The following is a 57,671-nucleotide window of genomic DNA, read 5'->3' on the forward strand; positions in this document are numbered from 1 at the left end:
TTGAATCGCCACGGATAATCTAGACACTTCCGAGCCGTTGATAATACTGGTTTTCATATTCTGTCGGTGACATCTGATTGCTCGAACCATGCCGACGCTTACTGTTATAAAACATTTCGATGTAATCAAAAATATCGCTGCGGGCTTCTTCCCGCGTTCCGTAGATCTTTTTCTTTATCCGTTCGCGTTTCAGCAACTGGAAAAAGCTTTCTGCAACCGCATTATCGTGACAGTTACCGCGACGGCTCATGCTCCCCTCCAGGCCGTGTGATTTCAGGAACGACTGCCACTCATGGCTTGTGTACTGACTGCCCTGGTCCGAATGAACCAGCACCTGTTTTTGGGGATTACGCCGCCATACAGCCATCAGCAGTGCGTTCAGGACAATGTCCTTTGTCATCCGGGATTGCATTGACCAGCCGATAATTTTGCGTGAGAACAGATCAACAACCACAGCAAGATACAGCCAGCCTTCGTGGGTCCTGATGTAGGTTATGTCCGTTACCCAACGCTTATCCGGAGCATCCGGATTGAACTGTCGCTGGAGCCTGTTGGGCGATACGATACTGGCCTCGCCTTTGCGTGCCCGCGGGCTCCGGTACCCGACCTGAGCCTTTATCCCGGCACGATTCATCAGTCGCCAGACTCTGTTCACTCCGCACTGTTGACCGCTATCCCGCAAGTCCAGATGGATCTTGCGATAACCATAAACGCAACCGGACTCCAGCCAGAACTGTTTGATCTGTCCCGTCAGTCTTAGATCTACCTGGTGGCGCTGAGAATACGGTTGCTTAAACCAGGCGTAAAAGCCACTGGGATGAACATCCAGCACCCTGCAGAGCAGACGAACAGGCCAGCAACGGGAGTTGTCACGAATAAAGGCGTACCTCAGTCGGACAGCTTTGCGAAGTACGCCGCGGCTTTTTTTAATATGTCTCGTTCGTCAGTAACCCGCTTCAACTCCTTCTGGAGTCGGCGGATCTCGGCCTGAGCATCTGACTGTTCTTTATTAGTGGATGAGTCCGGACCGTACTTCTTTATCCAGGCGTAAAGGCTGTGGGTGGTGATATCGAGACGTGTTGCAACGCTGGAAACAGAATGACCGCGATCAATAACCTGTTTGACTGCTTCAATTTTAAACTCTTCGGGATAACGTTTACCGCTCATGGGCACCTCTCTTTAAGTCATCTTAAATGACTCCGAGGTGTCTGTTAAACCCGTGGCGATTCACCCATAGTTTTGAATCTAGTGGGTCACCAAGGGCAGATGCAAGGTTATCACGACTAAAATCCATAATTTGAAGCTGGCGGTTACGAAAGTGGAGAGTAGGGTTATCTTCGGCTGATACAAAATCCGTCCAAAACTGCACTCCGCTAAGTTCATCTTTAGATAATGCAACCCCCTCAAACGAATAGGATGCATTATAGAATTGGTAATTAACTGCTTTTGCTGTTCGCTCAATATGAGCAATTAGTCGTGCACCCAATTGTTCGCTGCGTAGGACCGCTCCATTTATTTTCTCAAGCTGTTGGCGTAGCACTGTACGTTCATCCTCTAGCTTCTTGATATTCTTGGTCACCATCTCTCGACTAACTTTGTATAGAATATCCAGTTTACTCTTACCAAGTCTAATCGCCTCAAAGTCCGTAAGATGAGTGTTTTTATAGAGAACCATCGCGAATAAATCTGTTTTATTAAGATTAAGCTCTTCACCATCACCAGAAAAAATTCTGTCACGGAATATAACAAACTCGTTACGAACGTTCTTCAGCAACCGCATATCTGGGACATATTGAGCCGCTAAGTCTATAAGTTCAGATGCTACTTCATATTCCATTTGACCAAGTTGCTGCACTGCTAGATTTCTAGCACTCCGGTGTGTAATGAAAGGTACCACCGGAATAATCAAGTCAAAGAATTTAGTTCGGTTGGCGCGTACTACCTCAACCAATGCAGGATCGTCAATTGCAAGGATGTCCTCTTCAAGTCTACGGCCTTCATCTTTCAAGGTAATATAATCGAATATACTGTCTTTAATGGCATAGATAAAACGGATAGGTTTTGTAATCTGTGGCGACGCATTAAGCAAAGTATTCAAAGCGCGAAGCGTCTCAAAAATATGTGAGTCATTGAAACGATCGATATCTTCAAAAATAACAATATTACGGTCTGACACCTCAAAGAAATAGACTATCTCATCAAGATACTGATCGAAATATGTTACAGAGTTGTCGTCTAAGGTAACCGTAGCCGAGCCAGCTGAAAACTGCTTGATATGAAGCTTCCCATAAAAGCGCCAGCGAACAAAAAATGCACTCCCTGTCGCCGCTACAAAAATGAGTGCATGCTTCCAAGTACCTATATCTTTTAGGGGAGGAACCGCCGAAATAATTTTAGCTGTCCACCCAGTCAACAGGAAAATGATACAAACAACAAATCCCATCAATGCAGCTAACCAAATTTCCCTTTGCCATCGAAAGCGTTCAATCCGCCTAAAGCGTGAGCCGGGGGTTTTACTCGGCTCCTCACGATAGAGCAGCTGTTTTACAATTTCCTGCTGTATACGGTTCGTCGGAGTAGTTGCCTGCTTTGGCACTGAATCATCAAGCTTTGATACCTCGATCGGCGATAGCGTTGACAGAGAGATCTCAACTACCCTACCATCTTGCCGCCTAGCAACCTCCTGCAAGATGCTGCTCTTACCAACACCGTAATTTCCGGATAACGCAATATTGCGGATTTGTTCATCAGAAAGGGCTTCTTCAATCGCCGTAACGTAGCCAACATGTTCTGCCTCAATATACTCCGGAGTAAGCGATACGAGCCCCCAAGATTCACCAATGGTGGTATTTTGATTAACGCTCATGTGGATACATTTTCTCCATTAAAAATTAGTCCCGTACCACTCTCATGTTTTAATAGTCAAACATGTCGCTTCGTCTAGAATTCACATCAGATAAATAGCTTAATCGTATCCCATAAACTAACTATGCTGGTTCATTTTTTGTTGACTGACAACCTATTACTTTGCACTTAAAACATAAAATAGAAATGTATGTCTCAGACACATACTAGTCATAAATATTATTGCATACATTAAAAACTAACCGCGAACTACATAAGGGTGCAAAATACAACTCGGCATGGTGACATTTTCTGCCATCCCACCACTGCGCGCCAAACAGCCAGGAGGTTTTGATAATTTATTTTGATAAATTTTTGATAACCGTTAGCACCCTAACAAAAAACAACGGGAGCGTTATGCTCCCGTTAATAATTTTAACAAATTACCGCATTACATATTTTCGATGATTGCGTCGCCAAACTCTGAACATTTCAGCAGCTTAGCGCCATCCATCAGACGTTCGAAGTCATAGGTTACGGTCTTGGCGTTAATCGCGCCTTCCATACCTTTAACGATCAGGTCAGCCGCTTCAACCCAACCCATGTGGCGTAACATCATTTCAGCAGACAGAATGATGGAACCTGGGTTCACTTTATCCTGACCTGCATACTTCGGTGCAGTACCGTGGGTTGCTTCGAACAGAGCGCATTCGTCACCAATGTTTGCACCCGGCGCGATACCAATACCACCAACCTGTGCGGCCAGCGCATCGGAGATGTAGTCACCGTTCAGGTTCATACAGGCAATCACGTCATACTCAGCCGGGCGCAGCAGGATCTGTTGCAGGAACGCATCGGCGATAACGTCCTTAACCACGATCTCTTTACCGGTTTTCGGGTTCTTGATTTTCACCCATGGACCGCCGTCGATCAGTTCACCACCGAATTCTTCACGTGCTAACTGGTAACCCCAGTCTTTGAACGCGCCTTCGGTGAACTTCATGATGTTGCCTTTGTGTACCAGGGTAACTGAATCACGATCGTTGGCGATGGCGTATTCAATCGCTGCACGCACCAGGCGTTTAGTCCCTTCTTCAGAACACGGTTTGATACCAATGCCGCAATGTTCCGGGAAGCGGATTTTCTTCACGCCCATCTCTTCGCGCAGGAATTTAATCACTTTCTCAGCATCGGCAGAGTCAGCTTTCCACTCGATACCCGCGTAGATGTCTTCGGAGTTTTCGCGGAAGATGACCATGTCGGTCAGTTCAGGGTGTTTAACCGGGCTTGGTGTGCCCTGATAATAACGCACCGGACGCAGGCAGACATACAGGTCAAGTTCCTGACGCAGAGCTACGTTCAGAGAGCGAATACCGCCGCCAACAGGGGTGGTCAGAGGGCCTTTAATGGCAACACGATATTCACGAATCAGATCTAAGGTTTCAGCAGGCAGCCAGACGTCCTGGCCATAAACCTGAGTGGATTTCTCGCCGGTGTAGATTTCCATCCAGGAGATTTTACGCTCGCCTTTATAGGCTTTCTCGACAGCAGCATCGACAACTTTGATCATCGGTGGGGTTACATCAACGCCGATACCGTCGCCTTCAATGAACGGGATAATCGGATTTTCAGGAACGTTGAGTTTGCCGTTTTGCAGGGTGATCTTCTTACCTTCCGCCGGAACAACTACTTTGCTTTCCATTCACCTCTCCTTCGAGCGCTTCTGGTTCTGCTCGTCTGTCATCACGCTGCATGTGCGTTTGCGTCCTGCTACACGGATGCGTTAGAGCAACTTTTTGTTAATGATTTGTAATGAGCGTGTCAATACTACCCTATTGTTCGCCGCCATGAAAGACACTCGTTCTTAGGCTATAATGCGGCAATTGATATAATCTGAAAATACCATGCAAAAAACTTCTTTTAGAAATCACCGGGTTGAGCGATTCAGCTCACGACAAGTCACTAAGCAGCGTAAAGAAAACCAGCCAAAACGCGTGGTTTTGTTCAATAAACCCTACGATGTTTTGCCACAATTTACTGACGAGGCTGGCAGAAGCACGTTAAAAGATTTTATTCCCGTGCCGGGAATTTATGCGGCGGGCCGACTCGACCGGGACAGCGAAGGGCTTTTGGTGCTGACCAATGACGGCGCGCTGCAGGCGCGGTTAACGCAACCCGGTAAGCGTACCGGGAAAATTTATTACGTCCAGGTTGAAGGCGAGCCGACAGCAGAAGCGCTGGACGCCCTGCGTAACGGAGTAACGCTCAATGATGGCCCCACGCTACCCGCAGGCATTGAAGTAGTAGAGGAGCCCGTATGGCTGTGGCCGAGAAATCCGCCGATTCGGGAACGGAAAAACATTCCCACCAGCTGGTTGAAAGTTACCTTATATGAAGGTCGCAACCGTCAGGTACGTCGTATGACAGCGCATGTTGGATTTCCTACGCTGCGCCTCATCCGCTATGCCATGGGGGATTACACGCTGGAAAATCTTGCTAACGGCGAGTGGCGGGAACTGAAATCGTAACCGTACAGTTTAACGTGAGTGTTAACAGGGAAGAATGAAAAAAATGGATAAGCAGCTTTTTGCAGCATTCATCCTGCTCGGCGCGTCACCGTTTTGTTCAGCAAAACTGGACTGTGAGACGATTGCCGGAACAGCAGCAGGAGAGGCAAACTACCTTTATGAGTCTGCCAAAGTAAAAACCGACTCACGCCTGCATTTCTATTCTGCACCAGCAACAGAGTGTCAACTCCCCGCGTTCATGGTCAATGGCGACACCGTCGAGGTGCTCAGGAGTTCACAGCGCTACAAAAGCACGGGCATGCTTTCCAAAGATGAGCCTTATCGTTACGTACGTTATCGGGACGCTAAAGGAACCTTCGCCACCGGCTGGGTCTCGGTTAATGGATTAACGCCGTTATCCAGTCCGCTTGCAGTAAGCGCGTCTTGCCAGACATGGGCAAATAAAGCGATGTCGCAGCGCGGGTTCTTACCCTCCTCCTCCACAAACCACTATCAGGTAACAGGAGACACCCGCGCATGGTTCTATGCGATGCCAACCGAACAGTGTCGCAGCCCGTCCGTATTTTTAGTGCCCGGCGACCTCGTCTCTGTACAAGAACAATCCAACGATGATTTTATGGAAGCGGTCTATTACACCACCGATCGCCAAATCATACGCGGCTGGTTAAAAAAGTCGCAGTTACAAGCTATAAACAGCGGTGACCACTATCGCGACGACATCAACCCGCTGTCGACAGACAAAGCAACGAGAGTCGCCACCCTTGGGCTACGTCACGACCACCAATGTATTTTTTATGAAAGCTGGAATGCTAAAAAGGCCATTGAGATTATCGTGCGCGAGGATCATCAAACCGCATTGTGCCGTGGAGGGGCCGACCCACAAACGTCGCCTCCTGTGGCTTATATTAGTATCGACAAGGCCAGCGGCGAAATTAGCTGGCCAGATGTTGCCGAAGGATTTGCTGAGGAATAAGGGGAAAATATGTTCAAACCGCACGTCACGGTCGCTTGCATTGTGCATGCAGAAGATAAATTCTTAGTCGTTGAAGAAACGATCAATGGCAAAGCCTTGTGGAATCAGCCTGCAGGACACCTGGAAGCCGATGAAACGTTGGTGCAAGCCGCAGCACGCGAACTGTGGGAAGAAACGGGCATTAAAGCGCAGCCGCAGCATTTCATTCGTATGCATCAATGGATTGCACCGGACAAAACGCCCTTTTTGCGTTTTCTTTTCTCTATTGAGCTTGCCAATATGTGCGCTACAGAACCTCATGACAGCGATATAGATTGCTGTCGTTGGGTCAGCGCAGAAGAGATTTTCTCTGCGCCAAACCTGCGTTCGCCGTTGGTTGCGGAGAGTATTCGCTGTTATCAGAGCGGACAGCGCTACCCACTGGCCATGATCGGCGAATTTAACTGGCCGTTTACAGAGGGTGTCAAGTAAAGGGCTGCGTGCTAGAATATGCCGCCTTGAAGTTCAATGTCGTGAGTATTCCTATGTCTGAAAGCCCAAAAAAAGTGATCGTCGGCATGTCCGGCGGTGTCGACTCCTCCGTTTCTGCCTGGCTGTTACAACAACAGGGCTATCAGGTAGAAGGCCTGTTCATGAAGAACTGGGAAGAGGACGATGGCGAGGAATACTGCACAGCGGCCGCCGACCTTGCGGATGCGCAGGCTGTCTGTGACAAACTCGGCATTGAACTGCATACCGTCAACTTTGCCGCAGAATACTGGGACAACGTCTTTGAACTGTTCCTTGAAGAGTACAAAGCGGGCCGTACGCCAAACCCGGATATTCTGTGCAATAAAGAAATTAAGTTTAAAGCCTTCCTTGAGTTTGCCGCCGAAGATTTAGGTGCCGATTACATCGCCACCGGTCACTACGTGCGTCGCGCGGATGTCGACGGCAAAAGCCGCCTGCTGCGTGGGCTCGATGGCAATAAAGACCAGAGTTATTTCCTCTATACGCTCGGCCATGAGCAAATCGCGCAAAGCCTGTTCCCGGTCGGTGAACTGGAAAAACCGCAGGTGCGTAAAATTGCCGAAGATCTTGGTCTGATTACGGCCAAGAAAAAAGACTCCACCGGCATCTGCTTCATTGGCGAACGTAAGTTCCGCGAGTTTCTTGGTCGTTACCTGCCGGCTCAGCCAGGCAAAATCATCACCGTTGACGGCGAAGAGATTGGCCAGCACCAGGGGCTGATGTACCACACTTTAGGTCAGCGTAAAGGTCTGGGTATTGGCGGAACGAAAGAAGGGACAGAAGATCCATGGTATGTGGTGGATAAAGACGTTGAGAACAACATTCTGGTTGTCGCTCAGGGGCATGAACATCCACGTCTGATGTCCGTTGGCCTGGTGGCGCAACAGCTGCATTGGGTCGATCGCGAACCGTTCACCGGCACCATGCGCTGTACGGTGAAAACCCGCTATCGTCAGACCGACATTCCGTGCACCGTTAAGGCACTGGATGCTGAGCGTATTGAAGTCATTTTCGACGAGCCAGTCGCGGCGGTCACGCCGGGTCAGTCGGCTGTCTTTTACAATGGCGAAGTGTGCCTCGGCGGCGGCATTATCGAACAACGATTGCCTCTGCCGGTATAATTACTTACACATTTGATACAAGGAAGCAGTGAACGTGGCAAAGAATTATTATGACATCACCCTCGCCCTGGCAGGCATTTGTCAGTCGGCACGCCTGGTGCAGGAACTGGCGCACCAGGGGCATTGTGATGCCGATGCATTACACGTTTCACTGAACAGTGTCATCGACATGAATCCCAGCTCTACGCTGGGCGTGTTTGGCGGCAGCGAAGCCAACCTGCGTCTTGGCCTTGAAACGCTGCTTGGCGTGCTGAACGCCAGCAGTCGTCAGGGGCTGAACGCGGAACTCACCCGCTATACGCTAAGCCTGATGGTGCTGGAGCGTAAGCTGTCAGCGGCCAAGGGCGCTATGGACACGCTGGGAGACCGTATTAGCGGCTTGCAGCGCCAGCTGGACCATTTTGATTTGCAGTCAGAAACGTTGATGAGTGCGATGGCTGGCATTTATGTTGACGTCATCAGCCCACTCGGCCCGCGTATTCAGGTCACGGGTTCCCCGGCCATCCTTCAGAGTCCACAGGTACAGGCTAAAGTACGCGCTTCGCTGCTGGCTGGCATCCGTGCTGCCGTGCTCTGGCATCAGGTTGGTGGAGGCCGTCTGCAACTCATGTTTTCTCGTAATCGCCTGACGACTCAGGCAAAACAAATTCTTGCTCATTTAACCCCGGAGTTGTGATCTATGGAATTATCCTCACTGACCGCCGTTTCCCCTGTCGATGGACGCTACGGCGATAAAGTCAGCGCGCTGCGCGGGATTTTCAGCGAATACGGTTTGCTGAAATTCCGTGTACAGGTTGAAGTACGCTGGCTGCAAAAACTGGCCGCGCACGCAGCGATCAAGGAAGTTCCTGCTTTTGCTGCCGACGTAATCGGTTTCCTTGATGCGATCGTCGCTAACTTCAATGAAGAAGATGCTGCGCGCATCAAAACCATTGAGCGTACGACCAACCATGATGTGAAGGCAGTTGAGTATTTCCTGAAAGAGAAAGTGGCGGATATCCCGGAACTGCATGCCGTTTCAGAATTTATCCACTTTGCGTGTACCTCTGAAGACATCAACAACCTGTCTCACGCGCTGATGCTGAAAACCGCACGCGACGAAGTGGTTCTGCCGTACTGGCGTAAGCTTATCGACGCGGTGAAAGATCTGTCTGTACAGTATCGCGATATTCCTCTGCTCTCCCGTACCCACGGTCAGCCAGCCACCCCGTCTACGCTAGGCAAAGAAATGGCTAACGTGGCTTACCGTATGGAGCGTCAGTATCGTCAGCTCAACCAGGTTGAAATTCTTGGTAAGATCAATGGTGCAGTCGGTAACTATAACGCCCACATCGCCGCTTACCCGGAAGTTGACTGGCATCAGTTCAGCGAAGAGTTTGTCACCTCGCTGGGCATCCAGTGGAACCCGTACACCACGCAGATTGAGCCGCACGACTACATTGCCGAGCTGTTTGACTGCATCGCCCGTTTCAACACCATCCTGATCGACTTTGACCGCGATGTCTGGGGTTACGTGGCGCTGAACCATTTCAAACAGAAAACCATCGCGGGTGAAATTGGCTCTTCCACCATGCCGCACAAAGTTAACCCCATCGATTTCGAAAACTCCGAGGGTAACCTGGGTCTGTCTAACGCGGTACTGCAGCACCTGGCGAGCAAACTGCCGGTCTCCCGCTGGCAGCGTGACCTGACTGACTCTACCGTTCTGCGTAACCTGGGCGTAGGTATTGGCTATGCGCTGATCGCCTATCAGTCCACGCTGAAAGGCGTGAGCAAACTGGAAGTGAACCGCGATCATCTGCTGGATGAACTGGACCATAACTGGGAAGTTCTGGCAGAGCCGATTCAGACCGTGATGCGTCGCTACGGTATTGAGAAGCCGTACGAAAAGCTGAAAGAGCTGACCCGCGGTAAGCGCGTTGACGCCGAAGGTATGAAGCAGTTTATCGACGGTCTGGCGCTGCCGGAAGAAGAGAAAACTCGCCTGAAAGCAATGACGCCTGCCAATTATATTGGTCGCGCCATCACCATGGTTGATGAACTGAAGTAATCTGTTTGATGCCGGAGCGTGCTTGCGCCTGTTCCGGCCTTCCGTTCATATCGTAGTAAGCCGGAAAGCATCAGCGTTTCCGGCTTTTTTATTGCCTGCGAGATTATCCCTTCCCCCGGTTTATTAAATGTTTATCCCCACAGCCACATAATCAGCGTTAAACTATTCATACCATTATTTTAGGGAGAAACGATGATGCGCGTACTGGTTGTCGAGGATAATGCTTTATTACGCCACCACCTCAAGGTTCAGTTACAGGATTTAGGGCATCAGGTGGATGATGCAGAAGATGCGAAGGAAGCGGACTATTATCTGAATGAACATCTGCCGGATATCGCGATCGTTGATTTAGGACTCCCCGATGAAGATGGTTTGTCGCTGATCCGCCGCTGGCGCAGTAATGAGGTTTCGCTGCCGATTCTGGTATTAACCGCGCGTGAAGGCTGGCAGGATAAAGTGGAAGTCCTCAGCGCCGGTGCTGACGATTACGTCACCAAACCGTTTCACATCGAAGAAGTGGCTGCGCGCATGCAGGCACTGATGCGCCGCAACAGCGGTCTGGCATCGCAAATTATCTCCCTTCCGCCTTTTCAGGTGGACCTCTCTCGACGCGAGTTATCCGTCAATGATGAAGTTATCAAGCTCACTGCGTTTGAATACACCATTATGGAAACGCTCATCCGTAATAATGGCAAAGTGGTCAGTAAAGATTCGCTCATGCTGCAGCTTTACCCGGATGCCGAGCTGCGCGAAAGTCACACCATTGATGTTCTAATGGGACGTCTGCGTAAGAAAATTCAGGCGCAATATCCGGACGACGTCATCACCACCGTGCGTGGTCAGGGATATCTTTTTGAACTGCGCTAATGAATAAACTATTGCGTCATTTTTTCCCGCTATCGCTACGGTTGCGCTTTTTACTGGCAACCGCAGGCGTTGTATTAGTGCTCTCGCTGGCCTACGGCATGGTTGCTCTGGTGGGCTACAGCGTCAGCTTTGATAAGACAACGTTTCGCCTGCTGCGGGGTGAAAGTAATCTGTTTTATACCCTGGCAAAGTGGGAAAACGGCAAGATAAACGTCGAGCTGCCTGAAAATCTCGATATGCAAAGCCCAACAATGTCGCTGATCTATAACGAAAGCGGTGAGTTGTTGTGGGCTCAGCGCAATGTTCCCTGGCTGACGAAAAGTATCCAACCGGACTGGCTAAAAACGAACGGTTTTCATGAAATTGAAGCCAATGTAGACGCCACCAGCACTTTACTGGGCGAAGATCACTCCGCTCAGCAGCAGTTAAAAGAAGTCAGAGAAGATGATGACGACGCCGAAATGACCCACTCGGTGGCGGTGAACGTCTACCCCGCCACTGCCAGAATGCCGCAACTGACCATTGTAGTTGTCGATACCATTCCTATAGAGCTGAAGCGCTCTTATATGGTCTGGAGTTGGTTTATTTATGTGCTGGTCGCCAATCTGTTGCTGGTCATTCCGCTGTTATGGGTGGCCGCCTGGTGGAGCCTGCGGCCGATTGAATCGCTGGCCCGCGAAGTCCGTGAGCTTGAGGAACATCATCGTGAGATGCTAAACCCCGCTACCACACGCGAATTGACCAGCCTGGTTCGTAATCTCAATCGACTTTTAAAAAGTGAACGTGAGCGCTACGATAAATACCGCACCACGTTAACCGATCTCACTCATAGCCTGAAAACGCCACTGGCGGTACTGCAAAGTACGTTGCGCTCAATGCGTAATGAAAAGATGAACGTCAGCGACGCAGAGCCTATCATGCTGGAACAAATCAGCCGTATTTCCCAACAGATAGGCTATTACCTGCATCGCGCCAGTATGCGTGGCAGCAGTGCCCTACTCAGCCGCGAGCTGCACCCGGTCGCGCCGTTGCTGGATAAGCTCACCTCGGCGCTGAATAAGGTATATCAGCGCAAAGGGGTCAACATTAATCTCGATATCTCACCTGAGATCAGCTTTGTGGGCGAACAGAATGATTTTGTCGAGGTATTGGGCAACGTCTTGGATAACGCCTGTAAATATTGTCTGGAGTTTGTCGAGATTTCGGCGCAACTGTCTGAGGAGCAGCTGCATATTCTGGTCGAAGACGATGGTCCTGGTATTCCGCAAAGCAAACGGGAAGTGGTGTTTGACCGCGGACAGCGCGTAGATACACTACGTCCCGGACAAGGCGTCGGTCTGGCGGTGGCGCGAGAAATCACCGAACAGTATGACGGGCAGATTATTGCTGGTGATAGCCTGCTGGGTGGTGCGCGCATGGAAGTTATTTTTGGTCGCCAGCAGCCGGGCCAGAAAGACGAGTAACCGTCGCATGTAATAAATATGTACTGACTTCACGCTTGAGGTTAAGTATCCGTTATAATCGGTTGCAGATACCAGCCTGCGGGATGCTCACTATGGAATACCAACTCACACTTAATTGGCCCGATTTTCTTGAACGCCACTGGCAGAAACGCCCGGTGGTCTTAAAACGCGGGTTTAACAACTTTATTGATCCTCTTTCTCCTGACGAACTGGCTGGACTGGCAATGGAAAGCGAAGTCGACAGCCGACTCGTCAGCCATCAGGATGGTAAATGGCAGGTTAGCCACGGTCCCTTCGAAAGCTACGACCATCTTGGCGAGAACAACTGGTCTTTGCTGGTGCAGGCGGTCAACCACTGGCACGAACCTACCGCCGCGCTGATGCGCCCGTTCCGTGAATTACCGGACTGGCGTATCGACGATCTGATGATTTCTTTCTCTGTACCCGGCGGCGGCGTTGGCCCGCACCTGGATCAGTACGATGTATTTATCATTCAGGGAACCGGTCGTCGTCGCTGGCGCGTAGGCGAAAAGCTGCAGTTGAAGCAGCACTGCCCTCACCCGGATCTCCTTCAGGTCGACCCGTTCGAAGCCATCATTGATGAAGAGCTGGAACCCGGCGATATTCTGTACATTCCACCGGGATTCCCGCACGAAGGCTATGCGTTAGAAAACGCGATGAACTATTCGGTTGGCTTCCGTGCGCCAAACACTCGCGAGCTGATCAGCGGCTTCGCCGATTACGTTTTACAACGCGAACTGGGCAGCACCTATTACAGCGATCCTGATCTGCCACCGCGCGATCATCCGGCAGATGTTCTGCCGCAGGAAATGGACAAGCTGCGCGAAATGATGCTGGGCCTGATTAATCAGCCAGAACATTTCCAGCAGTGGTTTGGCGAGTTTATTTCTCAGTCTCGTCATGAGCTGGATATTGCCCCGCCGGAGCCACCGTATCAGCCAGACGAAATTTATGATGCCCTGAAACAAGGTGATGTGTTAGTGCGTCTGGGCGGATTGCGCGTATTGCGCATTGGCGACGACGTCTACGCTAACGGTGAGAAAATTGATTCACCGCATCGTCCTGCGCTGGAAGCGCTGGCCAGTCATATTGTGCTGACGGCTGAGAACTTTGAGGATGCGCTGGAAGATCCTTCTTTCCTTGCAATGCTTGCCGCGCTGGTCAACAGCGGGTACTGGTTCTTCGAAGGGTAATGCGGACTGTGCCTGATGCGACGCAATGCGTCTTATCAGGCTACTGGAGTGAAATATTGTAGGCCGGATAAGCAAAGCGCCATCCGGCAACTACACATATTTTATTTTTGTTTCGCGGCCAATTCAGCAATACGCACAATCACCTGCACCGCTTTTTCCATTCCTTCCAGGGTTACAAACTCATGCTTACCATGATAGTTGTAGCCGCCGGTGAACAGATTCGGACACGGTAATCCCATAAATGACAGCTGTGCGCCGTCAGTGCCGCCACGGATCGGTTTCAGCACCGGCTCAATATCGCAATCGCGCATCGCCTGCTGGGCGATATCCAGCACGTGCGGATGCTCAATCACTTTTTCGCGCATATTGTAGTAACTGTCTTCAATCACCAGTTCGATATAGCAGTCCGGGTGTAACCCTTTGCCGACCTTCTTGGCGATATCCATGATCTTGCGTTTACGCGCTTCAAACTGCTTACGGTCAAAATCACGAATAATGTAGTGCATATCCGCCCGATCGACCGTCCCTTTCATGCTCGCCAGATGATAAAAGCCTTCGTAGCCTTCCGTCTTCTCCGGGCTTTCATCTGCCGGGACCTCAGCGTGAATACGCGCCGCCAGCGACAGCGCATTCACCATCACCCCTTTTGCGGTGCCGGGATGCACATTGTTGCCAACAATTTTGATATTAACCGACGCGGCGTTGAAGTTCTCAAACTCCAACTCACCTACGCCACCACCGTCAACGGTATAGGCCCACTGCGCATCGAATGCCGCAACATCAAAATGCTTCGCCCCTTTACCCACTTCTTCGTCCGGCGTAAAGGCCACGCGGATATCACCGTGCGGAATATTTTTTTGGATAAGCACAGCCAGTGCGGTCATGATTTCCGCCACGCCTGCTTTATCATCCGCGCCCAGCAACGTTTTACCGTCTGTGGTGATCAGCGTCTGACCCAGAAGTTGATGCAGCACCGGGAACATCACCGGCGATAAAACTTCATCACCAATGCCTAACGCAATATCGCCACCGCGATAGTTTTCAACGATTTGCGGATTGACATTTTTACCGCTGAAATCCGGTGAGGTATCCACATGGGAAATAAAGCCGATCGCAGGAATATTGCCAGCAACGTTCGCGGGTAACGTTGCCATCAGCGTGCCTTTTTCGCTCAGTGAAATATTAACCAGCCCCATCTCTTCGAGCTGTTGTTTGAGCAGTTGCAATAATTTCCACTGTCCTTCGGTGCTGGGTACCTGCCGCACGCCCGATTTTGATTGGGTGTCCAGCGACACGTAGTGTAAAAAACGCTCAAGTAGTTTATCCATGCAGTCACCCTCACTTTTTGTGACAACATTATCAATAAGCAACAAAAGACAAATATTGCGTCAGGTCACTTTTATCCCCGCAAGTGAGAATATTTCGCCCTGACATCCCCTCTGACTATAGGGCTAAGTCAGTAATTCGCAACAAGGATTGGCGATTACAATGGTTTGCCGTAGAATAACGGCCCTCATTAAGAGTCATCAAGGTGGTTAACCACAAACCCCGCATCGGTCAGCCATCCGTTGCGTTTACATGGGACAGAGTAAAAAATTGAATAAACAACCGCGTTCGCTTTCTCCACTGGTGCAATTAGCGGGAATTCGCAAAAGTTTCGATGGCAAAGAGGTGATTTCCAGCCTGGATTTGACCATCAATAATGGCGAGTTTCTTACGCTGCTTGGCCCCTCTGGCTGCGGTAAAACAACCGTTCTTCGCCTGATTGCCGGTCTGGAAACGGTTGATTCCGGTCATATTTTGTTGGACAACGAGGACATCACTCACGTTCCAGCGGAAAATCGCTACGTGAATACCGTCTTCCAAAGCTATGCGCTATTCCCCCACATGACTGTGTTTGAAAATGTGGCCTTTGGTTTGCGCATGCAAAAAACGCCCGCAGCCGACATTTCTCCCCGCGTTACCGAAGCCCTGCGCATGGTGCAACTGGAAGAGTTCGCCCAGAGAAAACCGCATCAACTTTCCGGCGGACAGCAGCAGCGCGTAGCGATTGCCCGAGCAGTGGTCAACAAACCCCGCTTACTCTTGTTAGATGAATCCCTCTCTGCGCTGGACTACAAACTGCGTAAGCAGATGCAGAATGAACTGAAAGCACTGCAGCGTAAGCTTGGTATCACTTTTGTCTTTGTCACACACGATCAGGAAGAAGCGCTAACCATGTCCGACCGCATCGTGGTGATGCGCGATGGTAAGATTGAGCAGGACGGTACGCCGCGCGAAATCTACGAAGAGCCAAAGAATCTGTTTGTCGCCGGGTTTATCGGCGAGATCAATATGTTTAACGCCACGGTGATTGAACGTCTGGATGAACAGCGTGTTCGTGCTAACGTTGAAGGCCGCGAGTGCAATATTTATGTCAACTTCGCGGTAGTTCCCGGACAAAAGCTGCACGTCCTGTTACGCCCTGAAGATTTGCGCGTTGATGAAATCAATGATGATAATCATATCGAAGGCCTGATCGGCTACGTGCGCGAACGCAACTACAAAGGCATGACGCTGGAGTCGGTTGTAGAACTGGAAAATGGCAAGATGGTGATGGTCAGCGAATTCTTCAACGAAGACGATCCTGACTTTGACCACTCGCTCGACCAGAAAATGGCAATTAACTGGGTAGAAAGCTGGGAGGTCGTACTGGCTGATGAAGAGCACAAGTAAATTCCAGAGTGTGGTGATCTTCACCATTGTCGGTTGGCTTGTGTTATTTGTCTTTCTGCCCAACCTGATGATCATCGGCACCAGCTTTTTGACCCGTGACGACGCCAATTTCGTCAAAATGGTCTTTACGCTGGAGAACTATACGCGCCTGCTCGATCCGCTCTATTTTGAGGTACTGGTTCACTCCCTCAATATGGCGCTGATTGCCACGCTCGCCTGTCTGGTACTCGGCTACCCGTTTGCCTGGTTTTTGGTGAAACTGCCGGAAAAAGTACGCCCGCTGCTGCTGTTCCTGCTGATTGTTCCGTTCTGGACCAATTCTCTGATTCGCATCTACGGACTCAAAATTTTCCTCAGTACCAAAGGCTATCTCAACGAGTTTCTGTTATGGCTCGGCGTTATCGATACACCCATTCGCATTATGTTTACTCCCAGTGCGGTGATTATCGGGCTGGTATACATCCTGCTGCCGTTTATGGTGATGCCGCTCTATTCCAGCATTGAAAAGCTCGATAAACCGCTGCTGGAAGCCGCACGCGATTTAGGCGCCAGTAAGCTTCAGACCTTCACCCGCATCATTATTCCGTTAACGATGCCGGGGATTATCGCCGGATGTTTGCTGGTCATGCTGCCCGCAATGGGGCTGTTTTACGTTTCCGACTTAATGGGCGGCGCGAAAAACCTGCTGATTGGTAACGTAATTAAAGTTCAGTTCCTGAACATCCGCGACTGGCCGTTTGGTGCAGCCACCAGCATTACACTGACCATCGTGATGGGTCTGATGCTGCTGATCTACTGGCGCGCCTCCCGCTTACTGAACAAGAAGGTGGAACTCGAATGATCGGTCGACTGCTTCGCGGCGGTTTTATGACCGCTATCTACGCGTATCTGTATATTCCAATCATCATTCTGATTGTGAACTCCTTTAACAGTTCGCGCTTTGGCATCAACTGGCAGGGTTTTACTACTAAATGGTACGGCCTGCTGATGAATAACGACAGCCTGTTGCAGGCGGCGCAGCACTCGCTGACGATGGCGGTGCTATCCGCCACCTTTGCCACCTTGATCGGCTCACTCACTGCGGTTGCGCTGTACCGTTACCGTTTTCGCGGTAAACCGTTCGTCAGTGGCATGCTGTTCGTGGTGATGATGTCGCCGGATATTGTGATGGCAATATCTCTGCTGGTGCTGTTTATGCTGATCGGCATTCAACTGGGCTTCTGGTCGCTGCTGTTCTCGCATATCACTTTTTGTCTGCCTTTTGTGGTGGTGACGGTTTACTCTCGCCTGAAAGGTTTTGATGTCCGCATGCTTGAGGCGGCTAAAGATTTGGGTGCCAGCGAAGTAACTATTCTGCGCAAGATAATACTGCCACTGGCTATGCCTGCGGTGGCTGCGGGTTGGTTGCTGAGTTTTACGCTGTCGATGGATGATGTTGTTGTTTCATCTTTCGTCACCGGACCGGGTTATGAAATTTTGCCATTAAAAATCTACTCAATGGTTAAAGTCGGCGTATCACCAGAGGTGAACGCGCTGGCGACCATTTTGTTGGTTCTGTCGCTGGTTATGGTGATTGCCAGCCAGCTTATTGCACGTGATAAAACCAAGGGCCGCTAAGGCCCTTAATTCAGGGGACGTTAAATGATGAAAAAATGGTCACGCCACCTGCTCGCGGCGGGTGCTCTGGCACTGGGCATGAGCGCCGCTCACGCGAATGACAACAACACGCTCTATTTCTATAACTGGACTGAATACGTCCCACCGGGTCTGCTGGAACAGTTCACCAAAGAAACCGGCATTAAGGTTATCTATTCGACCTACGAGTCGAATGAAACCATGTACGCCAAGCTCAAAACCTATAAAGACGGCGCATACGATTTGGTGGTTCCGTCCACCTATTACGTCGATAAAATGCGTAAAGAAGGCATGATCCAGAAGATCGACAAGTCGACGTTGACCAACTTCCACAACCTCGATCCGGAGATGCTCAACAAGCCGTTTGACCCGAACAATGACTACTCCATCCCGTATATCTGGGGTGCGACGGCCATTGGCATCAACAGCGATGCTATCGATCCGAAAACCGTCACCAGTTGGGCCGATCTGTGGAAGCCGGAGTACAAAGGCAGTCTGCTGTTAACGGATGATGCGCGAGAAGTGTTCCAGATGGCGCTGCGCAAGCTGGGATATTCCGGCAATACCACCGATCCTAAAGAGATTGAAGCCGCCTATAACGAGTTGAAGAAGCTGATGCCTAACGTTGCGGCATTTAACTCTGACAACCCGGCCAACCCGTATATGGAAGGCGAAGTTAATCTGGGGATGGTGTGGAACGGCTCCGCGTATGTTGCGCGTCAGGCGGGCACACCGTTGGAAGTGGTATGGCCGAAAGAAGGTGGCATTTTCTGGATGGACAGCCTGTCTATTCCGGCTAACGCGAAAAACAAAGAAGGTGCGCTGAAGCTGATTAACTTCCTGCTGCGCCCGGACGTCGCGAAAGAAGTCGCAGAAACTATCGGTTACCCGACGCCGAACCTGGCAGCACGCAAGCTGTTAAGTCCTGAGGTCGCGAACGACAAAACGCTCTACCCTGACGCGGAAACCATCAACAAAGGGGAATGGCAAAACGATGTCGGTTCCGCCAGCGCTATCTACGAAGAGTATTATCAGAAGCTAAAAGCAGGACGCTAATACTCGTGCAACCCGGCAGGCGTCGCTGCGCCGGGTTGCTACCTGCCAATCCCTACTTTTTACGCCTTTCGACTGATTCCCGCTCCCCAGTTTCTGGCTATGCTTACAGTATTCCAGGCCGGCTTCTGAGGCTTCCAATGACAACGCTCTGGCTGCTACTTGAGTTGGCTAATCTGATCGTATTTACGCTGGTGATTCTCCCACGTAAGCAGCCGGTAAACGCTCGTCCTTTGCTGCCTGTCACCGCAACCCGCCTGCTACGGCTCACCTTTTTAATACCGATCCTGGTTTTTGGTTATAGCCTGTTTTTCAGTCATCAGATTGGTCCGGTGGAGTGGGGATGTCTGATTTTGGCGATCGTAGGTAACGCGCTGGTCATCAAAGGAAAATGGGATTTGGGGGAGAGCCACACATGGACAGGCTACTATTTACCTCGTGCAAAAAGGGTTACGCGCGGCATTTTTGCCTGGATTGCGCACCCCATGTATACCGGAATTATTCTGGTGATTATCTCGTGCAGCCTGGTTTACATTACCCGACTACCCATATGGCTGAGCGCACTGGGGCTGATCTGTTGTTTTTACATCGTTGGATTTTTGATTATGGCGGCCCTGCGTGAGGACCGCCAGCTTGTACAGGCTTAAACAGTATTATCCGGATAGCCGTTACAGCCCTTTTAATAACTTCTCAACGAACTCAGGCACCACCTGGCTTGCCGGACCGTAATACTTCTCTTCAAACTCGCTGCCTACCTGGCTCGGTTCGAGATTGAGTTCTACCGTATGTGCCCCATGCAGCCGCGCCTCATGCACAAAACCCGCTGCCGGATAAACATGTCCCGATGTGCCAATCGCAATGAACACATCTGCCATTGCCAGTGCCATATAAATTTCATCCATTCCCAGCGGCATTTCACCAAACCACACGACGTGTGGTCGCAGCGGTGCCGGAAACTGGCAGCAATGACATTTATCTTCCGGGGTCACATCGCCCGTCCATTCCAGAATCTGCCCGCTTTGCGAACAGCGAACTTTGAGCAACTCGCCGTGCATATGGATAACGTTCTGGCTGCCCGCACGCTCATGCAGATTATCAATGTTCTGCGTCACCAGTAAAAAACGATCGCCCAGCTCGGCTTCGAGTTTTGCCAGTGCGATATGCGCCGCGTTGGGTTGGATTTCAGGCTGCTGCAACTGATGGCGACGGGCGTTATAAAACGACTGAACCAGTTCCGGGTTTCGACTAAATCCTTCCGGAGTCGCAACGTCCTCTACCCGATGTTCTTCCCAGAGACCATCCGCCGCGCGGAATGTTCGAATTCCTGACTCAGCGGAGATTCCCGCTCCAGTCAGTACCAGCACTCTTGGTTTTTCCATCAATTCAGGCACCACTCTGTCTCTGAAAAAGATTCGTTGACGCAGGCGATCGCGCAAATGGCGTTTATTTTTACGAAAGCGGCTTAACCGATGACCCCGACGCGACAGCATAACAACCTCTTTGTATTAATCGGTAAGATGTAGGAAAGCAGCCCCGCGCATCCCGCCGGCATCACCGTGCCGTGCCTGCTCAATACGCGGTACCCGGGCAACCGGCAGCAGATGACGTGGCAGTCGATCCGCCAGTTGCGTCGTAATAGCGGTAAAATTCGACAAGCCTCCGCCAATCACCACCAAATCAGGATCGACGATAGTCAGGATATTCCCAAGACACACTGCCAGCAAATCCAGATAGCGTTCAACGTGGGCACGCGCGTGTTCGTCACCCTGCTCCCACAGCGCGATGATTTCGCGGGCATCCAGCGGTTGATGGTAGTAATGCTGATACAACCACGCAAATCCACCGCCGGAAAGATAGCTTTCGATGCATCCCAGTTGACCGCATCCGCAGCGGCGCAGCGGGAAATCAAAGCCCATCAGCGTCAGCGCATCGACCGGCAAACGAATATGACCAAACTCACCGGTGATATAGCTGCGTCCGGTGATGGATTTCCCGTTAAGCACCAGGCCGCCGCCGACGCCCGTACCGAGGATCAACCCCATTACCAGCGGATATTGGGTGAACTCGTCATCCCAGGCTTCGGAGAGAGCAAAACAGTTCGCATCGTTATCCAGACGCACATCGCGGTCAAGGCGAGCGCTGAGATCGGCGCGGAGCGGTTTGCCACTGGCGGCAGGAACATTGGCCGCGTACAGCGTGCCGTCTTCGGTTTCCGGCATGCCCGGAATGCCGATGCCTACCGAACCTTTGATGCCGAACCGCTGATCCGCTTCCGTCACCAGATTGCAGACCGCATCAAGGAAAGCGTCGTAGCTGTCGCGAGGCGTAGGAACGCGAGTTTCCCATTGCAGACGACGTTGCTTATCAAACACGCCCAGCGCAATTTTGGTCCCGCCGATGTCAAATCCGTAATACATCACCGCTCCTTGATACACGTCATCCTTCAAGATGCCTCTGCGTTGGCTACGCCTTGATGCAGCATGAATGCTGTCGTGTATTTTTGTTGTTATTGGCCGCTAAGTACTCTCGCAGGATCAATATTGCTGGCGCGACGCGCCGGATACCAACTTGCCAAAAGACTCAGCACGAGTGCTGTCACCAGCACGTAAATCACATCCAGCCAGTGTAATTCCGATGGCAGGAAGTCAATGAAATAGATATCGCCGGACAGGAACTGATGGCCGATAAGCGCCTCAATCCCGTTTATGATCGGCGTCAGTTGCAACGACACAACCACCCCGATGACGACGCCTATCAGGCTACCGAACAGACCCGCCAGCAGGCCGTACCAGACAAAAATGGCACGGATCAACCCATCTTTCGCCCCGAGGGTTCTTAATACCGCAATATCGCCGCTTTTGTCTTTTACCGCCATCACTAACGTGGAAACGATATTAAAACAGGCCACGCCAATTACCAGCACCATAGCCAGATACATAATGGCGCGGATCATCTGAATATCGCGGTACATATAGCCGTAGGTGCCGATCCAGCTCTTGATGTAAACATAGTTATTGGTGACTTCACCCGCGTCTCGCACCAGCTTATTGGCGTTAAACACGTCGTTAACCTTCAGCGCGATCCCGGAAACGCTGGTTCCCATATCAAGATATTGCTGCGCATCTTCCATTGGGATCATGGCAAAGCTGTGATCGAGCTGACCGCTCAGTTGCAGGATCCCCGTCACGTGCAAACGCACGCGTTTAGGCTGCTGTAGCTTATGATCCGCACTGGCGTTAGGGATCATAATCGACACCCAGTCACCCTGCTTCACCTTCAGCGCATCGGCAATACCCTTACCAATGATGATTTGTTGTTCACCGGCTTTAAAATTATCCCAGGCGTGGTTTTGCACAAAGGATGGCAGCGCGCTTAAACGCTGTTCCTGTTTCGGGTCAACGCCCTTCACCTGCACCGCGCGTAAGTTCGCCCCGCTCTCCACCAGTCCGGTAAAGTTGATATAAGGCGCCGCGGCGACAATACCCGGCACTTTTTGTACCTTGTCGAGCGCTTCCTGCCAGTTATTCCACGGCTGATTTACGGCTTCAATCTCTCCGTGTGGGACTACGGCCAGAATACGGTTGTTCAGCTCACGCTCAAATCCGTTCATGGCACTTAAACCGACGATCAACACCGCCACACCCAACGCGATGCCAACGGTAGATATCACCGAAATTAACGAAACCATACCGCCGCGCCGCCGACCACGGCTAAAGCGCAGACCAATCAATAACGATAAAGGCGAAGCCATTACTCAGCTCCCATCAGGCTCAGTTCAGCCGTCAGGCGACCATCGCGCATTTCAAGCTGGCGACTCATCCGCTTCGCCAGTTGCAGATCGTGCGTCACCACCAGAAATGCCGTGCCCTGAGAGCGGTTCAGCTCACCCAGAAGCTCGAAAATGCTGTCCGCGTTACGCGCATCCAGGTTACCCGTTGGCTCATCTGCCAGGACCAGGCGCGGGTTATTCACCAGCGCACGCGCGATGGCCACCCGCTGGCGTTCGCCGCCAGACAGTTCAGACGGGCGATGACTGGCACGATGATCCAGCCCTACCGCTTTCAGCATATCCCGTGCGCGCTCGGTGATTTCAGCCGGTTTTTTCTTGCCGATCAGCAGCGGCATCGCTACGTTTTCCAGCGCCGTAAAATCCGGCAGCAAATGGTGGAACTGGTAAATAAAGCCCAGCTTCTGATTACGCAGTTCCGCTTTCGCCGCCGACGAGAGCTTACTCATTGGCTGACCGCTAAAAATGACGTCGCCGGAAGTCGGGGTATCCAACCCACCTAACAGATGCAGCAACGTACTCTTGCCGGAGCCTGAGCTGCCGACAATCGCCATCATCTCACCTTCGCCGACGCAAAAACTGACATCGTGCAGTACATCGGTCTGCACAGTGCCTTCCTGATAGCGTTTGCACAGGTTGTCGCATTGCAACAGGATCTTATTCATAACGTAAAGCCTCAGCGGGTTGAGTGGCGGCAGCGCGCCAGGAAGGATAAAGCGTAGACAGCAGCGCGATGGCCATCGCCACCAGCGCAATGACGATAACCTGTAGCGGCTCAATGGCGACCGGCAGCGCAGCGCCATCCAGCAGCACACCAATAATTGGCATCAGATTGTTCAGTTGGCTGGCGAGCAATGCACCCAGTACAGCGCCCAGCAGCGCGCCAATCACCCCGGCACTGGCCCCCTGAACCATAAACACCATCATTATCTGCCGCGGCGTTAGCCCCTGCGTTTGTAAAATCGCCACTTCCCCTTGCTTCTCCATTACCATCAGACCCAGCGAGGTAATAATATTAAAAGCCGCCACCGCCACGATCAGGCTAAGCAGCAGCCCCATCATGTTCTTTTCCATGCGCACGGCCTGGAACAGTTCCCCTTTGCGCTCGCGCCAGTCCTGCCATTTGGTGCCTTGCGGCAGCGTTTGCTGGCTCAGCGTGTCAACTTTTAACGGTTCGTTCAGCCACAGACGCCAGCCAGTGATATTACCCACCGGATAGCGCATCAGACGCGAGGCATCCTGAATGTTGGTCAGCATCTGGTAGCCATCGACTTCGCTGTTGGCGGCGAAAGTGCCAATCACCGTAAACAAACGCTGGCTCGGCAAACGCCCCATCGGCGTAAACTGGCTGGCCGAGGGCACCATCACACGGATTTGATCGCCACGGTTCACGCCCAACTGCCCGGCAAGCTGCTCGCCGAGGATGACATTATACTTACCCGGTTGCAGATCTGTTTGCTTCACATTGACCAGATACGGCGTTAACGGATCTTTTTGCGCCGGATCGATACCGAGCATCACGCCGACCGCCACGCTACGCGCACTTTGCAGCACCACATCTCCCGTAGTTATGGGTGCAACGCGGTTGACGCCGTTCAACGCCACCGCTTTTTCCGGCAGTTGTTGCGGGTTGAGGGAACCCTGTTCAGACGAGAGTACGGCCTGAGGCATCAGGCCAAGAATATTGTTTTGCAGCTCGCGCTCGAAACCGTTCATCACCGACAACACCGTGACCAGCGCCATTACCCCGAGAGTAATGCCTATGGTGGAGAGCCAGGAAACGAAGCGACCGAAGCGATCTGCTGCACGCCCACGCATATAACGCAGGCCGATGAATAGAGCGACAGGTTGGTACATGAAATCCGTCTGGTTGCTGTTAGCAAAGTCACGAGTATATAAGCGAAAGCGGAATGGGTAAATGACTGAACCGTAAGTGTTCGTCAGCACTATTCCTAAAAGTATAAATAAATCAATTCGCTAAAGTTGTCCCTCTTTCCTTCAGCCCGGGTCCCTGATCTTTATCTTAAAAAAACAAAATGCAGACAGTTACGCATTACAGCGCACAGCGGGTTGCGCAGGATGGCAGGCTATAGCCAACAATATGGATACGCCGTCTCGATGAAGAAAAAAGAACTATGGATTAATCAAATCAAAGGGTTATGTATTTGTCTGGTGGTAATTTACCACTCGGTAATCACGTTTTACCCGCACCTCACTACTTTTCAGCATCCGCTTTCAGAGCTGCTGAGCAAATGCTGGATTTACCTCAATTTGTACCTGGCGCCGTTTCGCATGCCGGTCTTTTTCTTTATTTCGGGGTATCTGATCCGTCGCTACATTGATAGCGTCCCGTGGACAACCTGCGTGGATAAGCGGATCTGGAGCATTGCCTGGGTGCTGGTGCTTTGGGGAGTGGTGCAATGGCTGGCGTTAGTCGCGCTCAATAACTGGCTGGCCCCACAGCGCGATCTGAGCCATGCCGCCAACGCTGCGTATGCCGATTCGATCACAGGTTTTACCCACGGAATGCTGACCGCCAGCACCAGCTTGTGGTATCTGTACGCGCTGATTGTCTATTTTGTTCTGTGTAAGATTTTCAGCCGCTGGGCGGTGCCGCTGTTGGCGTTATTTGTGGTGCTGAGCGTGGCGATCAATTTTGTCCCGACGCCGTGGTGGGGAATGAACAGCGTGATTCGCAATCTGCCCTGGTACAGCCTCGGTGCATGGTTTGGCGCAACGCTGATGGTGTGGATCAAGGAGGTGCCCCTGCGCCGCCATGCAGTCATTGTTCTGGTTAGCGCAATCGCCGTCGTCGTCGCGTGGCTGGCAAATGTCTCACTATTACTTTCTCTGCTTTCCATTGTGCTGATCATGAAGCTGTTTTATCAATTTGAGTTGCGCTTTGGTATGCGTGAGTCCGGCCCGTTAAGCGTGATTGGTGCCAATACCATCGCCATCTACACCACCCACCGTATTCTGGTTGAGCTGTTCAGCTTAACGCTAATCCCCAAAATCAATCATGCCGCCTGGCCTGCCTATGCGGAGCTGGCCCTGCTGCTGGTGTATCCGTTCGCCTGCCTGCTGCTGTGCACCTTGTTTGGCCTGTTGGTACGTAAAATTTCACAAAAAACAGTGGCCGACCTGCTCTTTTCTCCACCTTCTTTATCAGCCGTCTCGCGCTAACCCCAACGCGCTTTTTGCCCCCATCAGGGGGCGAATCAATTTGCTTATGAGAAACGATCACGGATAATAAAGAACATTGCTTATCAGATGTATATCTAAACGAGATCCTGACAACCGAATGCCTGAACAACATCGTTACACGCTCCCGGCGAAAGCTGGCGATCAGCGCCAGTTAGGTGAGCTTACCGGTGCCGCCTGCGCAACGCTGGTCGCCGAAATCGCCGAACATCACGCGGGTCCAGTGGTCCTGATCGCGCCGGACATGCAAAATGCGCTGCGTTTGCATGATGAAATTCGTCAGTTTACTGACCAGATGGTGATGAACCTGGCCGACTGGGAAACGCTACCCTACGACAGCTTTTCTCCCCATCAGGAGATTATCTCCTCGCGGCTCTCCACGCTGTATCAGCTGCCTGCCATGCAGCGCGGCGTGCTGATCGTTCCGGTAAATACACTGATGCAGCGCGTTTGTCCGCACAGCTATCTGCACGGTCATGCGCTGGTCATGAAAAAGGGCCAGCGACTTTCACGTGACGCTCTGCGTGAACAGCTGGACAGTGCGGGCTATCGCCATGTTGATCAGGTCATGGAACACGGCGAATACGCCACACGCGGCGCGTTGTTGGATTTGTTCCCGATGGGCAGCGAGTTGCCTTATCGTCTGGATTTCTTTGATGACGAAATCGACAGCCTGCGTCTGTTTGATACCGACACCCAGCGCACGCTGGAAGAAGTCGATGCCATTAATTTGCTTCCCGCACACGAATTCCCGACTGACAAAACGGCCATCGAGCTATTCCGCAGCCAGTGGCGTGATACCTTTGAGGTGAAACGCGACGCCGAACATATTTACCAGCAGGTCAGCAAAGGCACGTTACCTGCGGGTATTGAATACTGGCAACCGCTGTTTTTCAGCGAGCCGCTGCCGCCGCTGTTCAGCTACTTCCCCGCCAATACGTTATTGGTGAATACCGGTGATATCGAGACCAGCGCAGAACGCTTCCAGGCCGATACCCTGTCGCGCTTTGAAAATCGCGGTGTTGATCCCATGCGCCCGCTTCTGCCGCCGGAATCGCTGTGGCTGCGGGTTGATGAGCTGTTTTCTGAACTTAAACGCTGGCCGCGCGTTCAACTGAAAACCGAGAGTCTGGCGAACAAAGCAGCGAATACTAACCTCGGGTTCCAGAAGCTGCCGGATATCGCCGTTCAGGCACAGCAAAAAGCGCCGTTAGATGCGTTACGTAAATTCCTTGAAGGCTTCACCGGTCCGGTGATTTTCTCGGTGGAAAGTGAAGGCCGCCGTGAAGCACTTGGCGAACTGCTCGCCCGTATCAAAGTGGCGCCGAAGCGGATATTGCGACTCGATGAAGCCGTAGATAACGGTCGTTATCTGATGATTGGCGCAGCTGAGCACGGCTTCATCGATAGCAAACGCAATCTGGCGCTGATTTGTGAAAGCGATCTGCTTGGGGAACGCGTGGCGCGCCGCCGCCAGGATTCTCGTCGCACCATCAACCCGGATACGTTAATTCGTAACCTCGCAGAGCTGCATCCCGGTCAGCCGGTGGTGCATCTGGAGCATGGCGTGGGTCGTTATGCCGGTATGACCACGCTGGAAGCGGGCGGCATAACCGGTGAATATCTGATGCTCACCTATGCCAACGACGCCAAACTGTACGTGCCGGTGTCGTCACTGCATCTCATCAGCCGCTATGCAGGTGGCGCAGAAGAGAATGCGCCGCTGCATAAACTTGGCGGCGATGCCTGGTCACGTGCCCGACAGAAAGCCGCTGAGAAGGTGCGCGATGTTGCGGCAGAGCTGCTGGATATTTATGCCCAGCGCGCGGCGAAAGAAGGCTTTGCCTTTAAGCATGACCGTGAACAGTATCAGCTGTTTTGCGACAGCTTCCCGTTTGAAACCACGCCTGACCAGGCGCAGGCGATTAACGCGGTACTCAGCGATATGTGTCAACCGCTGGCCATGGACCGCCTGGTCTGCGGCGACGTCGGCTTTGGTAAAACCGAAGTCGCGATGCGCGCGGCCTTTCTCGCCGTAGAGAACCACAAGCAGGTTGCCGTGCTGGTGCCGACCACCCTGCTCGCACAGCAGCACTTCGACAACTTCCGCGACCGCTTTGCCAACTGGCCGGTACGCATTGAGATGTTGTCCCGTTTCCGTAGCGCCAAAGAGCAAGCGCAGATTCTGGAGCAAGTTGCCGAGGGAAAAATTGATATTCTCATCGGCACGCACAAACTGCTGCAAGCGGATGTGAAGTTAAAAGATCTGGGTCTGCTGATTGTCGATGAAGAGCACCGTTTCGGCGTTCGCCACAAAGAACGCATCAAGGCGATGCGCGCAGATGTCGATATTCTGACCCTGACAGCAACGCCTATTCCACGTACGCTCAATATGGCAATGAGCGGCATGCGCGATCTGTCGATTATCGCCACGCCGCCCGCTCGTCGTCTGGCGGTCAAAACCTTCGTGCGCGAATACGACAACCTGGTGGTACGCGAGGCGATCCTGCGTGAAGTTCTGCGCGGGGGACAAGTTTATTATCTGTTTAACGACGTCGAAAACATTCAGAAAACCGCTGACAGATTAGCAGAACTGGTGCCGGAAGCGCGTATTGGTATCGGTCACGGACAAATGCGCGAGCGCGAACTGGAACGCGTGATGAACGATTTCCACCATCAGCGTTTTAACGTGCTGGTGTGTACCACCATTATCGAAACCGGGATCGACATCCCCACCGCTAACACCATCATCATCGAACGAGCGGATCACTTCGGTTTAGCGCAATTACACCAGTTGCGCGGTCGTGTGGGACGTTCTCACCACCAGGCTTACGCCTGGCTGCTGACGCCGCATCCGAAAGCGATGACCACCGACGCGCAAAAACGTCTGGAAGCCATCGCCTCGCTGGAAGATTTGGGTGCAGGTTTTGCGCTGGCGACCCACGACCTCGAAATTCGCGGCGCCGGGGAATTACTGGGTGAAGATCAGAGTGGTTCCATGGAAAGCATCGGCTTCTCACTGTATATGGAACTGCTGGAAAACGCGGTCGATGCGCTCAAAGAAGGGCGTGAACCGTCACTGGAAGATCTCACCAGCCAGCAAACCGAAGTTGAACTGCGCATGCCGTCTCTGCTGCCGGATGACTATATCCCGGATGTAAACACCCGACTGTCGTTCTACAAGCGCATTGCCAGTGCGAAAGGCGAAAACGAACTGGAAGAAATTAAGGTTGAGCTGATAGACCGTTTTGGCTTGCTGCCCGACCCGGCTCGTACGCTGCTGGATATCGCCCGTTTACGCCAGCAGGCGCAGAAACTGGGGATCAGAAAGCTCGAAGGCAATGAAAAAGGCGGTACCATTGAATTTGCCGAGAAAAACCACGTCAACCCGGTCTGGCTGATTGGTTTACTGCAAAAGCAGCCGCAGCACTTCCGTCTGGACGGTCCAACCCGGCTGAAATTTATGCAGGAGTTGAGCGAGCGTAAAACGCGGATCGACTGGGTCCGCCAGTTTATGCGTCAGCTTGAAGAAAACGCCGTAGCATAGTGAACAGGCCGGGTGAGCACACCACTCACCCGGCCTGATGAATTTACAAACTCTTTGCACTTCCCTGCACTTCCCGACACAGCAAACAGCCATAATTCTCGTTTACTTTTACATAATAAAAACCACGTAAAAACAATGGATTTATGGTGATGTTAAACAATAAACGACTCTCTCGCTGGCTCGCGTTTTTTACGCTTGCAGCGACATTCGCGTTAGCACTTCCGGCTCAGGCAAACACCTGGCCGCTGCCGCCACCGGGAAGCCGTCTGGTGGGTCAGAATGCCGTTCACGTTGTTGAAGACAATGGCGGTTCTCTGGAAGCGATTGCAAAAAAGTACAATGTCGGCTTTCTCGCGCTGCTGCAGGCCAACCCTGGCGTTGACCCTTACGTACCACGTCCGGGCAGCGTTTTGACGATCCCGTTACAAACTCTGCTACCTGATGCCCCGCGCGAAGGTATTGTTATCAACCTCGCCGAACTGCGTCTTTATTATTACCAGCCGGGGACCAATTCGGTGACCGTGTATCCTATTGGTATTGGCCAGTTAGGTGGTGACACGCTGACGCCTACGATGGTAACCACCATCTCTGATAAACGCGCCAACCCCACCTGGACGCCGACGGCAAATATCCGCGCGCGATACAAAGCAAACGGGATTGACCTGCCTGCCGTTGTGCCTGCCGGTCCGGATAACCCGATGGGCCATCATGCGATTCGCTTAGCGGCATACGGCGGCGTGTACCTGTTGCACGGTACAAATGCTGATTTTGGCATCGGAATGCGCGTCAGCTCCGGCTGTATTCGTCTGCGCGACGGTGATATCGAAACCCTGTTCCGTCAGGTAACGCCCGGAACTAAGGTCAATATTATCAATACGCCGATCAAAGCATCCGTTGAGCCTAACGGCGTGCGCCTGGTGGAAGTACACCAACCGCTGTCCGAAAAAATCAATGACGACCCGCAACTGCTGCCGATCGTGCTGAACGCGTCCATGCAGACATTTAAAAATGCGGCGCAAACAGATACCGCCGTCATGGATCATGCGATGGAGATTCGCTCTGGCATGCCGGTCGATGTGACTCGTCATCATGATGTTGCTCAACAACCGCTGTAAACGTAGTGTATAAAAAAACCCCCGCTGGATTTTATTCCGCGGGGGTTTTTTATTTAACTCGCAGTGGCATTGCGATGGGTTAAATCTTATTTGTAGATAACAGCAGTTCCGTGAAGAGTGTTAGGACCGGTAACGGAAGTAATACGGAAAGACTTCGCACCCATCTCATCGGCTTTCTGCGCCAGTTGATCTTCCAGAGAACCTAAGTTAGTCCCCGCATTCGCAGAAATAGTACCGACTTTCTCTTGGCCCGCAGGAGTGGACTGAACTTCAACAGCGGCAAAGCTTGCAAATGACAGTGAGCTAAGAACAGCAGCGACAAACAGTGTTTTTACGTTTTTCATGATAGTGACCTTTAGCAGATGAATAGGTGTCGAAAAGATTAAATTAACGATCGATAGGTAAATCATAGATGTGATCCAGGTCACACGTCAACATTTTTTTTATAATGATCGTTATATAAAATATAAAGGTCTTATTTTTCATGCTAATAGCTATAAATTATTTTTATCGTGAATCCGCTGGAGTGTGCAGTCGAATATTTTTATAATGGTTATTCAATAAACCCAACAAAGGTACATCGGCGCCATGACAACTGAAACGACAGGTTGTGCAAAAAAAAGCCGTGGCCGACCAAAAGTGTTCGACAGGGAAGCCGCGCTTGATAAGGCCATGACACTCTTCTGGCAGCACGGATATGAAGCGACCTCGCTCGCCGATCTTGTGGAAGCCACCGGCGCAAAAGCGCCCACGCTGTATGCGGAGTTCACCAATAAAGAAGGGTTGTTCCGTGCCGTACTGGACCGCTACATCACCCGCTTTGCGGCGAAACACGAAGCCCAGCTGTTTTGTGAAGAAAAAAGCCTTGAGTCCGCACTTGAAGACTATTTCACCGCTATAGCGACCTGCTTTACCAGCAAGGACACCCCGGCGGGATGTTTCATGATTAATACTTCTGCGACGCTGGCAGCCTCTTCCCGCGATATTGCGCACACGGTGAAATCCCGCCATGCAATGCAGGAACAGACGCTTACCCAGTTCCTTCACCAGCGCCAGCAACGAGGCGAAATTCCGGCCCATTGCGACGTGCAAAAACTGGCCGAATACCTGAACTGTATTTTACAAGGTATGTCGATCAGCGCCCGTGAAGGCGCAACGTTTGAAAAACTGATGCAGATCGCACACACAACTCTGCGGCTGTGGCCCGAACTCGTCAAAGCTTAACCCTTTCCCGCAATTCCCCCGCTGTACTCACACCACCGGGAGCTGATAACGCTCCCGGTTAGATTCCCGTTCTATTGTCCCTACATTTCTCATTGTTTTCATCGTGTTACCCGATCATTTTTTGTAAAAAGTATTGATAACGACAATTATTATCAGCAATATTCGCATTTGTTTTAATGCCTGTTTCACAATGTAACCATCGGTTTCTCTACCGCTATAACAAAAACAGACCGACTTTTTTTAAAAGGAATACAAATGCATAAGCGTCTCTGGGTGCTCAATCCTCTTCTGTTATCTTTAACTTTACCCGCTGTTGCGGCTGAGGAAGAGAACCTCATCGTCAGCGCCAACCGTAGCCAGCGCACCGTGGCAGAAATGGCGCAAACGACCTGGGTTATTGAAGGAAGCGAGATTGAACAACAGGTTCAGGGAGGAAAAGAGTTCAAGGATGTTCTTGCTCAGCTAATCCCAGGAATCGATGTTAGTAGCCAGGGACGCACAAACTACGGCATGAACATGCGCGGTCGCGCCATTGTCGTGCTAATTGACGGTGTCCGTCTGAACTCCTCGCGAACCGACAGCCGTCAGCTTGACTCCATTGACCCATTTAACATTGCGCACATTGAAGTCATTTCAGGCGCAACCTCTCTTTATGGCGGTGGCAGTACCGGCGGATTAATCAACATTGTCACCAAAAAAGGTCAGCCGGAGCGTGAAGTAGAACTCGAACTGGGGAGCAAAAGCGGCTTCAACAATAGCAACGATCATGATGAGCGCGTTGCCGCGGCGGTGAGTGGCGGAACCGATCGCGCTTCCGGGCGTATGTCCGTCGCGTATCAACGATTTGGCGGCTGGTATGACGGTAATCACGATGCCCTGCTGCTCGATAACACCCAAACCGGGCTACAGCACTCCGATCGCCTGGACGTCATGGGCACAGGGACGATTGAACTTGACGACAACCGTCAGTTGCAACTGGTTACGCAGTACTATAAAAGTCAGGGGGATGACGATTACGGGCTGGATCTCGGCGAGAACATGTCCGCCGTGACCGGAAACGGCAAAGCATACACCAGCAGCGGACTGAATTCCGATCGTATTCCCGGCACCGAACGTCATCTTATTAGCCTGCAATATTCAGATGCGGATTTTTTTGGCCAGAACCTGGTCAGCCAAATCTATTACCGTGACGAATCGCTGAAATTCTACCCCTTCCCTACGCTCAGCAAAGGCAAAGTCACCAGTTTCTCCGCATCACAGCAGGACACAGACCAGTTTGGTGCCAAAATTACCCTCAACAGCCAGTTGATGGATAACTGGGAGCTGACGTGGGGTGTCGATGCCGATCACGAAACCTTCGACTCCAATCAGAAATTCTTCGATCTGGCCTGGTCCCTGCCCTCCGGCGGCATGGACAACCGTACCGCTTATACCACCGGACGTTATCCCGGTTACAGCATCACCAACTTCGCGCCTTTCCTGCAAAACAGCTATGACATTAACGACATTTTTACCCTCAGCGGCGGCGTGCGCTATCAGTGGACCGAAAACAGGGTTGATGATTTCGTTGGCTATGCTCAACAGCAGGGAATCGCGACCGGGCTTGCGAACTCTGCCGATACTATTCCGGGCGGCAAAACCGATTACGATAATTTCCTGTTCAACGCCGGTATCCTTGCCCACCTGACCGACCGTCAGCAAACGTGGTTTAACTTTTCTCAGGGCGTGGAGCTTCCGGACCCAGGGAAATATTACGGTAACGGTACCTATTCGCTGGTTGGCGATCATTACCAGCTCCAGCGCAGCGTCAACGTGGCGGATTCACGTCTGGAAGGGATTAAAGTTAACTCGTACGAACTGGGGTGGCGCTACACCGGCGATAGTCTGCGCACGCAACTGGCCGCTTACTACTCGACTTCAGATAAATCGATCGTTATCAACCGCAGCGATATGACCATTAACGTTCAGCCCGACGATCGCCGCATTTATGGCGTTGAAGGTGCGGTGGATTATTTCATTGCGGACACGGACTGGAGCCTGGGTGGCAACTTCAACGTCATTAAATCGGAAGTGAAACAGAACGGTAAATGGCAAAAATGGGATGTCACGCTGGCCTCACCGTCCAAAGCAACCGCGTGGGTCGGCTGGGCACCAGAACCGTGGACCTTGCGCGTACAGAGCCAGCAAACATTTGATCTGACCGACGCCAGCGGTAACAAGCTGGATGGCTATAACACGATGGACTTTATCGGCAGCTATCAGCTCCCGTTGGGTAAGCTGACCTTCAGCGTGGAAAACCTGCTGAATGAAGAGTACACCACACTGTGGGGACAACGTGCGCCACTGCTGTATAGCCCAACCTACGGCAGCCCGTCACTGTATGAATACAAGGGCCGGGGTCGTACTTTTGGTCTGAACTACGCCTTAACCTTCTGATAAAAAAAGCCCCCCAGCCTGAGCGAATGGGGGGCTAATGTTCAGGATAATGCTATTTTACGCTTTGTTATTCAGTACCAACTGTCCGTTGTTATCCAACGGAATTTGCGCGCCGGGGTCCTTATCCATACGGATTTTCCCCTGCTGATCGCCAATTTTGTACGTCACGTCGTAGCCCAGCATCTTTTCAGATTTGTCATACACCGTTTTACAACGCTGCTGCGTGGTGGTGTAAGTATCGTTTTCCTGCATCGAACCCTGAATCTGGTTACCTGCATAGCCGCCGCCTAAAGCACCGGCCACGGTAGCAATATCTTTACCACGTCCACCGCCAAACTGATGCCCAATAACACCACCCGCAACCGCGCCCAGTACGGAACCCGCGATACGGTTTTCATCTTGTACCGGCTTGCGGTGGGTGACCGTTACGTTCCGGCACTCCTGACGCGGTGTTTTTACCGACTCTTTAATCGGTGTTGCAGAGACAACTTGCGCATACTGTGGGCCACGCTCGAAAACGTTCAGACTGGCCACCGCTGCAACACCCAGCGCAGCAGCTACGCCAATCCCTATACCCGCCAACATTGATTTATTCACGGGACTACCTCCTTTTTTGCTATTAGCAACAACTTTGCAACAGAAGGTAAGGAATGCCAATCAGATTACGGATGAAAATAGCAGGAGGAGGCACGAACGCAGGATGATTCGGAGAACTCTGAAGGAAGGCGCCGGATGCATAAAATCATCCGGCGCCACAAGTTGATATTAATGCAGTTTCAGGCGCGGGCGAATCACCCGGTTGATACTGCCGACCAGCATCATCAGGCCGGTTTTGAAGTAGCCGTGCAAAGCAATCTGGTGCATGCGGTACAGTGAGATGTACACAAAGCGCGCAATACGTCCTTCCACCATCATCGAACCACGGGTCAGGTTGCCCATCAGGCTACCCACGGTAGAGAAGTTAGAGAGCGAGACCAGAGAGCCGTGATCTTTGTACTGATACGCTTTCAGCGGCTTACCGTTCATCTGTGCCAGAATATTGTTCATCGCGCAGGTCGCCATCTGGTGTGCTGCCTGAGCGCGCGGAGGCACAAAACCGCCTTCCGGGCGAGCGCAGGAAGCGCAGTCGCCAATCGCGTACACGTCAGGATCGCGCGTGCTCTGCAGAGTTGGCTCAACCACCAGTTGGTTAATACGGTTCGTTTCCAGACCGCCAATGTCTTTCATAAAGTCTGGCGCTTTGATACCCGCCGCCCACACCATCAGATCGGCTTTAATGTATTCGCCATCTTTGGTGTGCAGTCCGCCTTCATCAGCGCTGGTTACCATCGTCTGGGTCAGTACGCGTACGCCCAGTTTGGTTAACTCATTATGCGCAGCACCGGAAATACGCGGCGGCAACGCAGGCAGAATACGCTCACCGGCTTCGACCAGCGTAACGTTCAGCGCGTCATTGGTCAGCCCTTTGTAACCATAGCTGTGCAGTTGTTTTACCGCATTGTGCAGCTCAGCGGAGAGTTCAACACCCGTCGCACCGCCACCCACAATGGCGATATTCACTTTTCCGTTAGCGCCCAGATTCGCGGAATACTTCAGGAACAGATTCAGCATCTCCTGGTGGAAACGACGCGCCTGATGCGGGTTATCGAGGAAAATGCAGTTTTCTTTCACGCCAGGGGTGTTGAAATCGTTGGACGTACTGCCCAACGCCATCACCAGCGTGTCATACGGCACTTTACGCTCAGGAACCAGCAGCTCACCCTTCTCATCGCGCAGCTCAGCAAGAGTAATGGTCTTCGCTTCACGATCGATATCCACCACCGAGCCTAACTGGAACTGGAAGCCATGGTTACGGGCATGTGCCAGATAACTCAGCGCATCCACACCTTCGTCCAGTGAACCCGTCGCCACTTCATGCAGTAACGGTTTCCACAAGTGACTGTGGTTTCTGTCTACCAGTGTGATTTTGGCCTTTTTCTTACGCCCGAGTTTTTTACCCAGCTGCGTCGCCATTTCCAGTCCGCCAGCACCGCCGCCGACAATCACGATCCTTTTCAATGGTGTAGTCAACGTGACCCCCTCAAATTTATTAACCAATTGTTAATTAAAAGTTATGAGCATAGCCTTTAATTAACAACAAGTTACGGCAATGAAAATGTTCTTCGAGAGTGAGAATAACACGAACGGTGCATTGGTCATACCAAAATTGATATGTATCAAGTTTTGATGCTGAAAAGATAGACAACCGGAACTTTAAGAACAAAAAAACCAGCCCGATGGCTGGTTTTTTACACACTCAATAAGAATTAACCTAACGTCTTGAACGCTTTGATGCGCTGCAAATGCGGAGAGATATTCTTAAACTTATGCGTCTGCTCTTCGTCCCAGACTATCTCGTAAAAATGATGCAGCTCTTCCGACGAACGCTGACTATTAAGCGCTTCATCATGACGTGACAGGATCACCAGGCAGCGATCGCGATTCTTTTCGCGGAAATTGGTCACGCATTTTGTCGCGATATCTGCATACTCCTCAGGTCTGTCGATTTTGCCTTCCATGTTCTCATACGGGAACAGGTTGGGATTAAACACTACCTGACGAATATCACACAGGAAACCAATCCGTTCAGCCCAATATCCCCCGAGCCCCACACCACAAATCAGCGGACGGTCATCCACATTCAGCTGCAGCATTTTGTCCACTTCTTTCAGCAGATGCTGCATATCATGTTTAGGATGCCGCGTACTGTAGCTAATCAGCCTGACATCCGGGTCGATGAATTGCAGCTGCAACACCTTCTCATGGTTGCCCGGGCTGTTAGAGTCAAAACCGTGTAAATAGATAATCATCGCATCCTCGCCAAACTTGCGTTAATGACCTGCTTTCTCTTCCTGCCAGCGCTCATGAAGTTGGTTAAGCTGAGCGCTTACCGTCTTCCAGCGTGACGAGTCCATCAGTTCCTGACGTGAAAATGAACCTTTATGATACAAACGTGTAACACGTTCTGCATTGATCGGCGACAGATTATCTAACACACTGACCGCTCCCTTACGATTATTGCAGACCAGGATCATATCGCAACCTGCATCCAGCGACGCCTGTCCACGCTCCGCATAGCTTCCCATAATCGCCGCCCCTTCCATCGACAAATCGTCGGAGAAAATGACACCATCGAAGCCAAGTTCCTGACGTAGCACCGTTTTCAACCAGTGAGGTGAGCCACTCGCCGGACGCGGATCGACATCACTGTAGATGACATGCGCAGGCATAATGGCATCCAGTTTGTTTTCCGTAATCAACGTCTGGAACACGGACATATCTTTCGCACGAATCTCGGCTTCTGGGCGTGGATCGGTTGGGGTTTCTTTGTGTGAATCCGCCGTCACCGCCCCATGTCCTGGGAAATGTTTACCGGTCGTTTTCATGCCAGCAGCATGCATCCCGTCAATGAAGCGGGTCGCCATCGCCAGCGCTTTTAGCGGATCGGCATGGTAAGAACGCTCGCCGATTGCTGCGCTGATATGGCCCACATCCAGCACGGGTGCAAAGCTGATATCAATGTCCATCGCGATCATTTCGCTGGCCATCAACCACCCGGCGTCCTGAGCCAGTTTGCCGCCCTCTTCCAGACCATGCAACGCAGCAAAGGATTGAGCCGCAGGCAGACGGGTAAAGCCCTCACGAAAACGCTGTACGCGTCCGCCTTCCTGATCTACCGCCACCACCAGATGGTTACGTGACGCAGCCCGGATCTGACGCACTAATTCACGCAGCTGTTCCGGGTCATGATAATTTCGGGTAAAGAGGATCAACCCACCTACCAGCGGATGTGCCAGAATCTCACGCTCTTCAGCGTCCAGCTCATACCCTTCGACATCCAACATTACTGGGCCCACACTGCTCTCCTTATCCTTTCATTGTTAGCTGCCGCCAGGTTTCATCGGCCAGCCTGATAAATTGTCGATCGCCGGTTTGCCGCCAGCGATACTCAAACCACCCCGCCTTCAGCATCATTATCCAGGGTTGCCATTGTCTGACCTGTCGCCACAAAACGTCTGGCTCAATGTGCGCTCGTTGGGCGTAGGTGCTAACCAACTGTTGGTGCTGGGATTCATCGCTAACCCATACTGCCGCCAGCTCCAGGGCAATATCACCGTCTCCGGCGTATTCCCAGTCAATCAGCCGCAGCCCTGATGCCGTATGTACGATGTTGTCACCGTGAACATCCATATGCAGCGGCCCCAGACGCAAAGGTCGAGGCTCACCTCGTTTCCTTAGCCGCTTCAGCGCGCGCAGCCAGCATGGTGTACGACGCGCCGGATCGCCACACTGCCAGTACTGTTCAAGTAGCGGAAGCAGGCTGATTCTCCAGCCCAATCGGGGTTGCTGGTGCAGATGATACAGTAAGCCTGCGAGTTCGTCGGCGTCCGGTAATCTGGATTCTACCTTACCGTGAAAAAACTCGACTGCCATCCACCCACGCGTATAAAAGTGAGGACGTGGCGCAAGGCTTTCTGGCAGGTGTTTTAGCGCATGATATTGGCGTAAGAAATGAGATTCCGGCGCGTCAGGGTCGTGATGGCAGCGCAGTACCAGTCGGTGGGAACGGTGTTCAATGATGCAGCTCCCGCCGCTCAGGCCGGTTTGGCTGGTTGCGACGGGATGATACTGCGGGAAATAGCGCGACAACACTTCGCCGCGCGTGAGTCTGTTATTGTTGCTGAACGGCACCTTTACCTGACCAGATTATCTCGCCAGTTTGTACCAGCATTAATTGCATTTGCAGCGCAGGCGAATTGACGTTGCCGGATGCGCTGGAATAAAGCACATACTGCGCGCCAACGTTACGGGCGATACCAATCGCTTTACTGCGCGTTCCCAGACTGTCATTCGGCGACAGACCTAACTGCTGTTTGGCGACAGCCAGCTGTTGGGCAGAAATCAGCGTAAACTTACCGTTATTCGCCAGCGCGTTACGTAAGGTTTCGGTGGCTTCACCCGCGTTCAACGAGCCGTTGGTGCGGTTATTCACGCTATCAACCAGCAGAACGCCGCCCGCTTTGACGCCGTCTGCCTGCAGCATTTTGCCGACCATCGGCTGCATAGCCCCGTTCCAGTCATAGTGACGTTGACGTGGCGTAGGCTGCGCCGTTTGGTCTTCATGCTCAATTGGGCCCGGCTGCTGCGGTATGCTTGGCACCGTTGGCACAACCGGCACCGGCTGTTGCGGCTGCGCAGGCTGTTCCGGTACCGGCTTCACTTCCTCTACCGGCGCGGGCTCACGTTGCGCCACACAGCCAGAGAGAAACATCGCCAGCGCGGCAATCAGTGCGTAGCGATTCATTTTGTTCATCAAGATTCACCCCTTACAAATAAAGATAAAGTCTAACCTTGTGCGCCCCCAGAAAATTGGCGCTGCCGTACAGCGTCACCGACGAATGAGCCGGAATAGTCACACTGCGTGGCGCTTCCAGAGGGTGCATTTCCAGCCCTCTGGCGTCATACCAGTAAAACCGATAATGAACGGTAACGGGTTCTTGTCTTTCGTTATAGAGTCGAGAGGATGCCGAAGCCTGAATATCAGACGTTGTTAACGTGGGCTGCTCTGCTGTAATACCCGCCGCCAGAATTGTTGATTCCATCACCAGCGACTGTTCATCACTTACCGGGATTTCAGGATGTGTTCGACAACCCGCCAGCAACAACAAACCCAGTGAAAGCGCAATGCATCCTCTGGTCATGCTTACAGACCTTTATGCGCAAGCATTGGGCCAAGCGCACGTCCACCCAGCAGGTGCATATGAATGTGATACACCTCCTGCCCCCCGTGGCGGTTGGTGTTCATGATTAAGCGGTACCCATCTGCAGCAATGCCTTCCTGCTCAGCAATTTTCGCCGCAACGGTGATCATGCGGCCCAATGCCTGTTCATGTTCCGCCGTCACATCATTGACAGTGGGGATCAGAATGTTAGGAATGATCAGGATATGCGTTGGTGCCTGAGGGGAAATATCACGAAACGCAGTGACCAGTTCGTCCTGGTATACGATATCCGACGGAATCTCACGACGAATAATTTTGCTGAATATAGTTTCTTCTGCCACGACGTTTTCCTTTTTCATTATCAGCCCAAGCGTTTTGTCATGCTACGCCGGGTAACTCTGCGAGTATAGAGTATGAGCGAGTTACTCACGCTCTTTCAACTTTAACCCTCGATTATTTAAGCAAAATCCTTTGCCGCTGCTGTTCTTATAACCATTTCCCTGCGCTATTGCTTAAGCATAGTACTGAAACAATATTTCATTTATGCCGTAGCATCTGTTTACACATTGAGTGCTAATGCGTATATTTCGCATTTGTATTTACATGCGCATTTAATAATTTACAACCAAAGGGTTCATCACAACTACCGGTGATTTGAACTTAATATTAATAATTATCAAGGACTTTTCGATGTCTTTCACAACACTCAACGGGAATGTTCAACGCCAACCGGGCCTTGCCCCTTCTTTGCTGGCAGCATGCGTCACGCTAGCCCTTTTACCTTCCACCAGCCTCGCAGCCCCTGCAGAAGAGACAGTGATCGTGGAGGGTTCTGCTCCATCCGCATCCAGTGAGGAGCAGGATTACAGCGTTAAATCGACGACCGCTGGCACAAAAATGCAAATGACACAGCGCGATATTCCGCAATCGGTCAGCATTGTCAGCCAGCAACGCATGGAAGATCAGCAATTGCAAACGCTGGGCGATGTGATGGACAACACGTTGGGGATAAGCAAAAGCCAGGCGGATTCAGATCGCAGCAGCTATTACTCGCGCGGATTTCAGATTGATAACTATATGGTCGATGGGATCCCGACCTATTTTGAATCCCGCTGGAATCTCGGTGACGCCCTTTCTGACACCGCCCTTTTTGAGCGTGTCGAAGTGGTCCGTGGCGCAAACGGGCTAATGACCGGGACGGGTAACCCTTCAGCCTCCATTAACATGATCCGTAAGCATGCCACCAGCCGCGAGTTCACCGGTAATGTTTCAGCGGAATATGGCAGTTGGAACAAACAACGCTATGTGACCGATCTGCAAAGCCCGCTTACAGCAGACGGCAACGTGCGCGGCCGCATCGTGGCGGGTTACCAGAATAACGACTCCTGGCTTGATCGCTACAATAGCGAAAAAATGTTCTTCTCCGGGATTGTCGATGCCGATTTGGGTGACACCACCAGCCTGTCTGCGGGCTATGAATATCAGCGCATTGATATCAACAGCCCAACCTGGGGTGGATTGCCGCGCTGGAATACCGATGGCAGTAAAAACAGCTACGACCGTTCGCGCAGCACTGCACCGGACTGGGCTTACAACGATAAAGACTTCAACAAAGTGTTTGTCACCATCAAACAACGTTTTGCCGATACCTGGCAGGCGACCATGAACGCCACCCACTCCGAGGTCAAGTTCGACAGTAAAATGATGTACGTCGATGCCTATGTTAACAAGGCCGACGGCACGCTGATTGGCCCATATGGCAACTATGGTCCGGGATATGACTACGTCGGAGGAACCGGCTGGAACAGCGGCAAACGTAAAGTGGATGCTGTCGATCTATTTGCCGACGGCGGTTATGATCTGTTTGGTCGTCAGCATAATCTGATGCTGGGCGGCAGCTACAGTAAACAGAATAACCGTTATGAAAGCTCGTGGGCGAACGTTTTCCCCAACGAAATCGGCAGCTTCTATACCTACGATGGTAACTTCCCTGAAACCAACTGGAACCCGCAGTCATTGGCTCAGGACGATACCACGCACATGAAATCGCTGTACGCCGCAACGCGTATTTCGCTGGCCGACCCACTGCATTTGATTGTTGGCGCACGTTACACCAACTGGCGTATCGACACCCTGACCTACAGCATGGAGCAAAACCACACCACGCCGTATGCGGGTCTGGTCTATGACATTGACGATAACTGGTCTACCTACGCCAGCTATACCTCAATCTTCCAGCCGCAGAACAAGCGCGACAGTTCCGGTAAATATCTCTCTCCGATCACCGGCAACAACTATGAGCTTGGCCTGAAGTCCGACTGGATGAACAGCCGTTTAACCACCACGCTCGCGGTGTTCCGCATTGAACAGGATAACGTAGCGCAATCAACCGGCGTGCCAATCGCAGGTAGCAATGGCGACACAGCCTTTAAAGCGATGGATGGTACGGTCAGCAAAGGGGTCGAATTCGAGATTAACGGTGCGATCACTGATAACTGGCAGATGACGTTTGGTGCGACACGCTATGTTGCTGAAGACAACGAAGGCAATGCAGTAAACCCGAATCTGCCGCGGACCACGGTCAAACTGTTTACCCGTTATCGCCTGCCAGCCATGCCGGAACTGACCGTCGGCGGTGGAGTTAACTGGCAGAATCGTGTTTACAGCGATACGGTCACGCCTTATGGCACATTCCGCGCGGAACAGGGAAGCTACGCCCTGGTAGATTTGTTCACCCGCTACCAGGTAACAAAAAACTTCTCAGTGCAGGGTAACCTTAATAACCTGTTCGATAAAACCTACGACACGAATATCGACGGTTCTATCGTTTATGGTGAGCCGCGTAACGTCAGCGTTACCGCCAGCTATCAGTTCTGACACCGGGTATTGCGTAGAATCGCTAACTCGCTGACTTAGGTTGCAAATTCTCATCAAACTCCAGCCGCTTTCTGTCGGGTTCTACCGCAGTCAGCGGCTTCACTTCTGCAAGCGTCTGCTGACAGCGCCCCACCAGCACCTGATACTCGCGAGTGCCCTGTTTTTTCCACACCAGTTCCTGCTCAGTTAACATGCGAATCGCTTTCGCCGGGCTGCCGACAATCAGATGGTTGGCGGGCATCTCAGCGCGCGCTTTCACAAACGCCGAAGCACCAACGATACTGTTTTCACCGATGATCGCGCCATCGATAATCACCGCGCTCATGCCGATCAGCGCGTTACGCCCAATCACACAGCCGTGCAGAATCGCCCCGTGGCCGATATGTCCGTCCTCTTCCACTACCGTATCCTGGCCGGGAAATCCGTGCATCACGCAGTTATCCTGGATATTCGCCCCATCTTTAACCACGATACGCCCAAAATCTCCGCGCAGGCTGGCGTTGGGACCAACATAAACACCTCTGCCGAGAATGACATCGCCAATCAGCACTGCGGTTGGGTGAACATAGCTTTCTGCAGGAACTACCGGGATCATCCCGTCAATCTGGTAAATCGGCATGGCTTCTCCTGTTACACCTCGGCTAATCCGCCGAAGCGTTGATAATAGAGCGGACCCGGCGCGGGCAGTTCCCCCACCGAGCTCTCGCCTTTTTCGCTGACGAAAACCTGGGCGCCGGGCGCAACACGTTGATAAATATTAATGCACAGCTGACGCGCCGTCTGACCCAGCCAGTGAGCAGGCAACAATTCTTCCGGCAGCAGCGGATCTTTGAGCACAACCCGACGATAGAAGTGAATGAGCAACAGGCGGATCTGGAAGCAGCGCTCTGGCGTAAGTTCGTCCGGCCCGGCGTCACGCAGTAGCGGTAACAACGGACGGAACAGCATGATAAACGCCTCGTACATGGCATTTTGTTCGGTTAAGTGCCAGCACCCTTCTACCCGCTCACGCAGCGCAGCGCGGGAGAGTGCCAACGGCGAATGCGCCTCAAAAACGATGACGTTTTCCGCTACCCCAGCTTCATGAAGCAGCGACTGTACGTCCGCCAGCTTTTGCGATGGCGACGCCAGCAGACTCGGCGCCAGTACGCCAAAACCTTGCCATAACAGCTGCTTTTTAACTTCGGCCAGGGTATTTTTCTCCAGCCCCTCCGACAGCAGCAGCAGCCAGGTACCGTCCCACTCAGGGGCGCTGGCACGGTAGATTTTGCTCTCGGCGCGGCGCGTCAAGCGTAGCCCTTTATCACTCAGGCGGTAGAAACTGCGGCGGCCGATACGTACTACGTCCAGCCATTCTTCTTTATTAAGGCGAAACAGCGCGGTACGTACAAAACGCTCACCGAAGCCAAGCCCTTCCAGCAGCGCGGCAACGCTACCGAGCCAGACTTCTCCACCGCGTTGCGATAAACAGTCCCCGTAAAGCGAGGCGATAAGAGAGGTGCCGCTGACCGGCATTGCGGTTACCGCCTGCTGAATAAAACTATCGAGTTTTTCCATATGATTCATACTGTTGTCTTTTTTGTCCTTTTTGAATCATAGCACAGGATAATTTCCGCGATATGGCAGGAATTTGTAGGCCGGATAAGGCAACGCCGCCATCCGGTAACTTGTGCGCTCTCGCCTGATGGCGCTGCGCTTATCAGGCCTACGAGTCTTAACCGTTGGCGGCAACTTTGCGCAGGTCGAACACCCGGCACGCCTTTCCTTCTGAGCGCGGGATGCTGCCGCAGTTAACAATGCTTACGTCCGTTGAAATACCGACCATCGACTTAATACGATGACGCAAATGATGGCAAATCTGGCAGCGCTGCTCATGGCTTAGCACCAGGCTACTCTCTTTAAGCTCCACGCGTACCGAAAGCGAATCAAGATGTCCTCGGCGATCCACTTCCAACTGGTAATGCGGAGCCAGATGTTCAATCTTGAGGATCTCTTCTTCCACCTGCGATGGGAAGACGTTGACGCCGCGAATAATCAGCATATCGTCGCTGCGCCCGCTAATGCGATCCATACGACGCATCGTGCGCGCGGTACCCGGCAGCAGGCGCGTCAGGTCGCGGGTACGATAACGAATGACCGGTAGCGCTTCTTTCGTCAGCGTGGTGAACAGCAGTTCGCCGTGTTCGCCGTCGGCCAGTGGCGTACCGTCATCCGGATTGACCACTTCCGGGAAGAAATGATCCTCCCATATTGTCGGACCATCACCCGTTTCGATGCACTCCATCGCCACGCCCGGCCCCATCACTTCCGAGAGGCCATAAATATCCAGCGCCGTAATACCCAGGCGACGTTCGATCTCCGTCCGCATCCCCGTTGTCCACGGCTCTGCGCCAAAGACACCGGTACGCAGCGAACAACCCCGCGCGTCACCGCCCATCTGGCGCTCCAGCTCTTCAATCAGGTTCAGACAGTAGGATGGCGTGACCATAATCATGTCAGGTTTGAAATCGCGAATCAGCTGCGCCTGTTTCTCGGTTTGACCGCCGGACATCGGGATAACCGTTGCCCCCAGGCGTTCCGCGCCGTAGTGCGCGCCCAGTCCGCCGGTGAAAAGGCCATAGCCATAAGCGACGTGGATTTTATCTTTCGCGGTACCGCCTGCGGCACGCAGCGAGCGGGCGACGATGTTAGCCCAGGTATCGATATCATTTTGCGTATAGCCCACCACCGTCGGTTTACCCGTGGTGCCGGATGATGCATGGATACGCACCACCTGCTCCATCGGTACCGCGAAGGTGTCGAAGGGATAGTTGTCACGCAGGTCCTGCTTGGTGGTGCAGGGAAACTTGCTCAGATCGCTCAGCTCACGGAAATCATCCGGGTGAACCCCCGCCGCGTCGAACTTACGGCGGTACATCGGGACATTTTCATAGGCGTGTTTTAACGTCCATTTCAGGCGCTCGGTTTGCAAAGCCTGTAATTCGTCACGCGATGCGGTTTCAATCGGATCTAATTTTGTTGTTGTCGTTGTCATTTTGTAGGGCACTCGCAGGTCAATTAGCTCACACTCGCTCAAGGATCATGGCAATGCCCTGACCCACGCCAATACACATCGTACACAGCGCATAACGTCCATTGCGTCGTTCCAACTCCAGCGTTGCGGCCAGCGCTAACCGCACACCGCTCATCCCCAGCGGGTGACCTAAAGCGATAGCCCCCCCATTGGGATTCACGTGTTCTGCGTCATCTGCCAGTCCAAGCTGTCTCATCACACCCAACGCCTGGGCGGCAAAGGCTTCATTCAGCTCAATCACATCCATATCGTTGATATTCAGCCCGGCGCGCTCCAGCACTTTTCGTACCGCAGGAACTGGCCCAAGCCCCATAAACTTCGGCTCCACGCCCGCCGTCGCCATCGCGACAATGCGTGCACGCGGCGTTAGTCCCTGGGCCTTTACGTGTTGCTCGCTGGCTACGATCATTGCTGCCGCGCCGTCGTTCACCCCAGAGGCATTGCCTGCGGTAACCACGCCGTTCTTACGAAACGGTGTTTTCAGTTGTGCGAGTTGCTCCAGCGTGGTTTCTGCACGCGGATGTTCATCTTCACGTACTGCGCTAACTGCCCCTTTCTTGCCAATGATTTGTACCGGCACAATTTCCTGCGCCAGAATGCCGTCACGCTGGGCTTTCGCCGTGCGCTGCTGGCTGCGATACGCAAAGGCGTCCTGGTCCTCTCGGCTTATATTTAACAATTCAGCTACATTCTCCGCCGTTTCCGGCATGCTGTCAGTTCCGAATTGTTGCTGCATGAGCGGGTTCACAAAACGCCAGCCAATGGTGGTATCAAACATCTCGGCCTGACGCTGAAACGGCGCGGTGGCTTTGCCCATTACAAACGGCGCGCGTGACATTGACTCAACACCACCAGCGATCAGCAGGTCGGCATCACCGGCTTTGATCGTGCGAGCAGCGAAGCCGATTGCATCAAGCCCTGAGCCGCACAGACGGTTGATGGTCGTGCCGGCAACGCTGTGCGGATAACCCGCCAGCAGGGTCGCCATATGCGCCACGTTGCGGTTATCCTCGCCCGCCTGGTTGGCGCAACCGAAGATCACATCGTCAATAGCGCTGGGATCCAGGCGTGGGTTGCGGTTGAGTAATTCACGCAACGGGATGGCCGCCAGATCGTCGGCACGCACGCCTGCCAGCGCCCCGCCGTAGCGACCAATCGGGGTACGAATACCGTCACAAATAAATGCGTCACGCATTAGACTTCTCCTGTAATCGTGCCACCGATGCGGTGGGATTTGCCGCGAAACAGAGCCACGGTTTTGTGTTGCTGATTGACAATTTCAATGTCGTAAAGGCCAGTGAGTTTGCCTTGCTGCTTGACCCGCGCGGTGGCGGTCAGTTTGTCACCTGCAAAGGCCGGACGCAGAAAGTCGATACTGGCCGCTGAGGCTACTGCCGCCAGTCCCTGACTGTTGCAGGCGTAAGCAAAGGCAGTATCCGCCAGTGAAAACAGTTGCCCGCCGTGACAGGTCTGATGGCCATTCAGCTGCGACGGCGACACGGTCATAGTCATCTGCGAATAACCGTCGTCCATCTCAATAATTTCAATCCCCAGCGCCTGCGCGCAGGTGTCTTTCACATACATGGCGCGGGCGTTGCGCCAGGCTTCGTTACTCATGACGCATCTCCATCAGCGCTTTCTGGCGCAGCAGCGCACTCGGGCGATAGCGTTCTTCGCCGTAGTGCTGTTGTAGATTTTCCAGCAGACGAAGCACACGTCCCCAGCCGAGCGATTCGCCCCAGGCCAGCGGCCCGTGCGGGTAGTTGACCCCCAAGCGCATGGCGGCATCGATATCCTCGGCGCTGGCGACTCCTTTTTGCAGCGTATCCAGCGCTTCGTTCGCCAGCATCGCTACCGTGCGCCATACCAGCAGCCCTGGGTAGTCGGCAATACGCAGCACTTTTTTGCCCTGCTGCTGGAAGTAATACACCGCTTTGTCGGTGGCTGAAGCCGGGTTGGTTGGTGCGCTTGCCAGCACGACGGTGTCGCCCGCAGCATGGTCATACACCACCACCGGGCGCTGGTGCTGCACGCTTAAGGCCAGCGCGGTTTCACCGGTAGTTTCAAGGAGCAGCACATCATCCAGTTCAGTGACAACGTCACGCTTGATATTTTTTGCTGCATTTTCAGGCGCTACCGCTGCAACAGCCAGTTCAGGCGATACTTCAGCAGGCCAGCGATAGACGCCGTGGCCGCTCTTCTTTCCCAGACGCCCCGCCAGAGCGAGCTCCTGTTGCAGCAAAGACGGTAGAAAACGGCGGTCCTGCCAGAAGGCGTTAAACACCGAACAGGTCACGGCAAAGTTGACGTCCTGACCAATCAAGTCGGTCAGCGCCAGCGGTCCCATCGGGAAGCCGCCGCCATCACGCAGCGCCGCATCAATCACTTCCGCTGACGCAACCTGTTCTTCCAGCGCGCGCCAGGCTTCAGCGTAGTACGGACGTGCCACGCGGTTGACGATAAAACCCGGCGTTGAGCGGCAGCGCACCGGCTGCTTGCCCCAGGCGATTACGCACTGGCTAAGCAGCTCAACTACCTCAGTTGAGGTGGCAAGGCCGCTCACCACTTCCACCAGTTTCATCACCGGTGCAGGGTTAAAGAAATGCAGCCCCGCCACACGTTCCGGATGCTTCACTCCCGCCGCAATTGCGGTAATTGAGATCGACGAGGTATTACTGGTCAGCAGCGTTGACGGCAAACAGATCTCCGCCAACTGACTGAACAGCGCTTTTTTAATTTCCAGTTGCTCGGAAGCGGCTTCAATCACCAGTTGTGCATCGGCAAGCTGATTCAGTTCAGTCGCGGGGGCGATCCGTGCCAGTAATTCACTGGCCTGTTCCGCACTGATTTTTCCACGACCAACACGAACGTCGAGTCGCTGGCGAATACCCTCAATGGCGCGAGTAATCGCCTCAGTGGAAATGTCATACAGCAGGACCGAATGTCCGGCGCTGGCAGCCACTTCGGCAATGCCTGCCCCCATTGTTCCGCCGCCGATCACGGCAACGCGATGAAGAGTTTGCGTCATGGCTTATTTCCCGCTGAACTGTGGTGGGCGTTTGCCGAGAAAGGCGCTGACCCCTTCGCGATAGTCGTCGCTGCGACCGGCCATGCGCTGGTAGTCGCGCTCAAGCTCAAGCTGCTGATCCAGCGTGTTGGTTTCGGAAAGCTGCAAGGCTTTCTTAATCAGCCCCAGGCCATAGGTCGGCTGCGTCGCGAAATGGCTCGCCATGGTCAACGCGGTATCTTTCAACTCGGCATCGTCGACCACTTGCCAGATCATGCCCCACTGCGCGGCCTGTTCGGCGCTGAGGTTATCGCCAAGCATCAGCAAACCCACGGCGCGAGCGCGACCGGCTACGCGCGGCAGCACCCAGCTTCCGCCGCAGTCCGGCACCAGGCCGAGTTTGCTGAAGGCCATAACAAACTTCGCCGAGCGCGCGGCGAGGACGATGTCGCAGCCCAAGGCCAGTGTGGCACCGGCACCAGCGGCAACGCCGTTGACGGCACAGATAACCGGCTTCGGCAGCGCGGCTAAGCGGCGCACCAGCGGGTTGTAGAAGCGTTCCACCGACATGCCCAGATCCGGCGCGGGACCGCTCGGGTCAACGTTACGGTCGTTCAGATCCTGTCCGGCGCAAAATCCGCGTCCGGCGCCGGTGATCAGCAGACAACGAATGGTGTCGTCGCGCTCGGCCTGTTTCAGGCAGTCGGCGAGCTGCTGGTGCATCACGTCGTTAAAGCTGTTGAGTCGGTCCGGGCGGTTCAGGGTGATAGTCATCACGCCCTGCTCCACTTCGCTGAGAATAAATGCGTCCACGATTAGCGTCCTTTAAATTCCGGTGTGCGTTTTTCTAAAAAGGCGCTGACGCCTTCACGACGATCTTCGGTGCCGCTCAGCAGCGTAAACAGCTGACGTTCCTGCACCAGACCGGCCTGGAGACCCACTTCTTGCGCAGCGCGTAGAGACTGTTTTGCCGCCCGCAGCGCCAGCGGTGAGTGACGGGCGATGGTCGCCGCCAGCTTGAGCGCGTATTCATCGGAGAGGTTCGCCGGGTGAATGTCACTCACCAGCCCGACCCGTTGCGCTCGTTCTGCATCAATGCTTTCACCGCTCAGCACCATTCGGCTGGCCAGCGCTTTGCCAACACAACGGATAAGCCGCTGCGTACCGCCCGCCCCTGGCATGGTGCCGAGAGTAATCTCCGGCAGGCCGAAGCGGGCGTTATCCCCTGCAATCACCAGGTCGCACAGCAGCGCCAGCTCGCAGCCCGCGCCCAGCGCGTAACCGTTAACCACCGCGATCAGCGGCTTGTTGAAGGCATCAATACGTGCCCACAGGCGAGGACGAATATCGTCGAAAGTGGCGGGCAGATCTTTTTCCGCCATTTCGTTGAGATCGGCTCCGGCAGCGAAGTAGCGCGGGTTGCCGCTAATCACGCAAACGCTGATGCTGGCGTCCGCCGCCGCGCTTTCCAGCGCGTCAGCAATCTGCGTTAGCAGCGCATTGTTCAGGGCGTTACGCGCCTGCGGACGGTTCAGGGTCAGTTGCAGTACACGGTCGTGACGGGAAATCAGCAGTTCGCTCATGCCATCCCCCGCGCATCGAAGTCGACCACTACGTCACCGCTGGTTGGCAGCGCCTGGCAGCTCAGCACATAGCCCGCCGCCAGTTCTTCGGCTTCAAGGCTATAGTTGGCGGCCATCGCCACCTCACCGCTGACCACCTTGCATTTGCAGGTGGCGCACACGCCGCCTTTACAGGCGAACGGCAGGTCAGCGCCCTGGCGCAGCGCGGCGTCGAGAATGCTGTCATCTTCCGCATTCAGTGAAATCAGGCGATCGCGCCCATCCTGACGAAGGGTGACCGTGCGGCCTTCCGCCTGCACGCCGGTGGCGCGTTTCACGCTGGTCCCCGGCGTATTGAAACGCTCAAGGTGAATGGATTTTTCCGCTATGCCCAGTTCGCGCAGTGCCACTTCGGCTTCATCCATCATTGCCGATGGGCCACAGATAAAGGCGTCGTCAAAGCGGCTGAAATCGAGCAGTTTTTTGCCCAGCGCACGCAGTTTGTCGCCGTCAATACGACCCTGTAGCAGATCGCTGTCCATCGACTCCTGACTGAACAGGTGCACCACCTGTAAACGCTGCGGATAGCGGTCTTTCAGATCGGCCAGCGCCTGACGGAACATCATGCTGTGGCTGCTGCGGTTGCCGTAGATCAGCGTGAACTGGCTGGCCGGTTCGGTCGTCAGCGTCGCTTCAATAATCGCCATCATCGGCGTAATGCCGGACCCGGCGGCAATCGCCAGATATTCGGCTTCGCGCTCGGCCTGCGGCTGGTAGCCGAAGTGCCCTTGCGGCACCATCACCTCCAGCGCCATACCCTGCTGGATATCCTGCTGGGCATAGCGGGAGAAACGCCCACCGTCGATAGCTTTAACCGCGACGCTAATTTCCGACGGCGAGCGGCTGCGACAAATGGAGTAACACCGACGCAGCTCTTCTCCACCGAGGTGAGCTTTCAGCGTCAAATGCTGGCCCGGTCGGAAGGCGTAGTCATTACGCAGCGCGTCGGGAATGGTGAAAGTGATGGTCACCGCATCGCGCGTTTCCGCTTCGACGTTGGCCACGGTAAGCGAATGAAATGTTGTCATCGCAACCTCAGATGCATTTAAAGTAATCAAAGGGTTCACGGCAACTGTCGCAGCGATACAACGCTTTACAGGCCGTGGATCCGAATTCGCTAATCAGCGAGGTATGGGTGCTGGCGCAGCGCGGGCACTGTACGTCAGTTGGCATTTCGGCATGACAGGCGTGGGCCTGCGGCGGGCTGATACCATACTGGCGCAGGCGTTCGCGGGCGTCCGGGCTCATCCAGTCAGTGGTCCACGGTGGGTCAAGCTGCAAGACGATATGTACTGGCGTATAGCCGTGCTCCGCCATCATCATGCGAATTTCACCCAGTAGATGCTCGGTGGCCGGGCAGCCGGAGTACGTCGGCGTAAAGCCGATTACCCAGCCGTCGCCGCAGCGCTCAACGCTGCGTACCATGCCGAGATCGGTGATGGTCAGCACCGGCACTTCCGGATCGGGAATCGCACTTAACAGCCCCCACACGGTGTGCACCTCTGGCGGTGCGATCGCGGTAAGACGTTGCATAGCCACCTCCTGCTACCACTGCTGCCCAGGATACGCACGCTGCAAGTACTGCATCTCGGCCAACATCGGCCCGAGATGTTCGCTGTGTAGCCCCTGCTTACCGCCGTTGCGAAACGCCGCCTCTTGCGGAACCTGTAAACCAGAATCAATCAGCGCAGTGTGTACCGTCATTTGCCATTCGGTTTGCAGTTCGCGCGGATCGACGGCAATGCCCTGCCTGGCCAGAGCGATCTCCAGTTCGTCGGCAAGGAACAATTCGCCGGTGTAACGCCACAGATTGTCCACCGCCTTCTGCATCAGTTGCGCGGAGTAGTCAGTACCATTCCCCAGTCGTTCCAGCCAGCCGCGGCTGAAGCGCAGGTGATAACGCACTTCTTTCAGTCCTTTGGCAGCGATAGCCGCAATCTGCTTATCGCGGCTGTTAACCAAACGAGTGAACAGCGCCACATGCCAGACATCGATAAAGAACTGGCGAGCGATCGTGTCGGCAAAGTTGCCGTTAGGCTGTTCCACCAGCAACAGATTGCGGAACTGACGCTCGTCACGACCAAAAGCCAGTGTGTCTTCGTCGCCGCTACCCGCCAGTTCGGCGGCGTAGCTGAGGAAATTGCGCGCCTGCCCCAGCAGGTCGAGGCCGATATTAGCCAGCGCCAGATCAATCTCCAGCTCCGGCGCATGACCGCACCAGGCACCCAGACGCTGAGCCAGCACCAGGCCGTTATCGCCCAGACGCAGGGCATAGGTTGCAACGGGATTCAGGTTATTCATCGTTGCCTCACATATGTTCCATGCCGTCCGGCACGGTGTAGAACGTGGGATGGCGATAGACTTTGCTCTCCGCCGGGTCAAAGAATTCACCGCGTTCTTCCGGCTGTGACGCAACAATTTCGCTGGCTTTCACCACCCAGATGGAGCAGCCTTCGCTGCGGCGTGTATAGGCATCGCGTGCATTTTCCAGCGCCATCTGGTCATCGGCGGCATGCAGACTGCCAACGTGACGGTGTGATAACCCTTGTTTGCTGCGGACAAAAACTTCGTATAACGGCCAGTATGTTTTGCTCATGACTCTCTCCTTACGCCGCGTCGCGGGCCTGTTGCTTTTCGGCGTGCGCCAGTGCGGCCTCGCGCACCCATGCCCCTTCTTCCCAGGCCTTACGCTTTGCGCCCAGACGTTCGTGGTTGCAGACACCACGACCGTTGATGACCTCATTAAATTCCTGCCAGTCGATCTCACCGAATCGATATTTCCCCGTCGCTTCATCAAGCTGTAGGTCGGCGTCCGGCACGGTCATACCGAGGATTTCTACCTGCGGGACCGTGTTATCAACAAAGCGCTGACGCAGTTCGTCGTTGGAGTGCAGTTTGATTTTCCACGCCATGCTGCGGGCACTGTTCGGTGAGTTGTCGTCGTTCGGGCCAAACATCATCAACGCAGGCCACCAGAAACGGTTGATGGCGTCCTGCAGCATCTGACGCTGTTCCTCGCTACCAGTAGCCAGCGCCATACACGCTTCGAAGCCCTGACGCTGATGGAAGCTCTCTTCTTTGCAGATTTTGACCATCGCCCTGGCATACGGGCCGTAGGAGGTACGACACAGCGCCACCTGGTTAACAATCGCCGCGCCATCGACCAGCCAGCCGATCACACCGATATCCGCCCAGCTCAGGGTTGGGTAGTTGAAGATGGAGGAGTATTTCATCTGGCCGTCGAGCATCTTCTGGTACAGATCTTCACGCGCGCAGCCCAGTGTTTCCGCCGCGCTGTAGAGGTACAGACCGTGTCCGGCCTCGTCCTGTACTTTTGCGAGCAGAATGGCCTTACGCCGCAGCGTGGGTGCGCGGGTTATCCAGTTGCCTTCCGGCAACATGCCGACAATTTCCGAGTGCGCATGCTGGCCAATCTGGCGGATCAGCGTCTTACGGTATGCGTCCGGCATCCAGTCCTGCGGCTCGATGGCCGTTTCCTGCGCGATGCGCTGGTCAAAGCGTTGTTCTTCTGTCACGTCATCACCTTATGATTCCGATAATTTCAACAAATCAATATTTGTGAATCACTTTGTTTTATAAAAGTTACATCCTGGTTAAATAAAACCACAAATTTTGTTTACTGGTTTTGCGATGCTTGTCGCAAATGGTTTTTGTTTATCCATTAATAACAGATAGATAACCAATGAAGGCAAGGTGTTCGCGATCTCATTGTTAATAAATTATTAAAATCTCGCTTGCATTTTGTGATTCATAAAAGAACTATTTAAAGAGATATTACGGAACACATCTGGAGATTAACGATGCAGCAGTTAGCCAGTTATTTATCCGGTGCCTGGCAGACAGGCCGGGGCCGCACCCGCACCATCCACCACGCCCTTACCGGTGAAGCGCTTTGGGAAGTGACAAGCGTTGGACTGGATATGGCGCAGGCGCGCCGCTTTGCTATTGAGCACGGCGGCAAAGCGTTACAGGCAATGAGTTTTATTGAGCGCAGCGCGATGCTAAAAGCGGTGGCGAAGCATTTAATGGAACTGAAAGCCGATTTCTATGCCATATCCGCGCAAACCGGAGCAACGCGCGGTGACAGCTGGGTCGATATCGAAGGCGGCATTGGCACGCTTTTCACTTATGCCAGTCTCGGTGGCCGCGAGCTGCCGGACGATACGCTGTGGCCGGAAGACGAACTGATCCCGCTGTCCAAACAGGGCGGTTTTGCCGCACGCCACGTGCTGACCTCCAAATCCGGTGTTGCGGTGCATATCAACGCCTTTAACTTCCCCTGCTGGGGTATGCTAGAGAAGCTGGCGCCAACCTGGCTTGCCGGGATGCCAGCCATTATCAAACCTGCAACCGCCACCGCGCAGCTCACTCAGGCAATGGTGAAAGCGATTATCGACAGTGGCCTGGTACCGAACGGCGCAATTAGCCTTATCTGTGGCGGCGCGGGCGACCTGCTCGATCACCTCGACAGCCAGGATGTGGTGACCTTTACCGGTTCTGCTCATACCGGGCAGCAGTTGCGCGTGCACCCCAACCTGGTGGCTAAATCGGTTCCATTCACCATGGAAGCGGATTCACTCAACTGCTGCGTGCTGGGTGATGACGTCACCCCAGAACAGCCTGAGTTTGCACTGTTTGTACGTGAAGTAGTGCGCGAGATGACGACCAAAGCCGGGCAGAAATGTACCGCTATCCGCCGCATTATCGTGCCACAGGCGCAGGTGAAAGCGGTCAGCGAGGCGCTGATTACCCGTCTGCAAAAAGTGATAGTGGGCGATCCGGCGCAGGAAGGCGTGAAGATGGGGTCGCTGGTGAATAACGATCAGCGTCAGGACGTGCAGGATAATGTGAATCGTCTGGTTGAAGCCGGGTGTGAGGTGCTGCTGGGCGGAAAAGCAGATCTGAGCACGGCTGGGGCTTTCTTCCCCCCAACGCTGCTGTTTTGTCCGCAGCCGGATGAAATTGGCGCGGTACATGCAATTGAAGCCTTTGGTCCGGTCGCCACGCTGATGCCGTATCAAAATACCGGGCATGCCATGACGCTGGCGCGCGCCGGTGAAGGCAGTCTGGCAGGAACACTGGTGACGGCGAGCGGCGAACTGGCGCGAGAGTTTGTCCTCGGTGCGGCCCGTGCCCACGGGCGTATTCAGGTGCTGAACGAAGAGTCCTCGGCGGAATCGACCGGTCACGGCTCTCCGCTGCCACAGCTGGTCCATGGCGGGCCTGGACGTGCAGGCGGCGGTGAAGAGCTGGGTGGTCTGCGCGCGGTGAAACACTACATGCAACGCACCGCCATTCAGGGCAGCCCAACCATGCTCGCGGCGGTAAGCCAACAGTGGGTGCGTGGCGCTCGGGTAGAGGAAGATCGTATTCACCCGTTCCGTAAATACTTCGAAGAGATCCAGCCGGGCGACAGCCTGCTGACGCCACGTCGTACACTGACCGAAGCGGATATCGTTAACTTTGCCTGCCTCAGCGGTGACCACTTCTACGCCCATATGGACAAGATTGCAGCAGCCGATTCCATTTTCGGCGAGCGTGTGGTGCACGGTTACTTCCTGATTTCCGCCGCAGCCGGTCTGTTTGTTGACGCGGGCGTCGGTCCGGTGATTGCCAACTATGGCATGGAAAACCTGCGCTTTATCGAGCCGGTTAAGCCGGGCGACACTATCCAGGTGCGTTTAACCTGCAAACGCAAAACGGTGAAACGTCAGCGCAATGCCGAAGAAAAAGCGACCGGCGTGGTGGAGTGGTCGGTGGAGATCTTTAATCAGCACCAGCAGGCGGTGGCGCTGTATTCCATTCTGACGTTGGTTGCGCGTCAGCATGGGGATTTCCCGGCGTAAGATTCCGGCGTAGCTTCGCTCGATCAGGCTTGAAACATAAAGCAAAAAGCCTGCTTAGTTTCCTAAGCAGGCTTCTTAAATATGGCTCCTCTGACTGGACTCGAACCAGTGACATACGGATTAACAGTCCGCCGTTCTACCGACTGAACTACAGAGGAATCGTTGTGGAGGCTTATCTTAGCGGCGAAAAAAATTTTGTCAAACCCCATTTCCTCGAATGCGAATCAATTGATGCTTCTCTCGACAGTTTGTTGCATTTACAGACATTTTAAATAGAAAAAACTTTGCAGCTTTTTTGATTCTCCCTCATCATTTGAAATGAGGTTTCAACTTTCTTCGTTAAGGTCCACTTTGAACGTCTCCGCTGCCTTACGCCAGGTCGCTTCCCGCACGCCCTGGTATGCCAAACGCAAGAGTTATAAGGTTCTCTTTTGGCGCGAAATCACTCCGCTGGCTGTCCCCATTTTTCTGGAAAACACCTGTGTGCTATTGATGGGTGTTCTCAGTACCTTCCTGGTCAGCTGGTTGGGAAAAGAAGCGATGGCCGGTGTCGGACTCGCCGACAGCTTTAATATGGTCATCATGGCATTTTTCGCCGCCATCGATCTGGGCACCACCGTGGTTGTAGCATTTAGCCTCGGGAAACGAGATCGTCGACGGGCCAGAGCCGCGGCCAGACAATCACTGGTGATCATGACAATTTTTGCTACCGTTCTGGCAGCGGTCATTCACTATTTTGGTCAACAGATTATTGACGTTGTCGCAGGTGAAGCAACGCCAGACGTTAAAGCTTTGGCACTCACCTATCTGGAGCTGACGGTGCTCAGCTACCCGGCGGCAGCCATTGCGCTGATTGGCAGTGGCGCACTACGTGGAGCCGGAAATACAAAAATACCGTTGTTGATTAACGGCGGCATGAACATCCTGAATATCATCATCAGTAGCATCCTGATTTACGGGATCTTTTCCTGGCAAGGTCTGGGATTTGTGGGAGCAGGCCTGGGACTGACCATTTCGCGCTACATCGGGGCGATTGCCATCATCTGGGTACTGATGATTGGTTTTAACCCCGCGCTGCGAATCCCCTTCAAAAGCTATTTTAAGCCACTCAATCTCGCCATTATCTGGGAGGTGATGGGGATCGGCATTCCGGCAAGTATCGAGTCAGTGCTGTTCAATG

53 protein-coding genes and 1 tRNA gene (1 of these 54 running past the window's edge) are annotated in these 57,671 nt (G+C 53.2%); 22 read left to right on the top strand and 32 right to left on the bottom strand.

Annotated features, from left to right (window positions below; genetic code table 11):
* Window positions 1-19: 19 nt before the first annotated feature.
* The 3 genes from OGX90_RS13155 to icd form a co-directional block, all read right to left on the bottom strand.
* A protein-coding gene (locus OGX90_RS13155; RefSeq protein WP_155959297.1) for an IS3 family transposase occupies window positions 20-1,167 on the bottom strand; the annotation gives its coding sequence in 2 pieces (ribosomal slippage) (window positions 20-930 and window positions 930-1,167; 1,149 coding nt in all).
* A 22-nt stretch (window positions 1,168-1,189) separates the two neighbouring features.
* On the bottom strand, window positions 1,190-2,866 hold the full coding sequence (locus OGX90_RS13160; protein ID WP_286624026.1) for a YobI family P-loop NTPase: 1,677 nt from the start codon (window positions 2,864-2,866) through the stop codon (window positions 1,190-1,192).
* 429 nt (window positions 2,867-3,295) lie between these two features.
* Window positions 3,296-4,546: an NADP-dependent isocitrate dehydrogenase gene (icd, locus tag OGX90_RS13165; protein ID WP_003030769.1), complete on the bottom strand. Its 1,251-nt coding sequence runs from the start codon at window positions 4,544-4,546 to the stop codon at window positions 3,296-3,298.
* 202 nt (window positions 4,547-4,748) lie between these two features.
* Here icd and rluE point away from each other — a divergent pair, with 202 nt between their 5' ends.
* From rluE to roxA, 9 genes are all read left to right on the top strand, one after another.
* On the top strand, window positions 4,749-5,372 hold the full coding sequence (rluE, locus tag OGX90_RS13170; protein WP_003832405.1) for a 23S rRNA pseudouridine(2457) synthase RluE: 624 nt from the start codon (window positions 4,749-4,751) through the stop codon (window positions 5,370-5,372).
* 34 nt (window positions 5,373-5,406) lie between these two features.
* Entirely contained in the window at window positions 5,407-6,345 is a 939-nt protein-coding gene (locus OGX90_RS13175; protein WP_234692344.1) for a hypothetical protein, read from the top strand.
* A gap of 9 nt (window positions 6,346-6,354) precedes the next feature.
* Entirely contained in the window at window positions 6,355-6,816 is a 462-nt protein-coding gene (locus OGX90_RS13180) for an NUDIX hydrolase (protein ID WP_153753290.1), read from the top strand.
* A 53-nt stretch (window positions 6,817-6,869) separates the two neighbouring features.
* Window positions 6,870-7,976, top strand: coding sequence for a tRNA 2-thiouridine(34) synthase MnmA (mnmA, locus tag OGX90_RS13185; protein ID WP_003832402.1), 1,107 nt, complete (start codon window positions 6,870-6,872; stop codon window positions 7,974-7,976).
* Between the two features lie 34 nt (window positions 7,977-8,010).
* Window positions 8,011-8,652 carry a high frequency lysogenization protein HflD gene (gene hflD / locus OGX90_RS13190; RefSeq protein ID WP_003832401.1) on the top strand — a complete coding sequence of 214 codons (642 nt, stop codon included), beginning with the start codon at window positions 8,011-8,013 and terminating at the stop codon, window positions 8,650-8,652.
* Between the two features lie 3 nt (window positions 8,653-8,655).
* Complete coding sequence (purB, locus tag OGX90_RS13195; RefSeq protein WP_286624028.1) at window positions 8,656-10,026, top strand: adenylosuccinate lyase; 1,371 nt, start codon at window positions 8,656-8,658, stop codon at window positions 10,024-10,026.
* 195 nt (window positions 10,027-10,221) lie between these two features.
* Window positions 10,222-10,893, top strand: coding sequence for a two-component system response regulator PhoP (gene phoP / locus OGX90_RS13200; RefSeq protein WP_003846709.1), 672 nt, complete (start codon window positions 10,222-10,224; stop codon window positions 10,891-10,893).
* Complete coding sequence (phoQ, locus tag OGX90_RS13205) at window positions 10,893-12,356, top strand: two-component system sensor histidine kinase PhoQ (protein ID WP_174770443.1); 1,464 nt, start codon at window positions 10,893-10,895, stop codon at window positions 12,354-12,356. The genes phoP and phoQ overlap by 1 nt, the downstream gene beginning before the upstream one ends.
* A gap of 92 nt (window positions 12,357-12,448) precedes the next feature.
* On the top strand, window positions 12,449-13,570 hold the full coding sequence (roxA, locus tag OGX90_RS13210; RefSeq protein WP_003030786.1) for a [50S ribosomal protein L16]-arginine 3-hydroxylase: 1,122 nt from the start codon (window positions 12,449-12,451) through the stop codon (window positions 13,568-13,570).
* A 101-nt stretch (window positions 13,571-13,671) separates the two neighbouring features.
* Here roxA and pepT read toward each other — a convergent pair whose 3' ends face one another.
* On the bottom strand, window positions 13,672-14,898 hold the full coding sequence (pepT, locus tag OGX90_RS13215; RefSeq protein WP_048214418.1) for a peptidase T: 1,227 nt from the start codon (window positions 14,896-14,898) through the stop codon (window positions 13,672-13,674).
* A gap of 250 nt (window positions 14,899-15,148) precedes the next feature.
* On the opposite strand from pepT, the gene potA reads away from it, so the two are divergent.
* The 5 genes from potA (at window position 15,149) to OGX90_RS13240 (ending at window position 19,620) form a co-directional block, all read left to right on the top strand.
* Window positions 15,149-16,285, top strand: coding sequence for a spermidine/putrescine ABC transporter ATP-binding protein PotA (gene potA, locus OGX90_RS13220; protein ID WP_003832287.1), 1,137 nt, complete (start codon window positions 15,149-15,151; stop codon window positions 16,283-16,285).
* Window positions 16,269-17,126 carry a spermidine/putrescine ABC transporter permease PotB gene (potB, locus tag OGX90_RS13225; RefSeq protein WP_032943032.1) on the top strand — a complete coding sequence of 286 codons (858 nt, stop codon included), beginning with the start codon at window positions 16,269-16,271 and terminating at the stop codon, window positions 17,124-17,126. Before potA ends, potB begins: the two co-directional genes overlap by 17 nt.
* Window positions 17,123-17,902 (top strand): spermidine/putrescine ABC transporter permease PotC, encoded by a 780-nt coding sequence (potC, locus tag OGX90_RS13230; RefSeq protein ID WP_003030794.1) that lies wholly within the window; start codon window positions 17,123-17,125, stop codon window positions 17,900-17,902. The genes potB and potC overlap by 4 nt, the downstream gene beginning before the upstream one ends.
* A 27-nt stretch (window positions 17,903-17,929) precedes the next feature.
* Window positions 17,930-18,976: a spermidine/putrescine ABC transporter substrate-binding protein PotD gene (gene potD / locus OGX90_RS13235; RefSeq protein WP_029139492.1), complete on the top strand. Its 1,047-nt coding sequence runs from the start codon at window positions 17,930-17,932 to the stop codon at window positions 18,974-18,976.
* A 137-nt stretch (window positions 18,977-19,113) separates the two neighbouring features.
* On the top strand, window positions 19,114-19,620 hold the full coding sequence (locus OGX90_RS13240; protein WP_008784438.1) for a methyltransferase family protein: 507 nt from the start codon (window positions 19,114-19,116) through the stop codon (window positions 19,618-19,620).
* 21 nt (window positions 19,621-19,641) lie between these two features.
* Here the strand turns inward: OGX90_RS13240 and cobB are convergent, their stop codons facing one another.
* The 5 genes from cobB to lolC all read right to left on the bottom strand — a co-directional run bounded on the left by cobB (window position 19,642) and on the right by lolC (window position 24,617).
* Window positions 19,642-20,463, bottom strand: a complete 822-nt coding sequence (cobB, locus tag OGX90_RS13245) for a Sir2 family NAD+-dependent deacetylase (RefSeq protein WP_003832281.1) — start codon at window positions 20,461-20,463, stop codon at window positions 19,642-19,644.
* A gap of 15 nt (window positions 20,464-20,478) precedes the next feature.
* On the bottom strand, window positions 20,479-21,390 hold the full coding sequence (gene nagK, locus OGX90_RS13250) for an N-acetylglucosamine kinase (RefSeq protein ID WP_020996481.1): 912 nt from the start codon (window positions 21,388-21,390) through the stop codon (window positions 20,479-20,481).
* Window positions 21,391-21,479: 89 nt separating this feature from the next.
* A complete protein-coding gene (lolE, locus tag OGX90_RS13255) occupies window positions 21,480-22,724 on the bottom strand; it encodes a lipoprotein-releasing ABC transporter permease subunit LolE (RefSeq protein ID WP_003030804.1) in 1,245 nt (414 codons plus the stop codon).
* Window positions 22,724-23,425, bottom strand: a complete 702-nt coding sequence (lolD, locus tag OGX90_RS13260; protein WP_003832278.1) for a lipoprotein-releasing ABC transporter ATP-binding protein LolD — start codon at window positions 23,423-23,425, stop codon at window positions 22,724-22,726. The genes lolE and lolD overlap by 1 nt, the downstream gene beginning before the upstream one ends.
* On the bottom strand, window positions 23,418-24,617 hold the full coding sequence (lolC, locus tag OGX90_RS13265; RefSeq protein ID WP_213786346.1) for a lipoprotein-releasing ABC transporter permease subunit LolC: 1,200 nt from the start codon (window positions 24,615-24,617) through the stop codon (window positions 23,418-23,420). Before lolC ends, lolD begins: the two co-directional genes overlap by 8 nt.
* 261 nt (window positions 24,618-24,878) lie before the next feature.
* Here lolC and OGX90_RS13270 point away from each other — a divergent pair, with 261 nt between their 5' ends.
* The 3 genes from OGX90_RS13270 to ldtC all read left to right on the top strand — a co-directional run bounded on the left by OGX90_RS13270 (window position 24,879) and on the right by ldtC (window position 30,623).
* Window positions 24,879-25,943, top strand: coding sequence for an acyltransferase family protein (locus OGX90_RS13270; RefSeq protein WP_286624031.1), 1,065 nt, complete (start codon window positions 24,879-24,881; stop codon window positions 25,941-25,943).
* A gap of 118 nt (window positions 25,944-26,061) precedes the next feature.
* Window positions 26,062-29,508 carry a transcription-repair coupling factor gene (mfd, locus tag OGX90_RS13275; protein ID WP_008784434.1) on the top strand — a complete coding sequence of 1,149 codons (3,447 nt, stop codon included), beginning with the start codon at window positions 26,062-26,064 and terminating at the stop codon, window positions 29,506-29,508.
* A 149-nt stretch (window positions 29,509-29,657) separates the two neighbouring features.
* The gene (gene ldtC / locus OGX90_RS13280; RefSeq protein WP_032944376.1) at window positions 29,658-30,623 is read left to right on the top strand and encodes a L,D-transpeptidase LdtC; all 966 of its coding nucleotides are present in this window, start codon (window positions 29,658-29,660) and stop codon (window positions 30,621-30,623) included.
* Window positions 30,624-30,709: 86 nt separating this feature from the next.
* On the opposite strand, the gene bhsA is transcribed toward ldtC, so the two are convergent.
* Window positions 30,710-30,967: a multiple stress resistance protein BhsA gene (gene bhsA / locus OGX90_RS13285; RefSeq protein WP_003030810.1), complete on the bottom strand. Its 258-nt coding sequence runs from the start codon at window positions 30,965-30,967 to the stop codon at window positions 30,710-30,712.
* Between the two features lie 244 nt (window positions 30,968-31,211).
* Here bhsA and comR point away from each other — a divergent pair, with 244 nt between their 5' ends.
* Window positions 31,212-31,847: a TetR family copper-responsive transcriptional repressor ComR gene (gene comR / locus OGX90_RS13290; protein ID WP_008784432.1), complete on the top strand. Its 636-nt coding sequence runs from the start codon at window positions 31,212-31,214 to the stop codon at window positions 31,845-31,847.
* Window positions 31,848-32,102: 255 nt separating this feature from the next.
* Window positions 32,103-34,283 (top strand): TonB-dependent siderophore receptor, encoded by a 2,181-nt coding sequence (locus OGX90_RS13295; protein WP_048235621.1) that lies wholly within the window; start codon window positions 32,103-32,105, stop codon window positions 34,281-34,283.
* A 57-nt stretch (window positions 34,284-34,340) separates the two neighbouring features.
* On the opposite strand, the gene OGX90_RS13300 is transcribed toward OGX90_RS13295, so the two are convergent.
* The 8 genes from OGX90_RS13300 to hinT form a co-directional block, all read right to left on the bottom strand.
* Window positions 34,341-34,880: a glycine zipper 2TM domain-containing protein gene (locus OGX90_RS13300; protein ID WP_003030814.1), complete on the bottom strand. Its 540-nt coding sequence runs from the start codon at window positions 34,878-34,880 to the stop codon at window positions 34,341-34,343.
* Between the two features lie 168 nt (window positions 34,881-35,048).
* Window positions 35,049-36,353, bottom strand: a complete 1,305-nt coding sequence (gene ndh, locus OGX90_RS13305; RefSeq protein WP_003832263.1) for an NADH-quinone dehydrogenase — start codon at window positions 36,351-36,353, stop codon at window positions 35,049-35,051.
* Window positions 36,354-36,589: 236 nt separating this feature from the next.
* A complete protein-coding gene (gene ycfP, locus OGX90_RS13310) occupies window positions 36,590-37,132 on the bottom strand; it encodes an alpha/beta hydrolase YcfP (protein ID WP_003030817.1) in 543 nt (180 codons plus the stop codon).
* A gap of 21 nt (window positions 37,133-37,153) precedes the next feature.
* On the bottom strand, window positions 37,154-38,179 hold the full coding sequence (gene nagZ / locus OGX90_RS13315; protein WP_048214423.1) for a beta-N-acetylhexosaminidase: 1,026 nt from the start codon (window positions 38,177-38,179) through the stop codon (window positions 37,154-37,156).
* Between the two features lie 10 nt (window positions 38,180-38,189).
* Window positions 38,190-39,014 (bottom strand): thiamine kinase, encoded by an 825-nt coding sequence (gene thiK, locus OGX90_RS13320; protein ID WP_111465769.1) that lies wholly within the window; start codon window positions 39,012-39,014, stop codon window positions 38,190-38,192.
* Window positions 38,995-39,636, bottom strand: coding sequence for a penicillin-binding protein activator LpoB (lpoB, locus tag OGX90_RS13325; protein WP_008784426.1), 642 nt, complete (start codon window positions 39,634-39,636; stop codon window positions 38,995-38,997). Before lpoB ends, thiK begins: the two co-directional genes overlap by 20 nt.
* A gap of 13 nt (window positions 39,637-39,649) precedes the next feature.
* Entirely contained in the window at window positions 39,650-40,024 is a 375-nt protein-coding gene (locus OGX90_RS13330) for a YcfL family putative periplasmic lipoprotein (protein ID WP_008784425.1), read from the bottom strand.
* 2 nt (window positions 40,025-40,026) lie between these two features.
* Window positions 40,027-40,386 carry a purine nucleoside phosphoramidase gene (gene hinT / locus OGX90_RS13335; protein ID WP_003030826.1) on the bottom strand — a complete coding sequence of 120 codons (360 nt, stop codon included), beginning with the start codon at window positions 40,384-40,386 and terminating at the stop codon, window positions 40,027-40,029.
* 349 nt (window positions 40,387-40,735) lie between these two features.
* On the opposite strand from hinT, the gene fhuE reads away from it, so the two are divergent.
* Window positions 40,736-42,922: a ferric-rhodotorulic acid/ferric-coprogen receptor FhuE gene (gene fhuE, locus OGX90_RS13340; RefSeq protein WP_032943015.1), complete on the top strand. Its 2,187-nt coding sequence runs from the start codon at window positions 40,736-40,738 to the stop codon at window positions 42,920-42,922.
* 22 nt (window positions 42,923-42,944) lie between these two features.
* On the opposite strand, the gene paaY is transcribed toward fhuE, so the two are convergent.
* The 13 genes from paaY to paaA form a co-directional block, all read right to left on the bottom strand.
* Window positions 42,945-43,541, bottom strand: coding sequence for a phenylacetic acid degradation protein PaaY (gene paaY, locus OGX90_RS13345; protein WP_286624033.1), 597 nt, complete (start codon window positions 43,539-43,541; stop codon window positions 42,945-42,947).
* A gap of 11 nt (window positions 43,542-43,552) precedes the next feature.
* Window positions 43,553-44,479: a phenylacetic acid degradation operon negative regulatory protein PaaX gene (gene paaX / locus OGX90_RS13350; RefSeq protein ID WP_172111175.1), complete on the bottom strand. Its 927-nt coding sequence runs from the start codon at window positions 44,477-44,479 to the stop codon at window positions 43,553-43,555.
* 157 nt (window positions 44,480-44,636) lie between these two features.
* The gene (gene paaK, locus OGX90_RS13355) at window positions 44,637-45,956 is read right to left on the bottom strand and encodes a phenylacetate--CoA ligase PaaK (RefSeq protein ID WP_149608122.1); all 1,320 of its coding nucleotides are present in this window, start codon (window positions 45,954-45,956) and stop codon (window positions 44,637-44,639) included.
* A 28-nt stretch (window positions 45,957-45,984) separates the two neighbouring features.
* Window positions 45,985-47,190 carry a 3-oxoadipyl-CoA thiolase gene (pcaF, locus tag OGX90_RS13360; protein ID WP_286624035.1) on the bottom strand — a complete coding sequence of 402 codons (1,206 nt, stop codon included), beginning with the start codon at window positions 47,188-47,190 and terminating at the stop codon, window positions 45,985-45,987.
* Window positions 47,190-47,612, bottom strand: a complete 423-nt coding sequence (gene paaI / locus OGX90_RS13365) for a hydroxyphenylacetyl-CoA thioesterase PaaI (protein WP_103014550.1) — start codon at window positions 47,610-47,612, stop codon at window positions 47,190-47,192. The genes pcaF and paaI overlap by 1 nt, the downstream gene beginning before the upstream one ends.
* A complete protein-coding gene (paaH, locus tag OGX90_RS13370) occupies window positions 47,605-49,023 on the bottom strand; it encodes a 3-hydroxyacyl-CoA dehydrogenase PaaH (protein ID WP_103014549.1) in 1,419 nt (472 codons plus the stop codon). The genes paaI and paaH overlap by 8 nt, the downstream gene beginning before the upstream one ends.
* A gap of 3 nt (window positions 49,024-49,026) precedes the next feature.
* A complete protein-coding gene (paaG, locus tag OGX90_RS13375) occupies window positions 49,027-49,815 on the bottom strand; it encodes a 2-(1,2-epoxy-1,2-dihydrophenyl)acetyl-CoA isomerase PaaG (protein ID WP_286624040.1) in 789 nt (262 codons plus the stop codon).
* 2 nt (window positions 49,816-49,817) lie between these two features.
* Window positions 49,818-50,585 (bottom strand): 2,3-dehydroadipyl-CoA hydratase PaaF, encoded by a 768-nt coding sequence (gene paaF / locus OGX90_RS13380; RefSeq protein ID WP_057066432.1) that lies wholly within the window; start codon window positions 50,583-50,585, stop codon window positions 49,818-49,820.
* Entirely contained in the window at window positions 50,582-51,652 is a 1,071-nt protein-coding gene (gene paaE / locus OGX90_RS13385; protein WP_057066431.1) for a 1,2-phenylacetyl-CoA epoxidase subunit PaaE, read from the bottom strand. Before paaE ends, paaF begins: the two co-directional genes overlap by 4 nt.
* 7 nt (window positions 51,653-51,659) lie before the next feature.
* Complete coding sequence (paaD, locus tag OGX90_RS13390; protein ID WP_118262352.1) at window positions 51,660-52,157, bottom strand: 1,2-phenylacetyl-CoA epoxidase subunit PaaD; 498 nt, start codon at window positions 52,155-52,157, stop codon at window positions 51,660-51,662.
* A 12-nt stretch (window positions 52,158-52,169) separates the two neighbouring features.
* The gene (gene paaC, locus OGX90_RS13395) at window positions 52,170-52,925 is read right to left on the bottom strand and encodes a 1,2-phenylacetyl-CoA epoxidase subunit PaaC (protein WP_071444752.1); all 756 of its coding nucleotides are present in this window, start codon (window positions 52,923-52,925) and stop codon (window positions 52,170-52,172) included.
* A gap of 7 nt (window positions 52,926-52,932) precedes the next feature.
* The gene (gene paaB / locus OGX90_RS13400; protein WP_032943000.1) at window positions 52,933-53,220 is read right to left on the bottom strand and encodes a 1,2-phenylacetyl-CoA epoxidase subunit PaaB; all 288 of its coding nucleotides are present in this window, start codon (window positions 53,218-53,220) and stop codon (window positions 52,933-52,935) included.
* Between the two features lie 10 nt (window positions 53,221-53,230).
* Window positions 53,231-54,160 carry a 1,2-phenylacetyl-CoA epoxidase subunit PaaA gene (paaA, locus tag OGX90_RS13405; protein ID WP_032942998.1) on the bottom strand — a complete coding sequence of 310 codons (930 nt, stop codon included), beginning with the start codon at window positions 54,158-54,160 and terminating at the stop codon, window positions 53,231-53,233.
* Window positions 54,161-54,445: 285 nt separating this feature from the next.
* Between paaA and paaZ the strand changes: the two genes are divergently transcribed.
* Window positions 54,446-56,491, top strand: coding sequence for a phenylacetic acid degradation bifunctional protein PaaZ (gene paaZ / locus OGX90_RS13410; RefSeq protein ID WP_286624046.1), 2,046 nt, complete (start codon window positions 54,446-54,448; stop codon window positions 56,489-56,491).
* An 82-nt stretch (window positions 56,492-56,573) separates the two neighbouring features.
* On the opposite strand, the gene OGX90_RS13415 is transcribed toward paaZ, so the two are convergent.
* Window positions 56,574-56,649: transfer RNA gene (locus tag OGX90_RS13415), tRNA-Asn, on the bottom strand.
* A 160-nt stretch (window positions 56,650-56,809) separates the two neighbouring features.
* Between OGX90_RS13415 and OGX90_RS13420 the strand changes: the two genes are divergently transcribed.
* Window positions 56,810-57,671, top strand: the 5' portion of a protein-coding gene (locus OGX90_RS13420) for an EmmdR/YeeO family multidrug/toxin efflux MATE transporter (protein WP_003846749.1). 626 nt of this gene lie beyond the right edge of the window; 862 of the gene's 1,488 nt are visible here — the first part of the coding sequence; it begins with the start codon at window positions 56,810-56,812; its stop codon lies beyond the right edge, outside the window.

This window comes from Citrobacter sp. Cpo012, from assembly GCF_030333015.1.
Lineage (GTDB): Bacteria > Pseudomonadota > Gammaproteobacteria > Enterobacterales > Enterobacteriaceae > Citrobacter > Citrobacter portucalensis.

Bases quoted from the DNA above. Each gene is read 5' to 3' on its own strand.
- OGX90_RS13160 (WP_286624026.1), bottom strand. From the start codon at position 2,866: ATGAGCGTTAATCAAAATACCACCATTGGTGAATCTTGGGGGCTCGTA.
- icd (WP_003030769.1), bottom strand. From the start codon at position 4,546: ATGGAAAGCAAAGTAGTTGTTCCGGCGGAAGGTAAGAAGATCACCCTG.
- rluE (WP_003832405.1), top strand. From the start codon at position 4,749: ATGCAAAAAACTTCTTTTAGAAATCACCGGGTTGAGCGATTCAGCTCA.
- OGX90_RS13175 (WP_234692344.1), top strand. From the start codon at position 5,407: ATGAAAAAAATGGATAAGCAGCTTTTTGCAGCATTCATCCTGCTCGGC.
- OGX90_RS13180 (WP_153753290.1), top strand. From the start codon at position 6,355: ATGTTCAAACCGCACGTCACGGTCGCTTGCATTGTGCATGCAGAAGAT.
- mnmA (WP_003832402.1), top strand. From the start codon at position 6,870: ATGTCTGAAAGCCCAAAAAAAGTGATCGTCGGCATGTCCGGCGGTGTC.
- purB (WP_286624028.1), top strand. From the start codon at position 8,656: ATGGAATTATCCTCACTGACCGCCGTTTCCCCTGTCGATGGACGCTAC.
- phoP (WP_003846709.1), top strand. From the start codon at position 10,222: ATGCGCGTACTGGTTGTCGAGGATAATGCTTTATTACGCCACCACCTC.
- phoQ (WP_174770443.1), top strand. From the start codon at position 10,893: ATGAATAAACTATTGCGTCATTTTTTCCCGCTATCGCTACGGTTGCGC.
- roxA (WP_003030786.1), top strand. From the start codon at position 12,449: ATGGAATACCAACTCACACTTAATTGGCCCGATTTTCTTGAACGCCAC.
- pepT (WP_048214418.1), bottom strand. From the start codon at position 14,898: ATGGATAAACTACTTGAGCGTTTTTTACACTACGTGTCGCTGGACACC.
- potA (WP_003832287.1), top strand. From the start codon at position 15,149: ATGGGACAGAGTAAAAAATTGAATAAACAACCGCGTTCGCTTTCTCCA.
- potB (WP_032943032.1), top strand. From the start codon at position 16,269: ATGAAGAGCACAAGTAAATTCCAGAGTGTGGTGATCTTCACCATTGTC.
- potC (WP_003030794.1), top strand. From the start codon at position 17,123: ATGATCGGTCGACTGCTTCGCGGCGGTTTTATGACCGCTATCTACGCG.
- potD (WP_029139492.1), top strand. From the start codon at position 17,930: ATGAAAAAATGGTCACGCCACCTGCTCGCGGCGGGTGCTCTGGCACTG.
- OGX90_RS13240 (WP_008784438.1), top strand. From the start codon at position 19,114: ATGACAACGCTCTGGCTGCTACTTGAGTTGGCTAATCTGATCGTATTT.
- cobB (WP_003832281.1), bottom strand. From the start codon at position 20,463: ATGCTGTCGCGTCGGGGTCATCGGTTAAGCCGCTTTCGTAAAAATAAA.
- nagK (WP_020996481.1), bottom strand. From the start codon at position 21,390: ATGTATTACGGATTTGACATCGGCGGGACCAAAATTGCGCTGGGCGTG.
- lolE (WP_003030804.1), bottom strand. From the start codon at position 22,724: ATGGCTTCGCCTTTATCGTTATTGATTGGTCTGCGCTTTAGCCGTGGT.
- lolD (WP_003832278.1), bottom strand. From the start codon at position 23,425: ATGAATAAGATCCTGTTGCAATGCGACAACCTGTGCAAACGCTATCAG.
- lolC (WP_213786346.1), bottom strand. From the start codon at position 24,617: ATGTACCAACCTGTCGCTCTATTCATCGGCCTGCGTTATATGCGTGGG.
- OGX90_RS13270 (WP_286624031.1), top strand. From the start codon at position 24,879: ATGAAGAAAAAAGAACTATGGATTAATCAAATCAAAGGGTTATGTATT.
- mfd (WP_008784434.1), top strand. From the start codon at position 26,062: ATGCCTGAACAACATCGTTACACGCTCCCGGCGAAAGCTGGCGATCAG.
- ldtC (WP_032944376.1), top strand. From the start codon at position 29,658: ATGTTAAACAATAAACGACTCTCTCGCTGGCTCGCGTTTTTTACGCTT.
- bhsA (WP_003030810.1), bottom strand. From the start codon at position 30,967: ATGAAAAACGTAAAAACACTGTTTGTCGCTGCTGTTCTTAGCTCACTG.
- comR (WP_008784432.1), top strand. From the start codon at position 31,212: ATGACAACTGAAACGACAGGTTGTGCAAAAAAAAGCCGTGGCCGACCA.
- OGX90_RS13295 (WP_048235621.1), top strand. From the start codon at position 32,103: ATGCATAAGCGTCTCTGGGTGCTCAATCCTCTTCTGTTATCTTTAACT.
- ycfP (WP_003030817.1), bottom strand. From the start codon at position 37,132: ATGATTATCTATTTACACGGTTTTGACTCTAACAGCCCGGGCAACCAT.
- lpoB (WP_008784426.1), bottom strand. From the start codon at position 39,636: ATGAACAAAATGAATCGCTACGCACTGATTGCCGCGCTGGCGATGTTT.
- OGX90_RS13330 (WP_008784425.1), bottom strand. From the start codon at position 40,024: ATGACCAGAGGATGCATTGCGCTTTCACTGGGTTTGTTGTTGCTGGCG.
- fhuE (WP_032943015.1), top strand. From the start codon at position 40,736: ATGTCTTTCACAACACTCAACGGGAATGTTCAACGCCAACCGGGCCTT.
- paaY (WP_286624033.1), bottom strand. From the start codon at position 43,541: ATGCCGATTTACCAGATTGACGGGATGATCCCGGTAGTTCCTGCAGAA.
- paaX (WP_172111175.1), bottom strand. From the start codon at position 44,479: ATGGAAAAACTCGATAGTTTTATTCAGCAGGCGGTAACCGCAATGCCG.
- paaK (WP_149608122.1), bottom strand. From the start codon at position 45,956: ATGACAACGACAACAACAAAATTAGATCCGATTGAAACCGCATCGCGT.
- pcaF (WP_286624035.1), bottom strand. From the start codon at position 47,190: ATGCGTGACGCATTTATTTGTGACGGTATTCGTACCCCGATTGGTCGC.
- paaI (WP_103014550.1), bottom strand. From the start codon at position 47,612: ATGAGTAACGAAGCCTGGCGCAACGCCCGCGCCATGTATGTGAAAGAC.
- paaH (WP_103014549.1), bottom strand. From the start codon at position 49,023: ATGACGCAAACTCTTCATCGCGTTGCCGTGATCGGCGGCGGAACAATG.
- paaF (WP_057066432.1), bottom strand. From the start codon at position 50,585: ATGAGCGAACTGCTGATTTCCCGTCACGACCGTGTACTGCAACTGACC.
- paaE (WP_057066431.1), bottom strand. From the start codon at position 51,652: ATGACAACATTTCATTCGCTTACCGTGGCCAACGTCGAAGCGGAAACG.
- paaD (WP_118262352.1), bottom strand. From the start codon at position 52,157: ATGCAACGTCTTACCGCGATCGCACCGCCAGAGGTGCACACCGTGTGG.
- paaC (WP_071444752.1), bottom strand. From the start codon at position 52,925: ATGAATAACCTGAATCCCGTTGCAACCTATGCCCTGCGTCTGGGCGAT.
- paaB (WP_032943000.1), bottom strand. From the start codon at position 53,220: ATGAGCAAAACATACTGGCCGTTATACGAAGTTTTTGTCCGCAGCAAA.
- paaZ (WP_286624046.1), top strand. From the start codon at position 54,446: ATGCAGCAGTTAGCCAGTTATTTATCCGGTGCCTGGCAGACAGGCCGG.